At 64.7% G+C, this 56773-nt stretch carries 50 protein-coding genes, 1 tRNA gene and 1 pseudogene (2 of these 52 cut by a window edge); 31 read left to right on the top strand and 21 right to left on the bottom strand.

Annotation, left to right across the window (positions count from 1 at the left end; translation table 11 throughout):
• The 4 genes from rho to ACZ92H_RS09000 form a co-directional block, all read left to right on the top strand.
• Positions 1-625, top strand: partial view of a transcription termination factor Rho gene (gene rho / locus ACZ92H_RS09015; protein ID WP_010401543.1) — the 3' portion only. It extends 638 nt beyond the left edge of the window; only the last 625 of its 1263 coding nucleotides appear in the window; its start codon lies off the left edge, out of view; its stop codon occupies positions 623-625.
• A gap of 278 nt (positions 626-903) precedes the next feature.
• A complete protein-coding gene (locus ACZ92H_RS09010) occupies positions 904-1173 on the top strand; it encodes a type B 50S ribosomal protein L31 (protein WP_034746247.1) in 270 nt (89 codons plus the stop codon).
• A gap of 152 nt (positions 1174-1325) precedes the next feature.
• Complete coding sequence (locus ACZ92H_RS09005; protein WP_131373494.1) at positions 1326-3050, top strand: ArnT family glycosyltransferase; 1725 nt, start codon at positions 1326-1328, stop codon at positions 3048-3050.
• Positions 3051-3245: 195 nt separating this feature from the next.
• A complete protein-coding gene (locus ACZ92H_RS09000; RefSeq protein WP_131373493.1) occupies positions 3246-4226 on the top strand; it encodes a choice-of-anchor A family protein in 981 nt (326 codons plus the stop codon).
• Between the two features lie 73 nt (positions 4227-4299).
• On the opposite strand, the gene ACZ92H_RS08995 is transcribed toward ACZ92H_RS09000, so the two are convergent.
• A complete protein-coding gene (locus ACZ92H_RS08995; RefSeq protein ID WP_465049052.1) occupies positions 4300-5979 on the bottom strand; it encodes an AMP-binding protein in 1680 nt (559 codons plus the stop codon).
• Positions 5980-6127: 148 nt separating this feature from the next.
• Between ACZ92H_RS08995 and ACZ92H_RS08990 the strand changes: the two genes are divergently transcribed.
• From ACZ92H_RS08990 to ACZ92H_RS08950, 9 genes and pseudogenes are all read left to right on the top strand, one after another.
• Positions 6128-8491 (top strand): DNA polymerase II, encoded by a 2364-nt coding sequence (locus tag ACZ92H_RS08990; RefSeq protein WP_131373491.1) that lies wholly within the window; start codon positions 6128-6130, stop codon positions 8489-8491.
• A gap of 285 nt (positions 8492-8776) precedes the next feature.
• Positions 8777-10093 carry an enoyl ACP reductase FabMG family protein gene (locus tag ACZ92H_RS08985; protein WP_131373490.1) on the top strand — a complete coding sequence of 439 codons (1317 nt, stop codon included), beginning with the start codon at positions 8777-8779 and terminating at the stop codon, positions 10091-10093.
• 90 nt (positions 10094-10183) lie between these two features.
• Positions 10184-10270: transfer RNA gene (locus ACZ92H_RS08980), tRNA-Leu, on the top strand.
• Between the two features lie 173 nt (positions 10271-10443).
• The gene (locus ACZ92H_RS08975; RefSeq protein WP_465049050.1) at positions 10444-11652 is read left to right on the top strand and encodes a tyrosine-type recombinase/integrase; all 1209 of its coding nucleotides are present in this window, start codon (positions 10444-10446) and stop codon (positions 11650-11652) included.
• A gap of 319 nt (positions 11653-11971) precedes the next feature.
• Entirely contained in the window at positions 11972-12364 is a 393-nt protein-coding gene (locus ACZ92H_RS08970; protein ID WP_465049049.1) for a plasmid mobilization protein, read from the top strand.
• Positions 12354-12767 (top strand): annotated as a pseudogene (locus tag ACZ92H_RS08965) (relaxase/mobilization nuclease domain-containing protein); the annotation flags it as partial. The gene ACZ92H_RS08970 and the pseudogene ACZ92H_RS08965, both read left to right, overlap by 11 nt.
• A 328-nt stretch (positions 12768-13095) precedes the next feature.
• Positions 13096-13596: an IncQ-type mobilization protein MobB gene (locus ACZ92H_RS08960; protein WP_465049241.1), complete on the top strand. Its 501-nt coding sequence runs from the start codon at positions 13096-13098 to the stop codon at positions 13594-13596.
• Positions 13593-14192, top strand: coding sequence for a DNA-primase RepB domain-containing protein (locus ACZ92H_RS08955; protein WP_465049240.1), 600 nt, complete (start codon positions 13593-13595; stop codon positions 14190-14192). The genes ACZ92H_RS08960 and ACZ92H_RS08955 overlap by 4 nt, the downstream gene beginning before the upstream one ends.
• Before the next feature lie 230 nt (positions 14193-14422).
• Positions 14423-15046: a DUF6624 domain-containing protein gene (locus ACZ92H_RS08950; protein ID WP_465049048.1), complete on the top strand. Its 624-nt coding sequence runs from the start codon at positions 14423-14425 to the stop codon at positions 15044-15046.
• Positions 15047-15426: 380 nt separating this feature from the next.
• On the opposite strand, the gene ACZ92H_RS08945 is transcribed toward ACZ92H_RS08950, so the two are convergent.
• The 3 genes from ACZ92H_RS08945 to ACZ92H_RS08935 form a co-directional block, all read right to left on the bottom strand.
• Positions 15427-16005 (bottom strand): GNAT family N-acetyltransferase, encoded by a 579-nt coding sequence (locus ACZ92H_RS08945; protein ID WP_465049046.1) that lies wholly within the window; start codon positions 16003-16005, stop codon positions 15427-15429.
• Positions 16006-16018: 13 nt separating this feature from the next.
• Positions 16019-16597 (bottom strand): NnrU family protein, encoded by a 579-nt coding sequence (locus ACZ92H_RS08940; RefSeq protein ID WP_465049045.1) that lies wholly within the window; start codon positions 16595-16597, stop codon positions 16019-16021.
• Positions 16598-16666: 69 nt separating this feature from the next.
• Complete coding sequence (locus ACZ92H_RS08935) at positions 16667-17059, bottom strand: Imm10 family immunity protein (protein ID WP_131373480.1); 393 nt, start codon at positions 17057-17059, stop codon at positions 16667-16669.
• 146 nt (positions 17060-17205) lie between these two features.
• Here ACZ92H_RS08935 and ACZ92H_RS08930 point away from each other — a divergent pair, with 146 nt between their 5' ends.
• From ACZ92H_RS08930 to ACZ92H_RS08920, 3 genes are all read left to right on the top strand, one after another.
• Positions 17206-17622 (top strand): GNAT family N-acetyltransferase, encoded by a 417-nt coding sequence (locus ACZ92H_RS08930; RefSeq protein WP_131373479.1) that lies wholly within the window; start codon positions 17206-17208, stop codon positions 17620-17622.
• Positions 17622-18368, top strand: a complete 747-nt coding sequence (locus ACZ92H_RS08925) for a M56 family metallopeptidase (RefSeq protein ID WP_465049043.1) — start codon at positions 17622-17624, stop codon at positions 18366-18368. Before ACZ92H_RS08930 ends, ACZ92H_RS08925 begins: the two co-directional genes overlap by 1 nt.
• 66 nt (positions 18369-18434) lie before the next feature.
• Positions 18435-18935, top strand: coding sequence for a hypothetical protein (locus ACZ92H_RS08920; protein WP_465049042.1), 501 nt, complete (start codon positions 18435-18437; stop codon positions 18933-18935).
• A 16-nt stretch (positions 18936-18951) separates the two neighbouring features.
• Here the strand turns inward: ACZ92H_RS08920 and ACZ92H_RS08915 are convergent, their stop codons facing one another.
• On the bottom strand, positions 18952-19752 hold the full coding sequence (locus ACZ92H_RS08915; RefSeq protein ID WP_465049041.1) for a class I SAM-dependent methyltransferase: 801 nt from the start codon (positions 19750-19752) through the stop codon (positions 18952-18954).
• Between the two features lie 300 nt (positions 19753-20052).
• Between ACZ92H_RS08915 and ACZ92H_RS08910 the strand changes: the two genes are divergently transcribed.
• The 4 genes from ACZ92H_RS08910 (at position 20053) to ACZ92H_RS08895 (ending at position 26511) form a co-directional block, all read left to right on the top strand.
• Entirely contained in the window at positions 20053-23409 is a 3357-nt protein-coding gene (locus tag ACZ92H_RS08910) for an MHYT domain-containing protein (RefSeq protein ID WP_465049040.1), read from the top strand.
• Positions 23406-24422, top strand: a complete 1017-nt coding sequence (locus ACZ92H_RS08905; RefSeq protein ID WP_465049039.1) for an HD-GYP domain-containing protein — start codon at positions 23406-23408, stop codon at positions 24420-24422. Before ACZ92H_RS08910 ends, ACZ92H_RS08905 begins: the two co-directional genes overlap by 4 nt.
• A gap of 313 nt (positions 24423-24735) precedes the next feature.
• Positions 24736-25572, top strand: coding sequence for a universal stress protein (locus tag ACZ92H_RS08900; protein ID WP_465049037.1), 837 nt, complete (start codon positions 24736-24738; stop codon positions 25570-25572).
• A gap of 69 nt (positions 25573-25641) precedes the next feature.
• Positions 25642-26511: a hypothetical protein gene (locus tag ACZ92H_RS08895; RefSeq protein WP_465049036.1), complete on the top strand. Its 870-nt coding sequence runs from the start codon at positions 25642-25644 to the stop codon at positions 26509-26511.
• Positions 26512-26563: 52 nt separating this feature from the next.
• Here ACZ92H_RS08895 and ACZ92H_RS08890 read toward each other — a convergent pair whose 3' ends face one another.
• Both ACZ92H_RS08890 and ACZ92H_RS08885 read right to left on the bottom strand, forming a co-directional pair.
• Positions 26564-28882 (bottom strand): NADP-dependent malic enzyme, encoded by a 2319-nt coding sequence (locus tag ACZ92H_RS08890; RefSeq protein WP_131373471.1) that lies wholly within the window; start codon positions 28880-28882, stop codon positions 26564-26566.
• 198 nt (positions 28883-29080) lie between these two features.
• The gene (locus ACZ92H_RS08885) at positions 29081-30268 is read right to left on the bottom strand and encodes an MFS transporter (RefSeq protein ID WP_465049035.1); all 1188 of its coding nucleotides are present in this window, start codon (positions 30266-30268) and stop codon (positions 29081-29083) included.
• Between the two features lie 135 nt (positions 30269-30403).
• On the opposite strand from ACZ92H_RS08885, the gene ACZ92H_RS08880 reads away from it, so the two are divergent.
• A complete protein-coding gene (locus tag ACZ92H_RS08880; RefSeq protein ID WP_465049034.1) occupies positions 30404-30925 on the top strand; it encodes a MarR family winged helix-turn-helix transcriptional regulator in 522 nt (173 codons plus the stop codon).
• On the opposite strand, the gene ACZ92H_RS08875 is transcribed toward ACZ92H_RS08880, so the two are convergent.
• The gene (locus tag ACZ92H_RS08875; protein ID WP_465049033.1) at positions 30922-31515 is read right to left on the bottom strand and encodes a hypothetical protein; all 594 of its coding nucleotides are present in this window, start codon (positions 31513-31515) and stop codon (positions 30922-30924) included. The genes ACZ92H_RS08880 and ACZ92H_RS08875 overlap by 4 nt on opposite strands.
• A gap of 87 nt (positions 31516-31602) precedes the next feature.
• On the opposite strand from ACZ92H_RS08875, the gene thiL reads away from it, so the two are divergent.
• The gene (gene thiL, locus ACZ92H_RS08870; protein ID WP_465049032.1) at positions 31603-32583 is read left to right on the top strand and encodes a thiamine-phosphate kinase; all 981 of its coding nucleotides are present in this window, start codon (positions 31603-31605) and stop codon (positions 32581-32583) included.
• 3 nt (positions 32584-32586) lie between these two features.
• Here thiL and ACZ92H_RS08865 read toward each other — a convergent pair whose 3' ends face one another.
• From ACZ92H_RS08865 to ACZ92H_RS08855, 3 genes are read right to left on the bottom strand one after another with little or no spacing between them, the layout of a single operon-like run.
• Entirely contained in the window at positions 32587-35163 is a 2577-nt protein-coding gene (locus tag ACZ92H_RS08865) for an EAL domain-containing protein (protein WP_131373466.1), read from the bottom strand.
• Positions 35160-37190 (bottom strand): sensor histidine kinase, YfiR-like protein-associated, encoded by a 2031-nt coding sequence (locus ACZ92H_RS08860; RefSeq protein ID WP_465049031.1) that lies wholly within the window; start codon positions 37188-37190, stop codon positions 35160-35162. Before ACZ92H_RS08860 ends, ACZ92H_RS08865 begins: the two co-directional genes overlap by 4 nt.
• Positions 37191-37712 carry a TOL_0243 family YfiR-like periplasmic protein gene (locus tag ACZ92H_RS08855; RefSeq protein ID WP_465049030.1) on the bottom strand — a complete coding sequence of 174 codons (522 nt, stop codon included), beginning with the start codon at positions 37710-37712 and terminating at the stop codon, positions 37191-37193.
• A gap of 318 nt (positions 37713-38030) precedes the next feature.
• On the opposite strand from ACZ92H_RS08855, the gene ACZ92H_RS08850 reads away from it, so the two are divergent.
• Positions 38031-38513 (top strand): CinA family protein, encoded by a 483-nt coding sequence (locus tag ACZ92H_RS08850; protein ID WP_131373463.1) that lies wholly within the window; start codon positions 38031-38033, stop codon positions 38511-38513.
• Here the strand turns inward: ACZ92H_RS08850 and ACZ92H_RS08845 are convergent, their stop codons facing one another.
• Complete coding sequence (locus tag ACZ92H_RS08845; RefSeq protein WP_465049029.1) at positions 38514-40283, bottom strand: GGDEF domain-containing protein; 1770 nt, start codon at positions 40281-40283, stop codon at positions 38514-38516.
• 212 nt (positions 40284-40495) lie between these two features.
• On the opposite strand from ACZ92H_RS08845, the gene ACZ92H_RS08840 reads away from it, so the two are divergent.
• The 3 genes from ACZ92H_RS08840 to ACZ92H_RS08830 are packed head-to-tail and all read left to right on the top strand — an operon-like array spanning position 40496 to position 44472.
• Positions 40496-41224, top strand: coding sequence for a P-loop NTPase family protein (locus ACZ92H_RS08840; RefSeq protein WP_131373461.1), 729 nt, complete (start codon positions 40496-40498; stop codon positions 41222-41224).
• Positions 41224-41622, top strand: a complete 399-nt coding sequence (locus ACZ92H_RS08835) for a hypothetical protein (protein WP_465049028.1) — start codon at positions 41224-41226, stop codon at positions 41620-41622. The genes ACZ92H_RS08840 and ACZ92H_RS08835 overlap by 1 nt, the downstream gene beginning before the upstream one ends.
• A gap of 30 nt (positions 41623-41652) precedes the next feature.
• Positions 41653-44472: a M16 family metallopeptidase gene (locus ACZ92H_RS08830; protein ID WP_465049027.1), complete on the top strand. Its 2820-nt coding sequence runs from the start codon at positions 41653-41655 to the stop codon at positions 44470-44472.
• A gap of 83 nt (positions 44473-44555) precedes the next feature.
• On the opposite strand, the gene ACZ92H_RS08825 is transcribed toward ACZ92H_RS08830, so the two are convergent.
• Both ACZ92H_RS08825 and ACZ92H_RS08820 read right to left on the bottom strand, forming a co-directional pair.
• A complete protein-coding gene (locus ACZ92H_RS08825; RefSeq protein WP_131373458.1) occupies positions 44556-44957 on the bottom strand; it encodes a ribosomal maturation YjgA family protein in 402 nt (133 codons plus the stop codon).
• A 113-nt stretch (positions 44958-45070) separates the two neighbouring features.
• A complete protein-coding gene (locus ACZ92H_RS08820) occupies positions 45071-45976 on the bottom strand; it encodes a LysR family transcriptional regulator (RefSeq protein ID WP_131373457.1) in 906 nt (301 codons plus the stop codon).
• Positions 45977-46073: 97 nt separating this feature from the next.
• On the opposite strand from ACZ92H_RS08820, the gene ACZ92H_RS08815 reads away from it, so the two are divergent.
• Positions 46074-47396 carry an SGNH/GDSL hydrolase family protein gene (locus ACZ92H_RS08815; RefSeq protein ID WP_465049026.1) on the top strand — a complete coding sequence of 441 codons (1323 nt, stop codon included), beginning with the start codon at positions 46074-46076 and terminating at the stop codon, positions 47394-47396.
• On the opposite strand, the gene cysK is transcribed toward ACZ92H_RS08815, so the two are convergent.
• Positions 47357-48289: a cysteine synthase A gene (gene cysK / locus ACZ92H_RS08810; RefSeq protein WP_131373455.1), complete on the bottom strand. Its 933-nt coding sequence runs from the start codon at positions 48287-48289 to the stop codon at positions 47357-47359. The two genes, ACZ92H_RS08815 and cysK, sit on opposite strands and share 40 nt — an antisense overlap.
• An 88-nt stretch (positions 48290-48377) precedes the next feature.
• Positions 48378-48842 carry an FKBP-type peptidyl-prolyl cis-trans isomerase gene (locus tag ACZ92H_RS08805; RefSeq protein WP_092796714.1) on the bottom strand — a complete coding sequence of 155 codons (465 nt, stop codon included), beginning with the start codon at positions 48840-48842 and terminating at the stop codon, positions 48378-48380.
• Positions 48843-48927: 85 nt separating this feature from the next.
• Between ACZ92H_RS08805 and thpR the strand changes: the two genes are divergently transcribed.
• Entirely contained in the window at positions 48928-49455 is a 528-nt protein-coding gene (gene thpR, locus ACZ92H_RS08800) for an RNA 2',3'-cyclic phosphodiesterase (protein ID WP_465049024.1), read from the top strand.
• Here thpR and ACZ92H_RS08795 read toward each other — a convergent pair.
• Positions 49452-50294 (bottom strand): tRNA threonylcarbamoyladenosine dehydratase, encoded by an 843-nt coding sequence (locus tag ACZ92H_RS08795; RefSeq protein WP_465049023.1) that lies wholly within the window; start codon positions 50292-50294, stop codon positions 49452-49454. The genes thpR and ACZ92H_RS08795 overlap by 4 nt on opposite strands.
• A gap of 113 nt (positions 50295-50407) precedes the next feature.
• Here ACZ92H_RS08795 and pdxH point away from each other — a divergent pair, with 113 nt between their 5' ends.
• Positions 50408-51625, top strand: coding sequence for a pyridoxamine 5'-phosphate oxidase (pdxH, locus tag ACZ92H_RS08790; RefSeq protein ID WP_465049022.1), 1218 nt, complete (start codon positions 50408-50410; stop codon positions 51623-51625).
• A 113-nt stretch (positions 51626-51738) separates the two neighbouring features.
• On the top strand, positions 51739-52980 hold the full coding sequence (locus ACZ92H_RS08785) for a class I SAM-dependent methyltransferase (RefSeq protein ID WP_465049021.1): 1242 nt from the start codon (positions 51739-51741) through the stop codon (positions 52978-52980).
• Positions 52981-53014: 34 nt separating this feature from the next.
• On the opposite strand, the gene msrA is transcribed toward ACZ92H_RS08785, so the two are convergent.
• The gene (msrA, locus tag ACZ92H_RS08780; RefSeq protein ID WP_465049020.1) at positions 53015-53548 is read right to left on the bottom strand and encodes a peptide-methionine (S)-S-oxide reductase MsrA; all 534 of its coding nucleotides are present in this window, start codon (positions 53546-53548) and stop codon (positions 53015-53017) included.
• 210 nt (positions 53549-53758) lie between these two features.
• On the opposite strand from msrA, the gene ACZ92H_RS08775 reads away from it, so the two are divergent.
• Entirely contained in the window at positions 53759-54265 is a 507-nt protein-coding gene (locus tag ACZ92H_RS08775; protein WP_131373449.1) for a flavin reductase family protein, read from the top strand.
• Between the two features lie 39 nt (positions 54266-54304).
• Here the strand turns inward: ACZ92H_RS08775 and ACZ92H_RS08770 are convergent, their stop codons facing one another.
• The 3 genes from ACZ92H_RS08770 to ACZ92H_RS08760 all read right to left on the bottom strand — a co-directional run.
• Positions 54305-54991: an OmpW/AlkL family protein gene (locus ACZ92H_RS08770; RefSeq protein WP_465049019.1), complete on the bottom strand. Its 687-nt coding sequence runs from the start codon at positions 54989-54991 to the stop codon at positions 54305-54307.
• 99 nt (positions 54992-55090) lie between these two features.
• The gene (locus ACZ92H_RS08765) at positions 55091-56503 is read right to left on the bottom strand and encodes an SGNH/GDSL hydrolase family protein (protein WP_465049018.1); all 1413 of its coding nucleotides are present in this window, start codon (positions 56501-56503) and stop codon (positions 55091-55093) included.
• Between the two features lie 242 nt (positions 56504-56745).
• Positions 56746-56773: the 3' end of an L-threonylcarbamoyladenylate synthase gene (locus ACZ92H_RS08760; protein WP_131373447.1), read on the bottom strand. Its footprint extends 992 nt past the window's final position; only the last 28 of its 1020 coding nucleotides appear in the window; its start codon lies beyond the right edge, outside the window — the gene reads right to left on this strand; its stop codon occupies positions 56746-56748.

Raw genomic sequence — 56773 nt, 5'->3', positions numbered from 1 at the left:
GGAAGAAGTGACCGAGATGCAACGCTCGGTGCGCGGCGAAGTCGTCGCCTCGACCTTCGACGAGCCGGCCACGCGCCACGTGCAAGTGGCCGAGATGGTGCTGGAAAAGGCCAAGCGCCTGGTCGAAATGAAAAAAGACGTGGTCATCCTGCTCGACTCGATCACCCGCCTGGCGCGCGCCTACAACACCGTCATCCCGGCCTCGGGCAAGGTCCTGACCGGTGGTGTCGACGCGAACGCGCTGCAACGTCCAAAACGCTTCTTCGGCGCCGCGCGCAATATCGAGGAAGGCGGCTCGCTGACCATCATCGCCACGGCGCTGATCGAAACGGGTTCGCGCATGGATGACGTGATCTTTGAAGAATTCAAGGGTACCGGCAACATGGAAGTGCATCTGGAACGCCGCCTGGCCGAAAAACGCGTCTACCCGGCTATCAACCTGAACAAATCGGGTACGCGCCGCGAAGAACTGCTGATCAAGCCGAACGAGCTGCAAAAAATCTGGATCCTGCGCAAGCTGCTGTACTCGATGGACGAGATCGAGGCGATGGAGTTCATTCTCGACAAGATGAAGGCCACCAAGAACAACGCCGAGTTCTTCGACATGATGCGTAGAGGCGGCTAAAACCTGCTGCGCGGCCACATTTGCGATCTCCGTTGCTCACTGTACTAAAGTACAGTTCCGCTACTCAATCGCCACTGTGGCCTGCTCGCTACGGTTTTATCTCGCCTCTCAGCTAGGCCCAAGCCGCTCATTGAGCGGCTTTTTTATTGCCTGCGGCCCGAAAGCGCTATATAATCGACGGTTGCATTATTTTAAACCCTGGCAAGTGATCGGCAATCGGGTCAAGAAGCAAGACGACCGACGAAGTGCTGTTTGGCTACCTACTTAGAGAGAATCCCATGAAAGTCGATACCCATCCAGAATACCGCGAAGTTGTTTTCCACGACCTGTCGTGCGATTTCAAATTCGTTACCCGTTCGACCATCCAAACCCGCGAAAAAATCACCCATGACGGTAAAGAATACCCACTGGTGAAGATCGAGGTTTCGGCTGAATCGCACCCATTCTTCACGGGCAAGCACAAAATCGTCGATACCGCTGGTCGCGTCGAGAAGTTCCGTCAGAAGTTCGGTTCCGTTGGTTCGAAAACCGCAGTCGCAGCAGGCTAATTTTTGCCGCTCCGCGGCAAATAAGGGCAGCTTCGGCTACCAGAGAAAAGGCAGCCACGGCTGCCTTTTTTGTCTTTGGCCGCTTTACCTTATACTCGCGCTTACCCGACGCCGTTCGTCGCGTCCTACCATTTTTCTGATACCGACTATCGATGAAGCCAGTCCGCCTTCCCGCCGCTGCCACACTCGCGCTGCCACGATGGGCCTTGTTTGCGCTTGGCCTGCTGTACATCCTGCCTGGCCTGATCGGCCGCGAACCGTGGAAGAATGATGATGCCGCCAGTTTCGGCATCATGTGGACCATGGCGCATGGCGGCCTGAACGATTGGCTGTGGCCCAACGTGGCCGGCCTGTCCATGCCCGAGGAAGGCCCGCTGGCCTTCTGGCTGGGCGCCATCACCATCAAGCTGTTCGGCTGGATCGATGGCGACGTGTTCGGCGCGCGCATGTCGACCATCGGCATCTTCGTCGTCAGCACCCTGTCCGTCTGGTACACCGCCTTCAACCTGGGCCGCCGCAACGATGCCCAGCCCCTGCGCCTGGCCTTCGGCGGACAGCCCGAGCCGGACGATTTCGGCCGCACCCTGGCCGATGCCGCCGTACTCATCTATCTTGGCTGCCTGGGCCTGCTGCAGCACAGCCACGACATCACGGCCGAAGCCCTGTACGTTTCCCTGATGGCCTATCTGCTGTACCGTGCCGTGCGCTACGTGGAAGGCCCGTCCGTGCGCAACGCCGCCCTGCTGGGCCTGGCGCTGGGCGGCCTGACCCTCACGCGCGGCTGGATCACGCCGGCGGCGCTGACCATCGCCATGCTGCTGTGCACCGTCTTCCTGCGCCTGTCGCTGCTGCGCAGCATGCGCCACCTGGCGCTGGCCGTGCTGGTGGCCATCGCCCTGACCCTGGTGTGGCTGCTGCCGGGCGAATGGCTGCTGCCATATGGCCATTCGCCGCTGCAAGCCTGGATGGAGTGGAACTGCCGCCAGTTCAGCCCGCCCAGCGTGAAAAGCGTGCAATATTTCTTCCGCGTCGGCATCTGGTTCTTCTGGCCCGCCTGGCCGTTCGCCGCCTGGGCCGTGTATGCCTGGCGCCGCCAGCACCATGTGCTGCACATCGTCGTGCCGCTGACCTTTGTCGCCATGCTGGCCATCCTCAGCCTGTGCCATCCCGATCCGGAACCGAGCCAGCTGCTGCCGCTGCTGCCGCCGCTGGCCGTGATGGCCGCATTCGGCCTGCTGACCATGAAACGGGGCGCCATCAACGCCATCGACTGGTTCTCCGTGATGGTGCTGACCATTTGCGCCCTGGTGCTCTGGCTGTTCTGGTTCGCCACCCTGACGGGCTGGCCGCCACGCCTGGCCTACAATGCGCTGAAATTGCTGCCGGGATTCAAGCCCGAACTGGAACTGACGGCCTTTTTCGTGGCCGCCTGCGCCAGTGCGGGCTGGGTGGCACTGGTGCACTGGCGCATTTCACGCCAGCCAGCCGTGCTGTGGCGCGCCGTGGTGCTGTCGTCCGGCGGCCTGATCCTGATCTGGGTGCTGATCATGACCCTGTTCCTGCCGCCTTTGAATTACAGCAAGAGCTACGCCAGCGTGGCGCACCAGATCTCCGTGCATCTGCCGCCGGGCAGCAAATGCATCAACAGCAACGTCGGCTCGGCGCAGCGCGCCTCGTTCGCTTACTACGGCCACTTGCCGTTTGCCCAGGTCGGGCAGCAGCAGTGCGACGTGTTCCTGTTGCAAGACAGCATCAAGGTACCGGACAACAAGGAACGTTTGCCCGAACACCATGGCGCCGACTGGATCAAGCTGTGGGAGGGCCGCCGCCCCACCGACGATGTCGAACGTTTCCGCCTGTACCAGCGCGTCAAGTAAGACAAAAAAACCGGGCTAGCCCGGTTTTTTATTATGCATATAGAAACATTAATCCACCGGAAAAGTGTTGCATTAAAATATAGTTAATTACTTAAATTGAACTAGAATTGTTTTTTAGATTATAATGTCGGCCAGCGTGATGGCGGTGTTCTTGCTCTCCCGCCCTATCGTCCCTAATTTAATATGAGAATACCCATGAAATCATTTGCCACACGCACCCTGCCGCTGATCAGCGCCGCCCTGTTCGCCTTCTCCTTCAGCGCCTCGGCGCAGGCCACCGTGATCGACCTCGGCGTCGCCAATGGCTACTCGGCCTTTATCTTCGGCAACATCGGCAGCAGCTCGGCCAGCGGCTTCACCAGCGTTGGCGGCAGCATCGCCGCCGGCGGCAATATCTATCTGGACAACTACAGCGTCGGCACCAACAAAAAGCCAGGCAGCGCCGCCAATACGGTCGTTGCTGGCGGCAACCTGAACACGGGCTGGGGCACCTTGAACGGTTCGGCCGTGTACGGCGTCAGCAACGCCAACGCCACCCTGACGGCACCACAATGGTTCCCGACGAACAACATCAGCAAAGGCAACGCCTCCACCCTGGACTTCGCGGGCGCCAAGCAGCAACTGACGACCTTGTCGAGCGATGTGGCCAAGCTGCAATCGAACGGTACCGTGGTGTCGCAGTACGGCAACATGACCCTGGTGGGCGACATCAACGCCGACGTGAATATCTTCACGATCAATGCGGGCGACCTGCATAACCTGACGCTGGACCTGTCGTCGCTGAAAAGCACGGCCAGCATCATCATCAACGGCACCGCCACCAACATCACCATGAGCGGCGGCTTCGACAATTTCGCCAGCTACGCCAACCGTACGCTGTTCAACTTTGCCAACGCCACCACCACCAGCCTGAACAACGTCGGCATCAATGGCAGCATCCTGGCGCCGAACGCCGCGTTCTCGGGTTCGGGCGACATGAATGGCACCCTGATCGCCAATTCGGTCAGCTCGGTCAACTATGGCCATGTCGCGATGAACGGCTCCGGCTTCAACACCGTGAACGTGTCGGCCGTGCCGGAACCAGGCACCTACGCCATGCTGCTGGCCGGCCTGGGCTTGCTGGCCTTCCTGCGCCGCCGCACGCCAGCGCGCGCACCGCAAGCCGCGATGGCTTGAGCTTTACGCTGAATCAATAAAAACACCGGGCCGCGCCAGCGTCCCGGTGTTTTTTTATGTGCCGGCGAAACGCCTATGCCGTACCCAGGCCCAGATCGTTGGCCACTTGCTGGCGCAATACATATTTCTGGATCTTGCCCGTTACCGTCATGGGGAATTCCTCGACGAAGCGCACGTAGCGGGGAATCTTGTAATAGGCGATCTGCCCGTCGCAAAAGGCGCGGATGTCCTCGCTGGTGGCTTGCGTGCCAGGCCGCAAGATGATGCAGGCGCACAGCTCCTCGCCATACTTGGCGTCCGGCACGCCCACGCACTGCACGTCGAGCACGCTCGGGTGGCGGTACAGGAATTCCTCCACTTCGCGCGGATAGATGTTTTCGCCGCCGCGGATGACCATGTCCTTCGAGCGGCCGACGATGCTGCAAAAACCGTTCGCGTCGATCACGGCCAGGTCGCCCGTGTGCATCCAGCGCGCCGTGTCGATGGCCTCGGCGGTCTTTTCCGGGTCGCCCCAGTAGCCCTGCATCACGGAATAGCCCCGCGTCAGCAATTCGCCCTTTTCGCCGCGCGGCACGATGCGTCCTTCCGCATCGACGATTTTCACTTCCAGGTGCGGGTGCACCCGGCCGATGGACGACACGCGCATTTCGCGCGGATCCTCGATCGCCGTCTGGAAACTGACGGGCGAAGTTTCCGTCATGCCATACGCGATGGTAATCTCCGCCATGTGCATCAATTCGATGACCCGCGTCATGACTTCCATCGGGCACGGCGAACCGGCCATGATGCCGGTGCGCAGCCTGGACAGGTCGTATTGCTTGAAGTCGGGATGGTCGAGGATGGCGATGAACATGGTGGGCACGCCATGCAAGCCCGTGCAGCGCTCGGCCTGCACCGTCTCCAGCACGGCCTTCGGATCGAAGCCCTCGCCCGGATACACCATGGCTGCGCCATGCGTGACGCAGGCCAGGTTGCCCAGCACCATGCCGAAGCAGTGGTACAGGGGCACGGGAATGCACAGCCGGTCCTGCTGCGTCAGGCGCATGGCTTCGCCGATGAAAAAACCGTTGTTCAGGATATTGTGGTGCGTCAGGGTGGCGCCTTTCGGCGCGCCCGTGGTGCCGGAAGTGAACTGAATGTTGACGGCATCGTCAAACTGCAAGGTGGCGCTGACGTCTTGCAGGTGCGCCAGGTCCGCATCCGTGATGCCGTCCATCAAGGCGTCGAAGTTATGCATGCCTGGCGTGGCAGCCGCGCCCAGGCGGATGACGTGGCGCAATTGCGGCAGGCGCGGCGACTGCAGGGCGCCGGCGCGCGCACGGGCGATCTCCGGCACCACATCCTGCACGATGGCCAGGTAGTCGCTGGACTTGAAACTGGGCGACAGGATCAGCGCGCTGCACTGCACCTTGTCGAGCACATACTCGAGTTCCGAACGCCGGTAGGCGGGGTTGATGTTGACCATGATCAAGCCCGCTTTCGCCGTGGCGAACTGCGTCAGCACCCATTCGGCGCAGTTCTGCGACCAGATGCCGACCCGCTCGCCCGGCTGCAAGCCCAGCTTCAGCAAGCCGGCGGCCAGGCGGTGCACGCGCTGCTGGAATTCGGCATACGTCCAGCGCACGTTCTGGTGCGCCACGATCAGGGCGTCGTGCTGGCCGTAGCGGGCCGCGATGCCGTCCAGGTAGGCGCCGATCGTTTCGCCGATCAACGGCGTCTCGTGGGCGCCGTGTACATAACTCATTGCTTGCATGCTGTCTCCAGGGTAATGGCGCGACGCGCTCTTGTGAAGGTCACCGACTGCAAAAATTATAGCCGCAACCGCCCCCACCCTGCACCGGCTTGCTGTAATGTGCAGACCGGCACGCACGACACGCACGGCAACTCACGGCACGACATTCATGACAGGCAACACCGAGCATCCGCCCGAGCAGGGCTTCATCCTGACCCGCCACTGGCGCGACACCAGCGCCGGCACGGAGGTCGATTTCTGGCTGGCAACTGACGCCGGGCCACGCCACGTGCGCCTGCCCCTGCAGACGGCCGTCGCCTTCATTCCCATGGAACAGCGCGAACAGGCGGAACAGCTGCTGCGCGGCGAACGCCACGCCGAGCTGCGCCCCCTGTCCCTGTGCGATTTCCACCACCGCCCCGTGATGGGCTTGTATTGCAAGCAATACCGGCACTTGCTGAAGCTGGAAAAGCAGCTGCGCGCGCATGGCATCGATGTCTACGAAGCCGACGTGCGCCCGCCCGAGCGCTACCTGATGGAGCGTTTTATTACGGCGCCCGTCACGTTCAGCGGCGACACGGCACAGGAACTGCAGCTGAAACCGGCAGCCGGCTACCGTCCCGCATTAAGACTGGTGTCGCTCGATATCGAGACGACGGCGCACGGCGAACTGTATTCGATCGCGCTGGAGGGCTGCGGCCAGCGCCAGGTCTACATGCTGGGCCCGCAAAATGGCGGCGACGAGACGCTGGACTTCGCGCTGGAATACTGCGCCACGCGCGCGCAGATCCTCGAATGCCTGAACGCGTGGATGGAACGGCACGACCCGGACGCCATCATCGGCTGGAACCTGGTGCAGTTCGACCTGCGCGTGCTGAGGGAACACGCGCAGCGCTACCAGGTGCCATTAAAACTGGGACGCGGCGGCGCCGTCATGGAATGGCGCGAGCACGGCGGCAAGCAGGAACATTATTTTGCCGCCGCGGCCGGACGGCTGATCATCGACGGCATCGAAGCGCTGCGCTCTGCCACCTGGAATTTTTCCTCGTTCAGCCTGGAGAACGTGGCGCAAACCTTGCTGGGCGAAGGCAAGTCGATCGACAATCCCTACCAGCGCATGGCCGAGATCGACCGCCGCTTCCGCGAAGACAAGCCGGCGCTGGCGCGCTACAACCTCAAGGATTGCGAGCTGGTCACGCGCATCTTTGCAAAAACCGAATTGCTGACCTTCCTGCTGGAGCGGGCCAGCGTGACGGGCCTGGCGGCCGACCGCAGCGGCGGCTCCGTGGCCGCCTTCGAGCATCTGTACCTGCCGCTGATGCACCGGCAGGGCTACGTGGCGCCCAACCTGGGCGATGTGTCGGGCGAGAACAGTCCCGGCGGCTTCGTCATGGATTCGCAGTCGGGCCTGTACGACTCCGTGCTGGTGCTCGACTACAAAAGCCTGTACCCGTCCATCATCCGCACTTTCCTCATCGACCCCGTGGGCCTGGTGGTGGGCACGGGCGGCGACGAGGCCGATACCGTGCCCGGCTACCGGGGCGCGCAATTTTCGCGCGTGAAACACTGCCTGCCGGCCATCGTGAAACAGGTGTGGCAAGGGCGCGAGGTCGCCAAGCGCGAGCGCAACGCGCCCCTGTCGCAAGCCTTGAAAATCATCATGAACGCGTTTTATGGCGTGCTGGGCTCCAGCGGCTGCCGTTTTTTCGATCCGCGCCTGGCCTCGTCGATCACCCTGCGCGGACACGACATCATGCACCGCACGCGCGAGCTGATCACCGGGCAAGGCTATCAGGTGATTTATGGCGACACGGACTCCACCTTCGTGTGGCTGAAGACGGCGCATACGGACGAGGCGGCGGGCAAGATCGGCCGCGCCCTGGTGGCGCACGTGAACGCCTGGTGGGATACCTATCTGCGCGAGGAATTCGGCCTGGAAAACGCGCTGGAGCTGGAATTCGAGACGCATTACCGGCGTTTCCTGATGCCCACCATCCGCGGCTCGGAAGAAGGCAGCAAGAAGCGCTACGCGGGCCTGGTGGGCAAGCCCGACGGCAGCGAGGACATGGTCTACAAGGGCCTGGAAACGGTGCGCAGCGACTGGACGCCGCTGGCGCAGCAATTCCAGCAGGAACTCTACCGGCGCATCTTCCAGCGCAGCGCCTACCAGGACTATGTGCGCGACTACGTGGCGCGCACCGTGCGCGGCGAATTCGACGCGTTATTGGTCTACCGCAAGCGCCTGCGCCGCCCGCTCGACGATTACCAGCGCAACGTGCCGCCCCACGTGCGCGCAGCGCGCACGGCCGATGCCTACAACCTGGCGCAGGGACGCCCGCTGCAATACCAGAACGGCGGCTGGATCAGCTATGTGATCACGGTGGCGGGACCGGAGCCGCTGGAGACGCAACGCTCGCCCATCGATTACCAGCATTACCTGACGCGCCAGCTGCAGCCGGTGGCGGACGCGATACTGCCGTTCCTGGGCGACGATTTTTCGCGCCTCGTGTCGGGCCAGCAGGATCTGTTTTAAATTTGTTTTAAATCAATTCTGCTTACCTGCACGGCCAAGCTGAGGTAATATCGGCGCCTGCCGGGCCATGTCTGGCCCTGTTTGCAGGCGCGGTGCGCCGCGGCAGCGTAAAATACGCCATGGCGAAAGAATAAGAGCTCCACCCAAGAAGAAGATGCCGTTCCAGACGAGAATCGTTCGCAACCCGATTCTCGCCACTGGAATGGCGCATAATTTACAACTATGTTGAACCAGCCGGCCGGACTGCCCATCGTCCGCCCGCTAATTTTTGAATGAATTGACACCATGACCGAGATCACGTCCTTAAGAGACATCCCGCAAAAAAATATCTTCCGCAAGGGCGACACCTTTGTGCTGTTCGGCGAGCTGTTCGGCCGCGGCTATGTAAATGGCTTGCTGGACGAAGCACGCAAGGCGGGCATGAATATCGTCGGCATGACGGTGGGCCGCCGCGATGAAAACATGGCGCTGCGCCCGCTGAACGCGGAAGAGCTGGCCGAAGCGGAAGCCAACCTGGGCGGCCGCATCATCAATGTGCCGCTGATGGCCGGTTTCGACCTGGACGCGCCACCGGGCGAGCCGACGCCGACGGCCCTGCTGGCCGACATGACCCTGAAAAGCTGGCAGGAAGACAAGCTGGACTGGGCGCAGATCGAGCGCTGCCGCGCAGCGGGCGTAGCCCGTTTTACGGCGTCCGTGGCCAAGGCCATGGCCGAACTGGACACCTTGATTCCTGACGGCAGCAATGTGTATTTCGCCCACACCATGGCCGGCGGCATTCCGAAGGTCAAGGTCTTCCTGGCCATCGCCAACCGCATCTACAAGGGCCGCGGCGAGCGCTTCATGTCCTCGCGCGCCCTGCTCGACAGCGACCTGGGCAAATTGATCCTGATGAACTTTGACGAAGTCACGGCCAACACTCTGCAGCACCTGATCGACGGCAGCGCCGCCATCCGCGCCCGCATCGAGCAAACGGGCGGCCAGGTACGCTACAGCGCCTACGGCTACCACGGCACCGAGATCTTGATCGACGGCAAGTACCAGTGGCAAACGTACAGCAACTACACGCAAGGCCTGGCCAAGATGCGCCTGGAAAACGTGGCCAAGGCCGCGTGGGAAAAAGGCATCAAGGCCACCGTCTTCAACTGCCCGGAAATCCGCACGAATTCGTCCGACATTTTCGTGGGCGTGGAACTGTCGCTGTTCCCCCTGCTCGATGCGCTGAAAAAAGAAGGCGGCGCGGCCTGGGCCGAAGAACAGTGGAAAATCTGCCAGGGCTTGCTGGAAGACGGCGTCTCGCTGCAGGACTTGCTCGACCGCATCGCCGCCTACAACGGCGACGCCACCAGCGTGCAGTTCCGCAACTTCGCCGCCTGGCCGATGGACAACACGCCGGAGCTGGCCGAAGTCATGATCGGCACGTCGGACGACATCACCAAGCTGCACAAGGACCGCAAGGAACTCATCACCGACCATCTGAGCTCGCTGGTGCTGGAAGGCACGGGCCCGCTGATGTTCCACGAAATGTCGGACCCGAAAGCGCCCGTCATCTGGCTGAACCACGACATCATCGCGCGCCAGCTGAACTCCGTGCATAACTGAGTCATGCGACGCCCGGCAAATGCGCTAAACAGTATGTCAGGCGAAAAACTTGCCGGATCACGATAAATCAGTGATAATGCGTCTCGCGTTGCCGGGATGGCGGAATAGGTAGACGCACGGGACTCAAAATCCCGCGCTGGAAACAGCGTGCCGGTTCGATTCCGGCTCCCGGCACCAGAACACAGCAGTAGAAGCTCGAAAAATATCCAGGAACCCGCCTTCGTCATAGGAGCGCGGGTTTTTTGTTGTCCGTGTTTGTCCATCGGCGTACATTAAAAGCCATGAACTTTGTTGGTACTTTTTGCTGGATTTAGGATTTTCTCTAAAAAAATACCATCAGGGAGTGCGCCATGCCACTGTCCGATCTGTTTATCCGCCATGCCGTCTACCAGGGCACGCCCAGCGGCGACAAGTATCCCGACCTGTACGGCATGTACCTGCTGGTTACCCGAACGGGAAAATACTGGCGGATGAATTACCGCCATGCAGGCAAGCAAAAGACCTTGGCCCTGGGCGTCTACCCCCGCGTGAGCCTGGCCCAGGCGCGGCGCAAGGCCGAAGAGGCGCGCCAGGCGCTGGCCGAAGGGATCGACCCGAACGCCGTCAAGCGCGCGCAGAAGGCCGAACAGCGCAGCGCCGCCCTGAACACCTTCGACAAGCTGGCACGCCAGTGGCTGCTCACCATCCAGCGCAACGGCAGCGCCAGTACGCAAAAGAAAGTCGGCAACTGGCTCGAAGGCGACGTCATCCCGTATCTTGGCAAGATGCCGCTCAACACCATCCGCCCGCGCGACGTGCTGCGCGTGGTGCAGCGCGTCGAGGCGCGCGGCGCGATCGATTCGGCGCACCGCATCAAGCAGCTGTGCGGCCAGGTGCTGCGCTTCGGCGTGGCGATGGACCTCGTCGAGCGCGACGTCACGGCAGACCTGAAAGGCGCATTGACGCCGGTGCCAAGAACGCACTACCCGGCACTGACGGAACCGGGCGATGTCGCGCCGCTGCTGCGCGCCATTTATGGCTACCACGGCCATGTCACGGCGGTGGCGGCGCTGAAACTGGCGCCCATGCTGTTCGTGCGTCCCGGCGAACTGCGCGCCGCCGAATGGAGCGAAATCCATCTCGATGCCGCCGAGTGGCGCATCCCGGCCAGGAAAATGAAAATGCAACTCGAACACCTGGTGCCGCTGCCGACACAGGCCGTGGCGATCCTGCGCGCGCTGCAGCCTGTCACCGGCGAAGGCCGCTACGTGTTTCCCGGCCTGCGCGGCGGCCAGCGCTGCATGAGCGAAAACACCATCAATGCGGCGCTGCGTTCCCTCGGCTATGCCAAGGAAGTCATGACCGGCCACGGTTTCCGCGCCATGGCCCGCACCATCCTCGACGAAGTGCTGCAAGAGCGCGTGGACCTGATCGAGCACCAGCTGGCGCACAGCGTCATCGACCCGAACGGGCGCGCCTACAACCGCACGGCGCACCTGCCTGCGCGCCGCGCCATGATGCAGCGCTGGGCCGACTATCTCGACGCCCTGCGCGACGGCGTCGCCACGCCGCCAGCCTGACGGTGACGCCCGCATGGAGAAAGAAAACCAGCGGCGGCGCTGGCCGGAACAGGTGCGGCGAGACGCATGCCTGTCGCCGCCGCGCCACGATGGGCGACACGGCGTGCGTCCACCCGCATCCGCCTTCGTCCTGTTTCGCGACAGCGCCCGCGCTGTTTGATATCGCATAAGGAAAGCGGCGGGCACGCGCCTACATTAAAGACCGGGGAGCCGCGAGCGCGTGGGCTGGCGAGGAGCAAGCCATGTTTTCGCTTCGCTCAAACCGGCTTGCCCTGCGGGGCCATCCTCGCTGCGCTCGCCCACCACGCCAGGAGCATCGATGCACGCCGAAACCACGCCAAGCAAGCGACAAGGCGGCCGCCCGAAAGGCGACCCGGCCGCCGTGCGCGGCGCCACCATCGGCGTGCGCGTGTCGGCCGCCGAACATGCGGCGCTGCTGGAACGCGCCGCCCGCATGCAGATGCGTCCCGCGCAATGGCTGCGCGCCGCAGCGCTGGCGCGCGCCTTGCCCTCGCCGCCCGTCGCCGCCATCAACCGCGAACACTACGTGGAACTGGCCCGCCTGGCGTCCAACCTGAATCAATTGACCCATCTCGCCAACGAGGGCGGCCGCGTCGCCGTGGCCGACGCCCTGCTGCAGCGGCTGATCGCGGAAACGCGCCGCCTGCGGCTGGCACTGCTGGGCGTGAAGGAGCAGGACGGTGATCGCTAAGGCCATCAAGGGACGCGGCTTTCGCGGCGTGCTGGCGTATGACCTGGGCAAGGAGCAGGCGCGCGTGATCGACACCAACATGACCGGCCGCACGCCGCGCGAACTGGCGCAGGAATTCGGCGCCGTGCGCAAGCTGCGCCCAGGCCTGGGCAAGGCGGTGCTGCACGTATCGCTGTCGGCCGCGCCGGGAGAGCAGCTGTCCGACGCCCAGTGGACGCAGATCGCGGGCCGCTATCTGGCGGGCATGGGCCTGGACGACAACCAGTACCTGCTGACGCGCCATGCCGACACCCGGCATGAGCACGTGCACCTGCTGGTCAACCGCGTCCGCTGCGATGGCGGCGTGACCAGCGACAGCCACGACTACCGGCGCCAGGAAAGCATCATGCGCGCCGTCGAACGCGACTTCGGCCTGCAGCAGCTGCGCCCCTCCGTCGAGGCGCCGCGCCGCGCGGCGAGCCGGGGCGAGATCGAGGCGGGCCTGCGCACCGGCATCGCCTCGACACGGCAACGGCTGCAGCAACTGTGCGACGCCGCCATCACCGGCTGCGCCAGTTTCACCGCTTTCATGCAGCGCCTGGCAGCGGCGGGCGTGGCCCTGGTGCCGGTGACGCAGCGCCATGACAGCACCCTGGCGGGCCTGTCCTACCGCCTCGATGGCGTGCTGATGAAGGGCAGCGACCTGGGACGCGGATACAGCCCGATGGGTTTGGCGAAACGAGGAGTCCACTATGACAAAGAGCGAGACCTTGCGGCAGTTGGCCACTGCCGAGAACACGGCGCAACTGGACGCGCTGGCGTGCAAAATGGCGCAGCTGCACCAGGCGAAGCTGGCCAGCGCCGAGGAGCTGGCGGCGACCCTGGAGCCGCTGGCGCAGGCGATGGCGGCCCTGACGGACGAGACGCGCCAGACGATGCAGCAGCTGGGCCTCGATGGCACGCGCCAGGGCGAGCAGTTCCGGCGCCAGATCGAGGCGGCGACGAGCGCCTGGCGCAGCGCGGAACAGGCGGCGCGCGAGAGCGCCCAGGCAATCGACTGCAGCAGCCGTACGCTGTCGCAGCGCCAGTACCTGCTGGCCACGCTGGTGGGCACGATGACGGGGCTGCTCGCCAGCGCATTGTGGCTCTGTCTGGCACCTGCCCCCAGGTTGCAGAACGTGCTGGACGCGCAGCAGCTGGCCGCGCTGATCCGGCCCGCGACCGCAGCCTGGAAGCCGTGCGCGGGCAAATGACGGCACTGGGCTGCGCGCAGTTCGTCGTCAGGCTGGTGCAGGCAAGGGACGGCAAGCAAGAGACGCGGCAGTGGAGCGGGCTGGAACTGCTGCGCAGCCTGGCCTGGCTCAAGCGCATGAATGCGCGCGGCTACGACGTCACCCTGCGCCCCGCAGGCCCGCATGGCCTGCTGCTGCTCGACGGCCTGCAAGAGGCAGACTTGCAGCGTCTGGACGCGCGCGGCTGGCAGAGCGCCGCCGTGGTCGAAGTGCAGCATGGCCGCTTCCAGGCCTGGATCAAACTGTCCAGGCACCCAGTCGCCGACGCCTTGCGCGGCCAGGCGGCATCCCGCCTGGCGTCCGACCTTTGCCGCAGTGGCAGCGCCATCACGGTCGCCGAATTTGGCGCGCTGGCCGGATTGACCTGCCACGCACCGCACATGGCCGAAGGGCCAGCGGCACGCTATGCGCTGCTGCAGGCATCGGGCGGAACAGTGGCAACCGCCGCAGCGCCCTGCCTGGAGCGCATGGCGCACCTGCCGGGCCTGCCACCGCCGCCCAGGCGGACCATGCCGCAGGGCGCCATCCGGAAACGCTCAAGCGGGCGCGCCAGATAATCGGCATGCTGGTGCTGGCGGCCCCAGCAGCCGCGTTACCGATTGCATTTCGGCATGAATTCGACCGTCTGGCGCATGGGCAAGGCATTTGCCAGGGCGTGACAATGCGTGTAGTTTTCGGTTTGGCAATTTGCTATTCTCGGGGGCGCTTGTCGGCTACGGCTTTAATTAGCTAACGGCGGCAAGCGGCCAAAAGCGGACATTGGGCCACCGAACTTGAAAGGATGTTAGTGAAAAAACAATTGTTTTTTTGCGGTTTGTTTGTCTTTGCTTTGCACGCAGCAGCTCGTCAACCTGGCTGTGAGAATGTCGGCGCGCATCTAAACGAGCTTGCCAGTGCAGACCAGCAAATCCGACAAGAGTCCGAGGTGCTTGAGCAAGACCCCAATGCCGCTACCAACCAGAGGGATGCTCTACAACAGCGCTGGCAAATTATCGATAGTGAAAATCTAAAGCAATTCAAGCAAATCATTGCAGCATGCGGCTGGCCGAAAACGAGCAAAGACAGTCACAGCGCTTGGTTGTTAGCTCAGCACGCAGATAGCGACTTGGTGTTCCAACGCCTTGCGAGGGGACTTTTAGACGCATCTGTCAAAGCTGGTATTGCAGCACCACGTGATCTTGCCTATCTGGCTGACCGCATCGCGGCCAACGAACACCGTCCACAAGAATATGGAACACAATTCTCACGGACTGATCGCTGCCATTTAGTGCTTGACCAGGTAGATGACCGAGCGTTGGTCAATCATCGCCGCCTGGCGATTGGACTACAGAGCCTTGAGGAATATGAGGCAGAAGCACGTAGGCATTTTATTCCGCCCGACTGTCCGCCGGGTGAGCGCAAAATCGAATGACTGCTTTGGGGCGTAAGCGGACACCGCAATAGAAAGGCCGTCGCCTCAAAAAAATCGCAGCAATTTTCGGCCATGCTTTTCAAGAAAGCGTTCCCTCACTACCGATGTTTGCTGGAAGGAAAATACAAAATCAAAAAAATTCATCGGGAGTGCTAGCATTTGACTTTTTTTGTACTAGACTATTTGTCTGAAGTCACCAGCAACCGCTCCAAATGGAATGGTAACGAAGAACTTTTTCTCCAATGATGGTATTTATGATGGTATTTTTGGATATTTGCTGAATTCTCATAGCAGTTTTCGATTCCGGCTCCCGCACCATAGAACACCAAGCAGTACTGATTGAAACCCGCCCATCGCCAGATGTTGCGGGTTTTTTTACGTTAGCGTCCCAGCTTTTTCTCCAGTCCCGCCTTCACCGCTTGCCACTCCGTATCGATGATGCTGAAACGCACGGAGTTGCGCTTGCGCCCGTCCGGCATGATGCGTTCGTGGCGCACGATGCCTTCCTGCACGGCGCCCAGGCGCAGGATGGCGGCGCGCGATGTGGCGTTCAGTTCATCGGTGGTCAATTGCACGCGCACGGCCTGCATGGCCTCGAAGGCGTGCGTCAGCAGCAGCCATTTCGCTTCCGTGTTCACGCCCGTGCGCTGCACGGAAGCACTGAGCCAGGTATGGCCGATTTCCATCTTGCGATTCGGCCCGTCGATTTTCCAGAAGCGCGTGCTGCCGACGATGGCGCCCGTGGATTTCTGCACGATGACGAAAGGCATGACCGTGCCCGCCCGCCGGCCTTCCAGCGCCGTGGCAACGTAGCGGGCGATCGTCCCGGGTCCCGGCACCACGGTCACGCTCATGTTCCACAGTTCGCCATCGGCGGCCGCCTGCAGCAGCTGCGGCGCATGGTCCGCCTGCATGGGCAGCAAGTCGACCAACTGGCCGCGCAAGGCAATCTCCCTCATTTGTTCCATCCGCTTATGCAAACGGCCGCACGCCAAACAGCACGCCGTGCAGCCAGAACGCCAGCAGCAGCCACAGCGCCCCCCCGGCACCGATGGCGGCCAGGGTGCCGGCTGCCGTGCCACCCTGGTAGGTGACGCCGGCCGCGCGGTCGCGCTGCACGGCGGAACGCAGGTCGGCCAGCGACCAGATCAGGAAACTGCCGAACAGCACGACATCGGCCACGCTGCCATTGGCCAGCAGGTGCGCCACGGCCCACAGCTGCGTGCCCAGCAGCATCGGGTGATGCACGAGGGTCTTGATGCGGTTGCGCGGCATATTGGCCGCCGCTAACAGGATCAGCGAGAACAGCATCAGCAAGCCGCTCAGGTGGCGCATGCCCGGCGGGGGCGTCCACAGCGCCTGCGGCTGCTGGCGCGCCAGGCCGTAGCCCCAGATGATCAGGCCCAGGCCGAGCAGCGCCAGCAGCGAATACAGCCCCTTCCAGCGCCGTTCGCCAAGGCGCGCCAGCTGGGTGCTGCGCCAGCCATCGGCGGCGATGCGCACCGAGTGCACACCGAGGAACAGCAGCAAGCCGAGTATCAGCACCGTCATGACATTCTCCCGCAGTCCATATCAACTGGCGAGCATATACGACGCCATGGCCGGCGCCGTCCATGCAGATCAACGTTCCTCGCGATAGTAATCGCAGCCTTCAAACGTGGTGCGCAGCGCCTGCTGCAGCTGGGCGTAGCGCTCCGGCGCCAGATTGAAACGCACGTCGATCTGGCCGTCGTCGTCCATCTGCATGGCTGCCTCGGCATCCATCTGCACGGACAGGCGGTTCGGATGCAGGATCACGGCGTGCATGTGGCCATACCACGCAAATTCCTGGCCGCAGTATTCGATGTACGGCTCATCCATGCCCAGCGCCACGTCCTGCTCGTCGTAGGCGTCGGCGCGCTGCAGCATCAGGTAGACGGGTTCGCCCTTGGCGGCGGGCGCGGCCAGGGTGGTGATCAGGGCGTCGTCTTCATGGAGGACGGACAATTCGGTGGCGGTAAATCCTGCGGACATGGCGTGCTTTCAACAATTCAAGGGATGCCGCCACCATAGCGCAAAAGCGGCGCGGACAACATAGGGCGCGGCGAATAAAGCGTGCCGGCCCGCAAGCGCATCGCCGCCTATAATTGCCGCTACAACTCATTTAACAGGAGACAATCTTGAGCGCCGCAACACCCTACACCACCCGCCTGGCCATCCCTTCCGTTTCCACCTACCAGCACTTGCGCGTTGCTTCCGGCCTCAGCGCGAAAACCGCGGATGCCGCGGCCAAGGGCTTGCCGAACTCGCTGTTTGCCGTGCAAATCCTGCATGGCGACGAAATAGTGGGCATGGGCAGGATCATCGGCGATGGCGGCTGCTTCTTCCAGGTCACCGATATCGCCGTGCTGCCGGCCCACCAGGGCAAGGGACTGGGCAAGCGCATCATGGGCGAAATCATGCGCTTCATCGAGACGGACGTGCCGCCAAGCGCCTACGTCAGCCTGATCGCCGATGGCCAGGCGCAAGCGCTGTACGCGCAGTTCGGCTTCAGGCACACGGCACCCGTTTCCGTCGGCATGGCACTGGTACGCTGATGCCAGTCTGGCTGCTGTGCGCCAGCCTGCTGGCACTGCTGCTGGGCGCCGCCGCCTGGCGGGCCGAGCGCCGGCGGCAACGGCGCCACAGCAGCACGCGCTGGCCATGGCTGGCTGCCATGGCCGCCTCCGTCATCCTGCCCCTGCCCTGGCTGCCCGCGGCGCTGGCATCCCTGCCGCCGGAGCAGGCGCAGCTGAAACTGGGCGGTGTCATGCTGTCGACGGGCATGCTGATGCTGCTGGCGCTGCGCAGCCTGTGGCTGCTGTCGCACCAGCGCCGCTGGCAACAGGCCACGCTGCTGGGCACGCCCGTGTACTTGAGCGGCGGCATTGGCCCCTGCGTGGCGGGCTGGCTGCGTCCGCGCATCGTGATGCCCGTGTGGCTGCGGCTGATCGCGCCCCCGCAACAGGCGCTGCTGCTGGCGCACGAACAATGCCGGCTGGCCGCGCGCGATCCGCAGCTGCTGGCCCTGGCCCATGCCCTCATCGTGCTGATGCCGTGGAACCTGCCCCTGTGGTGGCAGTTGCACCGGCTGCGCTTTGCCATCGAAGTCGATTGCGACGCCCGCATGCTGGCGCAGGGCCATGCCGTGCGCGACTACGCCAGCCTGCTGCGCCGGCACGGCCAGTATTATTCGGGCTTGACGGGCGCGTCGCCCATCGTGCTGAAGGACCCGCGCGCCCTGCGGCGGCGGCGGCGCCTGATGGGCAGATTTAGCCGGGACCAGGCGGCGAACTTGCTATAGTAGCGGCAGTGCAGCGTCAGCCGCTCCGCCTTCCAGCTCATTCTTCCCCGAAATCAGAGAGATACCATGCTTTACCTGCTTGCCATCGTGATCGTCATCGCCCTGCTGTATTACGTCTTCAGCGGCCGCACGGCCGCGCAGCCGCTGCAAAAACCGCTGCTGTCGATACGCCAGTACGTGCCGGCGATCCCGCCCGGCCCGCCCGCGCACCACTGGAGCGATGAAGGCCGCTTTGCGTCGGAAGTGGAAAACGAGTCGATGTACCAGCCCGCGATTGCCAAGCTGGCCGGCGAGCATGGTCCCGGCAACGCGGAAGAAAAATGCCTGGCCCTGCTCGTCTGCGACGATGCCAACCCGTTCCAGGACAAGGCCATCGCCGTCTTCATCGATGGCCAGCTGGTCGGCTATCTGTCGCACAACGACGCCCTGCGCCTGCGCCGCAACCTGGGCCGCCAGGACCTGGTGGGCCAGCTGACCTCGTGCGATGCCGTCATCCGCGGCGGCGGCCTGTGGAACGGCAAGCGCCTGTCGTATGCCGTCTGGCTGGATTTGCAGCCCTATAACTGACCTGCCGGCAGCACGCCTACCCGGCGCGCGCCTGCCTGACGGCGCGCGTGGCGATAAAGCTGGGCAGGTACTTTTCCATTTCAAAGCGCGGCTGGGGATGCATTTCCTCGTGGTAGCCCGCCAGCACGAAGCCGGCCGCCAGCTGGCCGCCGATCTGGCTGTCGAGGCCATGGCCGAAAATCAGCGCCTCTCCCCTTTCCATGCGCGCCGCCAGCGCATCGGGCTGCATATCTTGCAGATCCGAATACGGCAGCACGAAACGCGGCCGTATCAAACCCTGTTGCGCCCAATGCGGGTCGCGGTCGCCGATGAACACGGCCGGATTGAAGAAACTGCTCAGCAGCACGCCGCCATCGGCCAGCACGCGCGCGCATTCGCGCCAGACGGGGGCGATGTCGGGCACGTACTGGTTCGACACGGGGTGGACGATGACATCGAAGCTGGCATCGGCAAAGCAGGCCAGGTCGCGCATGTCGCCCTGCACCGTGGCCAGCTGCAAGTCGTCGCGCTGGGCCACCATGCGGTCTTTCGCCAGTTGCTGGTCGGACAAATCGAATACCGTCACGCGCGCACCGGCCGCGGCCAGCACGGGCGCCTGCTGCCCGCCGGCGGCGGCCAGGCACAGGATGCGCCGGCCCCGCACCTCGCCCAGCCAGCCGGCCGGCAAGGGGCCGGGCGTCAAATGGATCTGCCACTGGCCCGCGCGGGCCGCCGCGATGGCGGCGCTGTCGACGGGCCGCGACCACGGACTATTTTGTGCCGCCTGGGCATCCCAGGCTTGCTGATTATGCCGCAAGAAGTTGTTACTTAAAGGCATCGCCATCCTTTCGGAAAAAACAGGACGCGAATGTAGCACGGCACCTTGAAATGTGTCGCCGTTTGTAGAAAAACCACACAATTCCCAACTGCAACTTCGATTCGCCGTCTGCCGTTTCCCTTGGGGCCACGGCACAATGAACTGCATTTCATGCATTAAAGTTAATTACAAGATATTAAATATTATTACAAATAAGATATTTGTTTCCAGAAATCTGGTAAGGTAATCTGCATCGGCTACCCGTGGCGGCAGCCGGGCCCGATCCTGTTTCCAGCGCCAAGACGCTCTACCTGTCTGTTGATGATGATACCCGCCAGCGTCCAGCAAATATTCCATCTCCCCGCCGATCCGGCCCTGCTGCACCATGGCCGGCATGCGCCGGGGCTCGTGCTCCTGTCGCTCGTGATCGCCATTTTTACATCATGGATGGCGCTGCAGATGACGGCCTACAGCCGCTCGCAGGCGAGCATCAGCCGCCAGTTGCACTTGCTGTGCCTGATGGCGGGCAGCCTGGCCCTCGGCTGCGGCGTGTGGGCCACGCATTTCATCGGCATGCTGGCCTTCGAGCTGGGCACCAGCGTCGATTACGCCCCGGGCCTGACCCTGCTGTCCATCGTGCCCAGCGTGGCAGCCTCGTTCGTGGCGCTGTCGACCATCAGCCGGCGCGCCGTCTCGGCGCCGCGGCTGCTGGGCAGCGGGCTGCTGGTGGGCATGGGCATCGGCGCCATGCATTACATGGGCATGCACGCCATGCGGGTCGGCCTGTCGCTGCGCTACGATCCATGGTTCTTTGCCCTGTCGCTGCTGGTCGCCGTGGTGCTGGCCACCGTGGCCCTGTGGATACGCTTCGGCCTGCGCGGCTGGAGCGCCACCCTGGGCGCAGCGCAGCGCAACCTGATCGGCGCCGGCGTCATGGGCTGCGCGATTGCTGGCATGCATTACATGGGCATGCACGCCGCGCGCTTCGTGGGGACGGTTCCTCCTGGCAATGACGCCGATGCGGACCGCCCCCTGCTGGTCATCAGCGTGACCCTGCTGACCATCGCCCTCACCATCCTCGTCGCCTCGGCCGTGGGCGTGCTGCGCTACCGCGAACTGTTCCGCCACCTGAACCAGAGCGAAAACTGGACCCGTTCGCTGCTGACGAGCACTGTCGACGGCGTCATCACCATCGACAAGGCGGGCAACATCGTCGCCTTCAATGGCGCCGCCGAGCACATCCTTGGATGGCAGCAGAAGGACATCATCGGCCGCCATGTCAGCGCGCTGATCACGGACGTGCGCCAGTCGGAAGAGCAAGGGCTGCTGCACTACCTGCGCACGGGCGAAGGCGACGCCTTTCACAGCAGCAAGGAAGTGCTGTACATGCGCAAGGATGGCGCCCCCGTCGCCGTGCAGCGCTCGATGGCCAGCGCGCGCCTGGCCGACCAGGACCTGTACGTGCTGTTCATTACGGACATCAGCGAACGGCGCGCCATGCTGGCCGCCCTGCGCGAAAGCGAACAGCAATTCCGCTCGCTGATCGGCAATATCCCCGGCATCGCCTTCCGCTGCACCACGGCGGAAAACCAGCCCATGCTGTTCATCAGCGACGGCGTGGAAGCCATCACCGGCTATGCGCCCGCCGACTTCCTCGGCGCCGCGCCGCGCCTGAGCGTCACGGGCCTGATCGTTGCCGAAGACCGCGCCTACGTCATCGACGTCTTCAACCGCAGCGTCGCCAGCGGCGAACCGTATCTGCTCGAGTACCGCTTGCGGCACGCCGACGGCAGCCTGCGCTGGCTGTGGGAACGGGGCACCGTGGTGCACGACCCCGTGGGCGCCGTGCGCTGGGTCGACGGTGTCATCCTCGACATCAGCGAACGGCGGCAGATGGAGGAAGACTTGCGCATGGCCAAGGAAAAAGCCGAGCTGGCGGCCGCCACGCGGGCCAGCTTTGTCGCCAACATGAGCCATGAAATCCGCACGCCCATGAATTCCATCCTCGGCTTTACCGATGTGCTGCTCGACTCGCCGCTGACGCCGGAACAGCGGCGCCACCTGGACACGGTGCGCCAGTCGGGCCGCTCGCTGCTGCGCCTGCTCAACGAGGTGCTCGATACGGCCAAGCTGGAGAAGAGCGCCGTGGCGCTGGAACTGCGCGACTACAGCCTGCTGGCACTCATTGATGAACTCGCCTCCACGTATGGCGGCAATGCGCGCGCCAAGGGGCTGCGCATGGCAATCGAGTACGACCCGCAACTGCCGGCCATGCTGCATGGCGATGAATTGCGCATGCGCCAGGTGCTGGGCAACCTGCTCGACAACGCCATCAAGTTCACCGCCCGCGGCACGGTCAGCCTGACGGCGCGCCAGGAAAGCGGCCAGCTGCACCTGCTGGTGCAAGACAGCGGCATCGGCATCGCCGCCGAGCGGCGCGACGCCATCTTTGAACCGTTCGTGCAAGCGGATGCGTCGACCACGCGGCGCTATGGCGGCACGGGCCTGGGCACCACCATCAGCAAGCAGCTGGTGACCCTGATGCGCGGCAGCATCCGCGCGGAGGCCGCCGTGCCGCATGGCAGCGTGTTCCACGTCACCTTGCCCTTGAGCCCGGCGCGCCAGGCGGCACTGCCCGCCAGCGAGCGCCGCAGCGTGACCCTGCCGCCGCTGCGCGTGCTGGCCGCCGACGACGTGCCGCAAAACCTGGAACTGCTGTGCTTGCTGTTGCGCAAGTGCGGCCATACGGTGGCGACGGCCAGCGATGGCGAGCAAGCCCTGCAACTGGCACAGCGCGACGACTTCGACTTGCTGCTGCTGGATCTGCAAATGCCGCGCATGGATGGCCTGGCCGCCACCCAGGCCATCCATGCGGACGCCCTGCGCGCGGGCCGTCCGCGCGTGCCCGTGATCGCCATGACGGCCAGCGTGCTCGAGGCGCACCGCAAGGCGGCGCTGGCGGCCGGCATGGATGGTTTCGCCACCAAGCCCGTCGACTGGCATGCCCTGTCGCAGGAAATCGCGCGCGTGCTGGAACTGCCCGCCGGGCAGGCGGCCGACAACGACGACCAGGCCGCGCCCGCGGGGCGGCGCGTGCTGCACCATGCGGGCGCCGTGCAGCGCTGGGCCGGCAACGACAGCGCCTACCGCGCCGCGCTGGCCCGTTTCGGACAGGAACATCCCCGCGTGCCGCCCGCGCTGCTGGCCGCCATCGAGACCGGCGACCATGCGCAGCTCCTGCCCCTTTGCCACCGGCTGCGCGGCGTGGCGGGCAATCTGGGGCTGGAACAGCTGGCGGCCAGCCTGGCGGCACTGGAACAATGGTGCACCACGGACACGCCCGCCACGGCGCAGCAGCCGGGCGAAATCACCGGCGCCCTGCTGACGCAATGGCCGGCGGCGCTGGCCGCCATCGCCAGGCTGAGCCCGCAGGACAGCGTCGATGAGGCGGCGGGCGAAGCCGACCTGCCTGCCGCGCGGCAAGCCGCCAGCGCCCTGCTGCAAGCCCTGCGGCGCGGTGAATTGCACGACGCGGCGCAGGCACAGCTGCACAGCGCCCTGGGCGGACAGGCGGCCAGCCTGGCGCCGCTGCAACGCGCCATCGACGACTTCGATTTTTCCCTGGCACAGTCGCTGCTGCACGACTTGCTGCAATCGCTGGAACAGGAGCATCCATGAGTGTGCCGAGCCCCATCAAGCCCCTGCTGCTGGTCGTCGATGACGAGGCGGCCAATCTGCAACTGCTGCGCCAGATTCTGCAGGACGATTACGCGCTGCTGTTCGCCAAGGATGGCGCGCGGGCCCTGGCACTGGCGCAACAGGAACGCCCGGCCCTGATCCTGCTCGACGTGATGATGCCCGGCATGAGCGGCCACGACGCCTGCCGCCGCCTGAAAGCCGAGCCGCTGACGGCCGCCATCCCCGTCATCTTCGTCACGGCGCTGAGCGACATGCGCGACGAGCTGAGCGGCTTCGAGGCGGGCGCCGTCGACTACATCACCAAGCCGCTCAGCCCGTCCATCGTGCGCGCCCGCGTGCGCACGCACCTGTCGCTGGTGCGCATCGAGGAATTGAAGGAAACGCGGCTGCAGATCGTCCAGCGCCTGGGCCTGGCCGCCGAATACAAGGACAACGAAACGGGCCTGCACGTGATCCGCATGAGCCATTACGCGCGTCTGCTGGGGGTGGCCGCCGGCATGGACGAGGCGCAGGCGGACGACCTGCTGCACGCGGCGCCCATGCACGACGTGGGCAAGATCGGCATCCCCGACCGCATCCTGCAAAAGCCGGGCAAGCTCGATGCCGACGAATGGACGGTCATGCAGACGCACGCCCGCATCGGCGGCGACATCATCGGCGAACACGCGGCAGGCGGGATGCTGGCGCTGGCGCGCGAGATCGCCCTGTCGCACCACGAAAAATGGGATGGCAGCGGCTACCCGAACGGCCTGGCCGGCGGCGACATCCCGCTGGCGGGGCGCATCGTGGCCGTGGCCGACGTCTTCGATGCGCTGACCTCGGTGCGTCCGTACAAGCGCGCCTGGCCGGTGGCGGACGCCGTCGGCTATTTGCAGGAACAGAAAGGCCGCCACTTCGATGCGCGGCTGGTGGATGCATTCGTTCGGGAACTGCCCGCCATCGAGGCCATCCGGCTGCGCTGGGCGGAAGAAGAGCGCCAGGAACTGGCCTAGGTAGTGAACTCCCGCCACGCCCGGTGTTGTTGCGTCACACAAAGAAGTACCAAACACGATGGTGCTGGCGCCGATGCAGACCACTGGAAGGGCCAGGAGTTCAATGCCATTATCGCTGGCCTGCCGTGCAAGATTTTGATGCACATCAAATAAGCCATGATTTCTCGCAAACTGGCTTGTGGACGGTCACGGGCTGTCTTTTTTTGACCCACATCAAGTTCCGCAAAACAAAACCGCCCGCCGCCGCCGCAATGCTGGACTTGCCCGTGTTGCCGTTTTAGCCTTGTTGCCATCTTTATTCACGGGTGAACACATGGCTTACAAATCCATCCTGGTGCATGCCGACCTGTCGCGCCATGCGCCGCAGCGCATCGCCCTCGCGGCGCGGCTGGCGCACACGCACCAGGCGCATCTGATCGGCGCGGCGATGACGGGCGTATCGCGCTTTTACCTGGAGAACAACCGCGGCATGCGCGGCGCCGCCGTGGCGGCGCAGATCTCCGCCCTGCACGGCCACGCGGAACAGGCGCTGGACCAGTTTGAAAAGCTGGCGCGCCAGGCCGGCGCCGTCTCGCTGGAGCGGCGCCTGATCGAGGACGACGAAGATGGCGGCATGGCAGTCAGTGCCCGCTACAGCCACCTGACTGTGCTCAGCCAGCACGATGCCAGCGAAGCGCTGCCCGGCGCCATGAGCGACCTGGTGCCCTACGTGATGCTGAACGCGGCCCGTCCCGTGCTGATCGTGCCGCGCAGCGGGCACTGTGCGCAGGTGGACAATACCGTCGTCGTGGCCTGGGATGGCAGCATGGAAGCGACGCGCGCCATCGGCCACGCCCTGCCCCTGCTGCGCGCGGCGCGCCTGGTGGTGCTGGCCCTGCTGCATCCGCCCGCCGGCCACGCGCAGCCGGCCCGCCATCCGGGCGCCGACATCGCCGCCTACCTGAGCCGCCACGGCGTGCAGGTGGAAGTGCGCCCGTCCGTCACCACGGGCGACATCGGCGCGGCCCTGCTGGCGATGGCGGCCGAAGTGCATGCCGGCCTGCTGGTGATGGGCGGCTACGGCCACGCGCGCTTCCGCGAAATCCTGCTGGGCGGCGTGACGGAAACGATTCTGCGCCAGATGACCTTGCCCGTGCTGATGGCGCACTGACGCCAGGCGCGCTCCACGTCGTTGCACAATGGGTATACTTGCCTATTTATCCATAGCAAGGCAATGTACATGAATCAACAACTCGCCAATTGGGGCAGTGGCCTGGTGCCGTTCGGCGGCGAACTGCTGTGGACTGCCCTGCCGTGGATACTGCTGTGCAGCGCGGCCGGCTGCGTGCTGGCCGTCGCCATCTGCTACCAGCTGGCCAGCAAATGCCTGCTGGTGCGCCGCCCCACCGCCTGGCATGTGGCGGCCAAGCTCAGCTACGTGCTGATCCTGCTCGCGCTACCGCTCCTCGGTGCCGGGTTGGGCGCCGTGCACAGCGTGCACCGCGTGGTCAACCTGGCCCTCGAGCGCGACTTGCAGCCCGTGGTCGAAGCCCGGATGCCGGCGCTGCGCATCTACCTGGAACAGCAGGTCAGGCTGATCGCGCCGGGCCAGCCCATCAGCGTGCGCAGCCTGCTCGAGCCCTTCGTGCAAGGCATGTATTACCGCCCCACGTCAAGCAGTTACTGGGAACGCAGCAAGGCGCGCTGGATCAATGAATTCATTCTGCGCCGCGGCAGCGTGCTGCTGACGCAGGTGCTGCAGGAACAGCTGATCGCCAGGGTTGGCGTGCTCGGCGACGCGCTCAAGGGCGCCAACTTCCGCGGCCAGGCGACCGGCGAACTGGCCGCGCTGGGCACCGATCTGGCCGTGCGCCTGACCACCGATGTGGCGCGCCATGCCGACTTCAGCAAACTCGACAAGTCAGTGCCGATGATGTTCATCGACGCCATCAAACGACAGGCCGGCGCCTATTTCAACTCGCTCAAGATCACGCTGGGCCTGTTCGCGCTGGCGGCGCTGCTGCTGGTATGGGGCGAGATCATGCTGTACCGCCATTACTACCTGCGCCGCCATCCGCCCGCCGCGGCCCTGCCCGTGCCGCCCACGTAAAAAAGCCGCGCCTCCCTGCGGATGGCGCGGCTTTCAGGCAACAGCTAACCCCTTAGGCTTTGCGCTGCGCCACGGCGTCGACGACGCACAGGGCCGTCATGTTGACGATGCGGCGCACGGTGGCCGATGGGGTCAAAATATGCACGGGCTTGGCGCAGCCCAGCAGGATCGGGCCGACGGCGATGCCGTTGCCGGCCGCCGTTTTCACCAGGTTGTAGGCGATGTTGGCCGACTCGATGTTCGGCATGACCAGCAGGTTGGCGTCGTGCTTGAGGTCCGAGTTCGGCATCAGCTTGTGGCGCAGCTTGCTGTCCAGGGCCGTATCGCCGTGCATCTCGCCGTCGATTTCCAGGTCCGGCGCGCGTTCCTTGATGATGGCCAGCGCGGCGCGCATCTTTTGCGCCGAGGCGCTGTCGCTGGAACCGAAGTTCGAGTGCGACAGCAGGGCCGCGCGCGGCGACAGGCCGAAACGGGTCATCTCTTCCGCGGCCATGATGGTGATCTCGGCCAACTGGTCGGCGTCCGGGTTCTCGTTGACGTGCGTGTCGACCATCACCAGCTGGCGCTCCGGCATGATCAGCACGTTCATGGCGGCATACACATTGCTGCCGGCGCGCTTGCCCAGCACCTGGTCGATGTATTTCAGGTGCAGCTGGGTGGTGCCGAAGGTGCCGCAGATCATGCCGTCGGCGTCGCCCTTGTGGATCATCATCGAACCGATCAGGGTGTGGCGGCGGCGCATTTCCAGCTTCGCGTATTCCTCGGTGACGCCCTTGCGGCTGGTCATGTCGTAGTACGTGTTCCAGTAATCGCGGTAGCGCTCGTCGAAGTCCGGGTTGATGACGTCGAAGTCGACGCCCTGCTTCAGGCGCAGGCCGAACTTCTGGATGCGCGCTTCCAGCACGGGCGGACGGCCCACCAGGATGGGGCGCGCCAGTTTTTCATCGACCACCACTTGCACGGCGCGCAGCACGCGCTCTTCTTCGCCTTCGGCGTAGACGATGCGTTTCAGGTCGGCCGGCGTGGACTTGGCCATCAGGAACAGCGGCTTCATGAAGGTGCCGCTGCGGTAGACGAATTGCTGCAGGCTGTCCGCGTACGCCTGCAGGTCCTTGATCGGACGCGTGGCGACGCCGGAATCCTCGGCCGCCTTGGCCACGGCGGGCGCGATCTTGATCAGCAGGCGCGGATCGAACGGCATCGGGATCAGGTATTCAGGGCCGAACGACAGATTGCTGATGCCATACGTGGTGGCGACGATATCCGACTGCTCGGCATGCGCCAGGTCGGCGATCGCGTGCACCACGGCGATTTCCATTTCGCGCGTGATGGTGGTGGCGCCGCAATCGAGGGCGCCGCGGAAGATGTACGGGAAGCACAGCACGTTGTTGACCTGGTTCGGATAGTCCGACCGGCCCGTGGCGATGATGGCGTCGCTGCGCACGGCCTTGACTTCTTCCGGCAGGATTTCCGGATTCGGGTTGGCCAGCGCCAGGATCAGCGGATTGGGCGCCATCTTGCGCACCATGTCCTGTTTCAGCACGCCGCCGGCGGAGACGCCGAGGAAAATGTCGGCGTCCGGAATGATCTCGGCCAGGGTGCGCAGCGGCGTGTCCTGCGCGAAGCGTTCCTTGTCCGGGTCCATCAGTTCCGTGCGGCCCTTGTAGACGACGCCGGCCAGGTCGGTGACGTAGATGTTTTTCAGCGGGAAGCCCAGGTCGACGATCAGGTCCAGACAGGCCAATGCCGCCGCGCCCGCGCCCGAGACCACCAGCTTGCAATCCTCGATCTGCTTGCCGACGGCTTTCAGGCCGTTCAGGATGGCCGCGCCGACGATGATGGCGGTGCCGTGCTGGTCGTCATGGAAGACGGGAATCTTCATGCGGTCGCGCAGCTGGCGCTCGATGTAGAAGCACTCGGGGGCCTTGATGTCTTCCAGGTTCACGCCGCCGAAGGTCGGTTCCAGCGAGGCGATGATGTCGACCAGCTTGTCGGGGTCCGATTCGTTGATCTCGATGTCGAAGACGTCGATGCCGGCGAATTTCTTGAACAGCACGCCCTTGCCTTCCATCACCGGCTTGGCGGCCAGCGGGCCGATATTGCCCAGTCCCAGCACGGCCGTGCCGTTGGTGATGACGGCCACCAGGTTGCCGCGCGCCGTATATTTATAGGCATTCGCCGGATCGATGACGATTTCTTCGCAGGGCGCGGCCACGCCTGGCGAGTAGGCCAGGGCCAGGTCGCGCTGGTTGGTCAGTTGTTTGGTCGGCGTCACGCTGATTTTGCCGGGGCGCGGGCACTCGTGATATTCGAGTGCGGCCAAGCGCAATTGTTGACGCAATTCTTCTTTTTTATCAGATGACGAATCCATGCTGTGCTGCCTTCCTGTTTGATCGATCGGGTGTTCCGGATTTTATCAGACCGATTCTTTCAATTAGCTAGGTATTTTCCGCTAGCCACAGTCTGATATCACGAAAACGCATAACCTGCCATTGTAAGGCCGCCCGCTTGCCCAAACGAAGATAGCAACAAAAACTATCGAATTTCCATTTTTAATTGATTTTAGGAATCACCGTTGCGTGGCCAGCCGCGTGCCCGGCGCAAAGCGCAAGGCGATCAGCAGCAGCACCGCCACGCCGCCCGCCATCACCATCCACGCCTGCGCCAGGCTGGACGACTGCTGACGGATCAGCCCGGCAATGAAGGGCATGCTGCTGGCGATGATGTAACCGCCGCCCTGCACGAATCCCAGCAGGGCGCCGGCGCTGGCCGGCTCAACCACGTGGTCCATGCTGACGATCAGCGACAGGGGGAACAGCGCGCCGATGCCGCAGCCCAGCAATATCACGGCGGGGATGGCCAGTTGCGCAGGCGCCACGATCAGGCATGCCAGGCCGCCCAGCACGGCCAGCAGCACGGACAACAGCAGGATGCGGCGGTCGGGGAAGCGGTTGATGACGCTGGAAACGGCCAGCCCCGCCAGCACTTCCACCAGGGTCAGGCCGCCGAGCAGCAGGCCGCTGTCGGCCGCGCTCCAGCCCAGCTCCGTGTAGAACGGCGGCAGCCAGGCCAGCACCAGGGTATAGGCGCCCGTGCCGATGCCGAAAAACACCATCAGCAGCCAGGCGCGGCGGCTGCCCACGGGCAGACGGGCGCCCGCGCCGCTCGCCACTTCCGGGCGCGCGCCCGCCGCGCGGCGCCACAGCAGCGCGGCCGCTACGGCCGGCAAGGCCCACAGCGCCAGCAGCGCATCCCAGCCCCAGCCTTGCGCCAGCGGTGAAGCGGACGCGGCGGCAATGGCGGCGCCGCCCATGATGCCCGTCGTGTAAAAGCCCATCAATTGGCCCGCCCGTTCGGGAAAATGGCGCTTGATAAAGGCGGGCAACAGCGCCTGCACCAGCGCGATGCCCAGGCCGCCCAGGGCGGCCGTGGCGATCAGCCCGCTGCTGCCATGCAAGGGCCAGCGCAAGGCGCAGGCGCAGGCGATGATGGCGATGCCGAGCGCGATGCCGCGCACCACGCCCAGGCGGCGCTGCAGCTGCGCGCCAGCCAGGGCGCACACGCCCATGGCGAACACGGGCACGGTGGTCAGCAAGCCCGCGCCGGCGTTGCTGATGCCCGTGCCGGCCTGGATGCTGTCGAGCAAGGGACCGATGGCGGCCAGGATGGGGCGCAGGTTCAAGCCCAGCAGGATGATGGCCGCCACCAGCAGGGCGGAAGAAGGCAGCGGGGAAGCGGCAGGGCGTGCGGATGGCATGGGATAGTCCTTGCCTCGCAGGGAGGCACATGGTTTAATGCGTCATTAAAATATGACTCGATGAAAAGTATCTTAACATAAAGATAGATCGCCGTTGCTTTCTATCTTGACGCCAAGATAGACAGAGGAAGCCCCATGACAGATACCCCGCAAGAACATACGCGCGCGCAATTTGCTGCCCAACAATGGCAACGCGAACTGCCGCAGATGGATACCGGCGCCATGCAGCTGGTCGGCCAGCTGGGCACGGTGGCGCAGCTGATGGCGCGCGACTGGCTCAACCCCCTGTTTGCGGAACATGGCTTGCAGCCCGGTGAATTCGATGTGCTGGCGACCCTGCGCCGCTCGGGCGCGCCATATTGCTTGACACCCACTGCCCTGTATGAAGCAGCCATGCTGTCGTCGGGCGGCATGACCAACCGCATCGACCGCCTGGAAGCGGCGGGCCTGATCGAACGGCAAAAGCACCCGAGCGACCGGCGCGGCGTGCTGGTGGCCCTCACGCCCAAGGGGCTGGCACTGATTGAGCAGCTGGTGCTGCTGCACGTGGAAAACGAGCGCCGCATGCTGTCGTCGCTGAGCGCGGACGAGCAGCGCCAGCTTGACCGGTTGCTGGCCAAGCTGCTGCACGGCATGGCGCAGGCGAAGAAGGTTTAAGCGAGCACGCGCGCCAGCTCGCGCAGGGCAGCATGGCCGCGCCTTGCCTGGCGCTGCAATTCTTCCGGCGCACAGTGGCCGTACAGGGCCTGGACGTGGCCCTCGCTGGCGGCGCGCAGGTCGAGCTCGCCCGCACCGGGGTCGGGCAACTGCCCCTCGACGAGGGTCAGGAAATAATGCCGGGGCGCGCCGCGCAGGTTGGCGGCGAACTGCAGCACCAGGCCGCTGTCGAACAGCAGCGCGCCGCTGTGCGCGCCCGCCTCCAGCAGCAGGCGATACGGCGGCAAGGGCCGCCGCGCCGCGCGCAGCACGCTGGCCAGGCGCACCTGATAACCGAGTTCCAGTCCGTTCGCGTGCAAGCGGCCGCCTTGCAGATACACCTTGAACGATGCCTGCACGGCCCGGCTGGCGCGGCGGAACCAGCGTTCATCCTCATACAGGCACAGCTGGCCGCCATCGCATAGTTCATCAAAACCGCGCGCCCGCAGTTCCGGCGCCGTGAAACTGGCAAGACCAACGGCCTGCGGGTCGCGCAGCCAGCCGTCGTCAAGATAGGATTGCAGCACGGCGAGGAGATCGTGGAAGGGCATATTAAAATGGACAGCGGTGGCAAGGGCGTCCATTGTAGGCCAGCCTATAATAGCCGGGCCACACCCCACTCAACCAACACTCTCGCCATGGCCCCTCACGACGCGCTTTCCGAATTCGACCTGATCAAACACTATTTCGTGCGCCAGCGCCCCGGCCGCGCCACCCTGGGCATCGGCGACGATTGCGCGCTGCTGACGCCCGGCGCGGGCAAGCAGATCGCCATCTCGTCGGACATGCTGGTCGAGGACCGGCACTTCTTTGCCGGCGCCGACGCCCGCAAGCTGGGGCACAAGAGCCTGGCCGTGAACCTGTCCGACCTGGCCGCCATGGGCGCGCGCCCCGTGGCCTTCACCCTGGCCCTGGCCCTGCCGCAGGCGGAGCGCGCCTGGCTGGCCGGCTTTGCCGAAGGCCTGTTCGCGCTGGCCGATGCCTTCGGCTGCGAGCTGATCGGCGGCGACACCACCAAGGGTCCGCTGAACATCTGCATCACCGTGTTCGGCGAACTGGCGCCAGGCCAGGCCCTGCGCCGCGGCGCGGCCGTGGCGGGCGACGACATCTGGGTCAGCGGCACCCTGGGCGACGCGCGCCTGGCGCTGGCCGGCTACCGCATGGAACAGGAACTGGCGCCAGCCGACCTGCTGACGGCGGCCGCGCGCATGCACACGCCCACGCCGCGCGTGGCGCTGGGCTGCGCCCTGGCGGAACAGGGACTGGCGCATGCGGCCATCGACATCTCGGACGGCCTGGCGGGCGATCTGGGCCACATCCTGACAGCGTCGCAAGTGGGCGCCACGCTCGACGTCGACGCCCTGCCCGCCGGTCCCATCCTGGCGCAGCAGGATGCGTCGCTGCGCCGCCGCTACACGGCCGCCGGCGGCGACGACTATGAACTGTGCTTTACGGCGCCGGCGTCGTCGCGCGCGGCCATCGCCGCCCTGGCCATCGCCTGCGGCACGCCGGCCACGCGCGTCGGGCGCATCGAGGCGCAGCCGGGCTTGCGCCTGGTCGATGCCATGGGCGTGCCGCTGGCGTTGCAGCTCACGTCTTTTGACCACTTCAGCGAATAAGCTCTAGCGCAGCGCCGCGCGCGCCAGCCCCGGCTGATTCACCATCCAGTAGTGCTGGAAGGCCAGGCGGATGTTGTCGCGCAGCTGGGTGTCGTCCCACGGTTTCGTGTAGAAGCGGTAGATGGCGCCCCGGTTGATCGAGTCGAGCACGGCTTCCAGGCCCGTGTAGCCGGAGAGGATGATGCGGATGGTTTCCGGGTACAGCTCCTTCACTTTACTCAGAAATTCCGTGCCGCTCATGCTGGGCATGCGCTGGTCGCAGACGATGACGTGCACGCGGTGCAGCGCCAGCATCTCGAAGCCTTCGGCCGGCGTGCTGGCCGTGAGGATCTGGTAGCCCTCGGGACGGAACAGCCGGTGCAGCGACGACAGCACGTTGACGTCGTCGTCGACGATCAGCAGGGTCTGCGCCGGCTGCGCGGCCGGGTCATGGCCCGGCGGCAGGCCGGCGCCGGCGCCGATCATCTGGCCCAGTTCCAGCGCCGGCAGGGCGCGGCTGAAATAGAAACCCTGGATTTCATCGCAGCGGTTGCGCCGCAGGTATTCCAGCTGCGGCCGCGATTCCACGCCCTCGGCCACCACGCTCAATTTCAGGCTGTGCGCCATGCTGATGATGGCCAGGGCGATGGCCGCGTCGTTCGGATTGCTGGTGATGTTGCGCACGAAGGCGATGTCGATCTTCAGCTTGTCGATGGGGAAGCGCTGCAGGTACGCGAGGCTGGAATAGCCGGTGCCGAAATCGTCGATGGCCACCTTCACGCCGATTTTCTTCAGTTTGCCCAGCACGACGATGGTGCGCTCGGCATTCGACATCAGCGCCGTTTCCGTCAATTCCAGCTCCAGCAGCTCGGGCGCCAGGCGGTAGTGCGCCAGCGCGCGCGTCACTTCGCCTTCCAGGTCGCCCTCGGCGAACTGGCGGCTCGACACGTTCACGGCCACGTGCACGGGACCCACTTCGCTGTCGCGCCACTCGGCGATCTGGCGGCAGGCGGCGTGGATCACCCAGGCGCCCACGCGCACGATCAGGCCCGTGTCTTCCAGCACCGGCACGAATTCGGCCGGCGCCACCAGGCCGTAGCCCGGGCGGCGCCAGCGCAGCAGCGCTTCCACGCCGCTGATGCGGCCCGTGCGCAAGTCCACCTTCGGCTGGTAGTACAGGATGAATTGCTCGTGTTCCAGCGCATGGCGCAGCGCCAGTTCCAGGTCCAGCCGCGCCAGCACCTGCACGTTCATGCCGGCCGTGAAAAAACGGTAGCCGTCGCGGCCCGCCTGCTTGGCGCCGCCCATCGCCGTATTCGCGTACTTGATCAGGGTTTCCGGGTCGGTGGCGTCGTCGGGATACATGGCGATGCCGATGCTGGCCGTCAGGGTGGCAGCGTGGCCGCGCAGGTCGAACGGCGCGCGCAAGGCTTCGCGCACCTGGTTGGCCACCGCCACGGCTTCCTGCTGGTTGCGGCTCATGGTCAGGATCAACGCGAATTCGTCGTTGCCCAGACGCCCCACCGTATCGCGCAGGCGCACGCATTCGACCAGGCGGTTGCTGAACTGGCGCAGCAGCTCGTCGCCCAGCGCCGCGCCCAGCGTGTCGTTGATGCTTTTGAAGCGGTCGAGGGCGATGAACAGCACGACGATGCGCCAGCTTTTTTCCTGCGCCAGCTCCACGGCCTGGGCCAGGGTCTGGTAGAACAGGCTGCGGTTCGGCAGGCCCGTCAAGCCGTCGTAATGGGCCAGGTGCTTCAGGCGTTCCTGCGCCTGGCGCCGCTCGCTGATGTCGCGCGCCACGGCGATCAGCAGCAGGCCGCCCGCGGCATGCACGCCCGGCACGGGCGATTGCGCATACCAGTGCCAGCTCAATTCCACGGGCACCAGGCTCAGGTCGTGGCGTACCAGTTCGCATTCCGTCACTTCCGTGGCCAGGTGGGCCGGACCGCCCTGCAGCCCGGCCAGCGGCGCGGGCGGCGGCGAGGGCAGCAAGGCGCCTGGCGACAGCGACAGCAGTTCCGGGCGCGCGTAGCCCAGCAAGCGGCAGGCGCCGTCGTTGACATCGACGAGGGCCATGCCCAGTACGTCGACGAGGAAAATGGCGTCCGTGGTGGCGTCCATGGCGCCGCGGAAGCGCTGCAGTTCGGCCGTGCGCTGGCCCACCGTGCGCTCCAGCAGCGCGTTGTACTGGCGCGCGGCGCGGTGCAGCAGCCGCACTTCGAGCATGTTGCGGATGCGCGTGAGCACTTCGAGCGCATCGAAAGGCTTGCTGATGAAATCGCGCGCGCCCGCCTCCAGCGCGGCCAGCTTGGCGTCCGGGTCGGCGGCGATCACCAGCACGGGCAAATAGCCTTCCAGCTCCAGCGGACGCAGTGCATCCATCACGGCATAGCCGCTCATGGCCGGCATCACCAGGTCGAGGATGATCAGGTCAAACTGGTGGCGCTGGTGCAGGCCGGCCACGGCGCGCGCGTCGAGCGTGCTGCTGATGGCCGTATAGCCGCCGCTTTCCAGCAGATGCTCGAGCAGGCGCAGATTGACTTCCTGGTCGTCGACGATAAGGATTTTCGCGCCATAGATGTCGGCCTGGCTGATCATGGCGCGCCCGTGCCTTTCTGCCGGCGCTGCTGCGCCACGTAGGCCAGGGTGCTGTTGATCGCCTCGGTGAATTCCTCGAGGTTGATCGGCTTCGTCAGGTAGCGGTAAAAGCCCTGCGCCATGCTGCGCTCGACATCGCCCGGCATGGCATTGGCCGTCAGGGCGATGACGGGAATATGCGCCGTGCGCGGGTCGGCGCGCAGCAGTTTCAAGGCATCGGTGCCGTTAATGTGCGGCAGGTTGATGTCCATGAGGATCAGCTGAGGCAGATGCGTGAGCGCCATGTCCACGCCCAGGCGGCCATCCCTGGCCGTCAGCAGCCGCAATTGCGGGCAGTAGCGCACGATTTCCTCGACCAGGGTCAGGTTGGCGGGGTTGTCTTCCACGTACAGCAAGGTGACGGGGGCGCTGTTGTCGAGCAGCGCCCCCGCCAGGTCCGGCCGCGGCAGGGCTGGCGACGCCGGTGCCGGCATGCTTTCGGCCACGCGCAGCTCGATCCAGAAGGTGCTGCCCACGCCCGCCTCGCTGGCCACGCCGATATGGCCATCCATCAGTTCGACCAGGCGCTTGGTGACCACCAGGCCGATGCCGCTGCCCTCTTCCGTGCCGCCTTCCTGGCCCAGGCGGTTAAAAGGCTGGAACAGCAGCGCCACCTGTTCGCTATCGAGGCCGATCCCCGTGTCGCGCACGCTGATGCGCACGCGCCCGCCCGGCTGCAGTCCGCACGCGATGCTCACCGTGCCGTGCTCGCGGTTGTACTTGAGCGCATTCGACAGCAGGTTCAGCAGAATCTGCTTCAGGCGCGTGCGGTCGGCCAGCACGTTCAATGGACAGGTGTCGGGAAAGGCCATGCCGATGCCGCGCTGGCTGGCCAGCGGCGCGATCATGTCGCGGCATTCCTGCAGGATGGCGTCCAGCGCCACCGGCTCCAGCGACAGGTTGACGGTGCCCGATTCGACTTTCGCCAGGTCGAGGATTTCATTGATCAGTGTCAGCAAATGGCGTCCCGATTTGAGGATATGCCCGGCAAATTCCTTTTTTTGCGCCAGGGTCGACGGCAGGCGGTCGGAGCTGAGGATTTGCGCGAAGCCCAGGATGGCGTTCAGGGGCGTGCGCAATTCATGGCTCATCGACGACAAAAAGGCCGACTTGGCGTAGTTGGCGCTGCGCGCCTCTTCCATCGCCATGGCCAGTTCGCCATTCGTCATTTCCAGCTGCAGCGTGCGTTCATGCACGCGCACTTCCAGCTCCTGGTTCAGGCGCATGACTTCCTGCTGCGCCTGGGCGCGCTGTTCGCCCTCGCGCGCCAGTTCGCCGTTCGAGCGCTCCAGCGCCTGGGTGCGCAATTCGATCTCGGCCAGCATCTTGTTGAAGGAATCGACCAGCTGCGCCACTTCATCGGCGCTGAGCTTGCGCGCGCGGCGCGAATAGTCGCCCGTCTCGATCACTTCCCGCGCCACGTCGGCGATGTCGAGGATCGGTTGCGTGATCACGTGGTCGAGGCGGCGCAGCAGCAGCAAGGCCACCAGCAGCGCCAGCACCGTCACGCCCAGGGCGATGGCCAGGTAGTCGACCGTGCGCCCCGCCAGTTCATAGTCGGCGCGCAGGTAAACGGTGCCCAGCAATTCGCCATTGTCGACGATGGGCTTGAACAATTCGACGGATTTGCCGGCGATGCTTTCGCCTTCCTTGCCCACTCGCGCCGGCGGCGCTGCCGCCCGCGCGTTGGCGCGGTAGCTGGCGAACAGGCTGCCGTCGGCCTTGTACAGGGCGCCGGCCGTGACGCGCGGGCGGATGCGCATCAGGTTGAGGTTTTCCAGCGCCAGGCGTTCATCGTCGAAGGCCAGCGCGGCTGAACTCATGTGCCCCAGCAGCTCGGCCTGGGTACTGATGTCGGCCACCAGATTGCGGTGGTAGGCGCGCAAGTCGTAGACGACGATGGTGCCCAGCGAAATGACGAGCGCCACCAGGGTGGTCAGCAAGACCACCGACATCAGCTTGCGGCGGATGGAACGCAGCCTGATCATCTATGCGCCTCCCGTCTGCACGCGGTAGGCAGCCAGCAGCATGCGCGCGCTGATGCGGATATGCGCCTGCGCCACGGGTTTCAAGGCCACGTCGAAACGCACCTTGTCCTCGGCCATCACAAAATTGATCATGCTGCCCATCGCATAGACCTCATCCGAATCGGATACCGTCAGCAATGCCAGGCCGCGGCTGGCGGCCAGCATCTCCTGCAGCACGGCTTTTTCCAGCGCGCCCAGGTACAGCACGTGCAAGCCGGCCAGCGTCTCGCCGCGGCGCACCTTTTTCACCTGCACGCTGCGGCCGTTGACGCTGTGGCCGGCCACGCTCAGCTCCAGCTGCTCGGCCAGCGCATCGGCGCCGGCCACGCCGATCACCAGCGGCGAGTCGGGCCGGGCAAAGCTGCCGTCGGGCCACTCGACAAAACCGGCAAACTTGTACAGATACGCGGCCTTCACCTGGCGCTCCAGCTCACCCGGCACTTGCGCCCGCGTACCGGCGCACAGCACGCTCAGCAGCAGCAATAGCCAACCCCAGCGGAGTGGCCCGCGGCGCGCACCGTGCAAGGGGTGACACAGGGGGCCATGTTGCTGCCGCCAGGTCCAGTTCAGAAGTGCCATGACAACCGAGTAAAGATAATGCATTCGAAGGCGCGGCGCCATGCCGCGTCCCAATAGGGGCGATGCGAACCAGCATGGAGCAGCGGCAGAACGCCTGCCGGCCCAAATTGGTAGCAAATGTATAAAAGAGTGTACGCATTTTCGCTGGCAGCGGGGAAAGTTTCTTTTACCGTACGCCATGCTACAGTGACGCTTCCTCACCACCGCACGCAGGCATCCCGCATGAACACTGACCTCCTCGCCCTTTCCACTGCCATCGGCGACGCCTTGCACGCCCGCGGCCTGCTGCTGGCCACGGCGGAATCGTGCACAGGCGGCGGCGTGGCGCAGGCCGTCACCGATATCTCGGGCTCGAGCGCCTGGTTCGAACGGGGCTTCGTCACCTATTCGAACGGCGCCAAGACCAGCATGCTGGGCGTGCCGGCCGAACTGATCGCCGCGCACGGCGCCGTCAGCGAGGAAGTGGCCGCCGCCATGGCGCAAGGCAGCCTGGCGCACAGCGACGCCCAGGTGGCCGTCTCGACCACGGGTATCGCCGGTCCCACGGGCGGCGTGCCCGGCAAGCCCGTCGGCACCGTCTGCTTCGGCTGGGCCATGGACGGGCGCGTGCTGACGCAACGGCTGGTATTTGCCGGCGACCGCCAGGCCGTGCGCGAGCAGGCCGTGGCGCACGCCCTGCAGGAATTGCTGCGCTTTATCCGCTAATCAAGCCGGCTCGGCGATGCAGGCGCGGTCGCGGCCCGCCTGCTTGGCCGCATACAGGGCGCTGTCGGCGCGCATCAGCAATTCGTGGCGGCCGGCGCCATGGCGCGGATATTCGGCGATGCCGGCGGAAAAGGTGCAACCCGTCAAGCTGTGCGGCGCCTGGCGGATCAGCAGCTGGCGGTAGCGCGCGGCGATATCGTCGATCTTGTGCGCGGCGATCACGCTGTCGGCTTCGCGCAACAGCAGGCAGAATTCCTCGCCGCCATAGCGGCACAGCATGTCGCTGCCGCGCAGCTGGCTTTCCACCAGGCGCGCGAACTGGATCAGCACCTCATCGCCAAAGTTGTGTCCATAGGTATCGTTGACGCGCTTGAAGAAATCCAGGTCGATGATGGCGATGGAGACGGGCGCATCCGCGTCGGCCTCGTGCAGGATGGCGTTCAGGCACGTTTCAAAATGGCGGCGGTTGTACAGGCCCGTCAGGTGGTCGCGCATGGCCTGTTCCTTCAGGCTGTCCTGCAGCGAGTTCACGTGCAGGATCTGGTGCGCCAGTTCGCGGTTCAGGTGCTCCAGCTTGACGTTCTCCGACTCGCGCGCCGCCTGCAGCTCCAGCGCCTTGTCGCGTTCCGCTTTCAGGCTGTGCATTTCCTTTTCCAGGTTGCGCATCAGGCTGCGCGAGGCGCGCGCCGACTTGCTGCTGGCCTCGTAGGCGGCCTGGTATTGCTGCAGGAAGCCATACGCCGTCTGCCATGCGCCCAGCTGGGCGTTGATGTCGGCCAGCCCGCGCAGGATCTGTTGCTGGTGGAACGGATTGCGCGTCCAGCTCAGCAGGCTGTGCGCCTGCGTCAGCGAGGCCAGCGCCTGCGCCGTCTGGCCCGCATGCAAGTCCAGCTTGCCGCGCACCAGCCAGGCATGCATCTGCTCTTCCAGGTCTTGCCCGCGGCGCGCATAGTCCTCGGCGCGCAGCAGCAATTGCAGGGCGCTGGCCGGCCGCTGCAGCAGGATGGCCGCATGCGCGGCGATACAGAACAAAAAGGCGCGCACGGCCAGGTCTTCTTCCGGCCACTCATAAAACGGCTCGACGAGGGCCAGCGCTTCGGCCGGCTTGCCCGTGGCCAGCAGGCACATGGCCAGGTTGGCCGAGACGATGGTTTGCTGGTATTTCAGTTTTTGCGTGCCGATGATGTCGAGCGCCTCGACCAGCAAGGGAATGGCATCCTCGTCATTGCCCAGGTCGTGCTGCGACGAGGCCAGGTTCGACAGGCTGTTGACGCGGTGCGCGGGACTGCCGAAGCGCTCGGCGATATCGAGCGCCAGCAGGAAATTGCGGGGGCCATCCTGCGTGTCGCCACGGTTCAGGGCATCGACGCCGAGCCGCGCGTACAGCATGAATTTATGCAGGGAGTCGGGAATTTGCGCGGCCTGGCTGCGCGCCATCAGGAAATGCTGTTCCGCATCGGCAAATTCGCCGCGCCGGCTCGCATACGCACCCTGCAGGGCGGCCACTTCCATGCCGCCTTCCAGGTCGCCCGTCTGCTGGAAAAAGTCGCGCAAGCGCTCGCACGCCGGTTCCGGCTCGCCCGCGTAATACGCCAGCCAGCAGTGGTTCAGTTCGGCATACGCGCTGCCACGCGCATACTGCTGGCGCTGCGCCGCCGCCAGCGCCATCTGCGCCTGGCGCCGCGCCTGGCGGCGGTTGCCGACCAGGCAAGACAGGGCTTGCTGATTGAGGCGGTCTATGTCGGCTTTATCGAGACTGGAGATCGGCACTACGTCCTCGTTCACACTCTGGGGTGGATTTTTCGCATAAAACTTGCTCTGCATCAATGGTATCCTGATTAACATCATAACCAGATTCGCTCTTCCCCATGGCATATTTGCAAAGGATTGTGGTAAAAATGCCAGTTGCAGTCTGGCCGGGAGCAATCGCCGCTGTCACGGAACTTTTGTAGTCACTGACGCAACAACTTGGAGTAGTCGCAATGCAAAACACGGTACATTTCATCCTGCAGGGCAAGGGTGGCATCGGCAAGACCCTCGTCTCGACCCTGCTGGCGCAATGGATGGGCGGCAAGGACGGCACGCCCCTGCGCTGCTATGACACCGACCAGGAAAACGCCACCTTTTCGCGCTACAAGGCGATGAATGTCAAGCACGTGCCCGTGATGACGGATGCGCGCAACATCGATCCGAAACGCTTCGACGCGCTGATGATCGACATCCTGGAAGAGGACGGCAACTGCGTGGTCGACAACGGCGCGAATACCTTTTCGCCCCTGATGGGCTACCTGCTGGAAAACGACTGCTTTTCCCTGCTGGAAGAATCGGGCCGCAAGGTCTATATCCACACCATCGTCGGCGGCGGCGACACCCTGCACGACACGGCCACGGGCTTCGTGGCCACGGCGCAATCGACGAAGGTGCCGCTGGTGCTATGGCAGAACGAACACTTCGGCCTGCTGCAATCGGCGTCCGGCAAGCAATTCATGGAATCGCAGTCGTACAGCGACAACCGCGCGCGCGTCAAGGGCAGCATCACCCTGAGCCAGCGCAATCCCGACACCTTTGGCGCCGACGTCAAGAAGATGAACACGGCGCGCCTGACGATGCAGGAAGTACTGCAGAACGACAAGTTCAACATCATGGAAAAGCAGCGCATCAAGGTCGTCTACCGCGACATCTTCGAACAACTGGACAAGGTGCAGTGGTAGTGGACCGGCACGCACTGCGCACGCACGTGTTCGACAAGACGGGCATCAGGATCGACGTGGATGACCCGATATTCGCCCTGGTGGCGCTGAACGAGGCGGTACTGGCGGACACCGTCGGGCGCCAGCTGGCCCTGCTGGAGACGGCCACGCAGGCGCTGGCGGCGCAGGCGCGCGCCACGGGCGGCTTGCCGACGCCTGCCCCTGACGCTGCCGCAGGCGCTGCGCAGGCCGCCGTGCCCGCGCCGTCGCCAGCCGGCTTCACGCCGCGCGAGTGGCGCTTGCTGGGCGCGGCCGCCATCGTCTCCATCGCCTGCGCCCTGCTGGTGCTGGGCGGCGCGGCCTTGCTGTATAAAAATGTACCATCGACAACACCTACGCCAGCCACAAGCCAGCCGTAGCACTCTCCCACTCCACCTCTGGAAGCACGCATGAAACCGATCAAACTGCTGGCCATCCCCGCCCTGATGCTGTCGCTGTACGGCGCCCCCCTCACCCTCAGCCACGCCGCCGCTGCGGCCACCGCGACGGGCGCGACAAGCGTGCCGAATATTGCCTACGAAAAATACACGCTGCCGAACGGCCTCGACGTGATTCTCGTGGAAGACCATAAATTGCCCGTCACGGCCGTCAACATCTGGTACCACGTGGGACCGGCCAATGAAGCGCCGGGCCTGACGGGCTTTGCGCATCTGTTCGAGCACATGATGTTTGCCGCCACCAAGCACGTGCCGCGCGGCATGGCCGACCAGTTGCTGGAAGGCGCGGGCGCCACGGATTCAAACGGTAGCACGGATTTCGACCGCACCAATTATTTCGACACGGTGCCGTCGAACCAGCTGGAACTGGCCCTGTGGGCCCATTCCGACCGCATGGGCTACCTGCTTGACGTGCTCGACCAGACGGCCCTGACGAACCAGCAGGACGTGGTGCGCAACGAGCGCCGCCAGAGCGTGGAAAACACGCCGTACGGCATCGTGCAGGAAGCCCTGTACCACCAGCTGTTTCCCAAGACCCATCCGTATTACGCCAGCGTCATCGGTTCGCACGCGGATATCCAGAACGCCAAGCTGGCCGACATCAAGGAGTTCTTTACCAAATACTATGGCCCCAACAACGCCAGCCTGGTGATCGCCGGCGATATCGACAAGGCAAAGACCAAGGAACTGGTCAACAAGTACTTCGGCAGCTTCCAGCGCGGCCCGGCCGTGCCGAAACCCGATGTCGTGACGCCGCCCATCACCCAGGAACGCCGCATCGTGGTGCAGGACCGCGTCGATTTGCCGCGCGTCTACATGGCCTGGCTCACGCCGTCCGCCTACGCCAAGGATGATGCGGAACTGTCGATGGCCGCGCAGATCCTCGCCGGCGGCAAGTCCAGCCGCCTGTACAAGTCCCTCGTGTATGACAAGCAGATCGCCCAGGACGTGGGGGCCAGCCAGGGCTCCAACGCCCTGACGTCCGTCTTCACCATCGACGCCACGGCGCGTCCCGGCCACCGGCCCGAGGAAATCGAGCAAGCCCTGCAGGCGGAGCTGGAACGGCTGCGCGCCCAGGGCCCGACGGAGAAAGAACTGGAGCGGGCGCGCAACAGCATCGAGACCAGCATGCTGAGCCAGGTGGAAAAGATGGGCGGGCACGGCGTGGCCAACCTGCTCAACGAATACAACCAGTACGTGGGCGACCCCGGCTACCTGGCCAAGGATATCGAGCGCTACCGCCAGGTGACGGCGGCCGGCGTGCAGCGCGCCGTCGATCAGTACCTGAAGAACCAGTCGCGCGTGGTGGTGTATGGCGTGCCGGGCAAGCCGGACCTGGGTCCGGAAGTGGCGACGCCGGCGCCGGGCAAGGTCAAGCCGGCGCCAGGCACGGCCATCAATGCGGATGAGCAATGGCGCTACAAGGTGCCGGCCGCCGGCCCCGCGCCGAAGATTGTGCTGCCACAAGGCAAGTCATTCACCCTGAGCAATGGCTTGACGGTGATCCACAACTACAACCCTGCCGTGCCGCTCGTCTCGAGCCAGCTGGTGGTCAAAAGCGGCTCGGGCGCCAATCCGCTGGCGCAGCCCGGCTTGTCGAGTTTTACGGCGCAATTGCTGCAGGAAGGCACAGCCACGCGCAGCGCGCCGCAGATCGCCGATGACGTGGCACAACTGGGCGCTTTCCTCGGCACCGGCTCCGGCACGGACGCCTCGTTTGCCCAGCTGACATCGCTCAAAGCCACCTTCCCGCAAGCGCTCGACGTGCTGGCCGACGTGGTGCAGCATCCGCAATTTCCGCAAGAGGAAGTGGAGCGCCAGCGCGCCAGCCGCATCGGCGAACTGGCGCAGCAGCGTGAAAACGCGGCGGCCGTGGCGGCGCGCGTGGAAGCGGCGGCCCTGTATGGCCCGCAGCATCCCTACGGCTACATCCAGCTGGGCACGGAAACGGCGTTGAAGGCCACCAGCCGCGCCGACCTGCAAGCGTTCTGGCAGCAGCACTATGTGCCGAACAATGCGGCACTGATCGTCTCGGGCGATATCGGCGAAGCGGAATTGAAGGCGCTGGCCGAAGCCAAGTTCGGCGCCTGGAAGGCCGGCACGGTCACGCCAGCCGTGGCGGCGGCACCGGAGACGACGAAGGCGAAATTGATCCTCGTCGACAAGCCCGGCGCGCCGCAGTCGGCCGTGCGCCTGTCGACCATCGCCGTGGCGCGCACGACGCCGGACTATGCGCCGCTGCAAGTGATGAACGCGGCGCTGGGTGGCCTGTTTACCAGCCGCCTGAACACCAACTTGCGCGAAGAAAAGGGCTATACCTACGGCGTGCGCTCGCAGTTCCAGTATCGCCGCCATCCGGGACCGTTCTCGATCGCCGCCGGCGTGCGCACCGATGTGACGGGCCCGGCCGTGTCGGAAACCTTCAAGGAAATCCGCGCCATGATCGCCAGGCCCCTGTCGGCCAAGGAACTGGCGAACGCGCGCAATTCACAGGTGCTGTCGCTGCCGGGCCAGTTCGAGACGAACGCCAGCATCAGCGCCAGCATGGCCAACACGTATATCTACGACCTGGGCCTGGACTACTACACCACCTTGCCGCAGCGCTTTGCCGGCGTGACGGACAAGCAGGTGCAGCAGATGGCGAAGAAATACCTGCAGCCGGAACAGCTGATCGTCATCGGCGTGGGCGACAAGGCCAAGATCGGCCCGCAACTGTCGAAGCTGAAACTGGCGCCCGTGGAAGTGCGCGACGCGGAGGGTGCCGTAAAGTAAGTTCCGGGCTCAGGCCCCGAGGGGGAATGCGTCACGCTGGGACGCATGCCGATTCCGACGGAACTGGCCCCACGCGTTAAAGCTCAGCGGCGCTTGAACAGCGCCGCCGCATCCACCAGCGCCGCGATCGCCACGCCGGCCGTATAGGCGATCAAGTCCATCCAGCCAAAGTGGGAACCGAGCACCAGGTGGCCCAGGGGGTGCGAGCGCAGCTCGACGATCCACGGCGCCTGGTACAGCTGGCCAAATTCCACGCCAAAGCAGATCAGCAGGGACGTCAGCGCCAGCGGCCAGGTGCGCATGCGCGTGGCGATGGCGCCCAGCGCGAAGACGATCATCATGGCCCACAGGGCATCGCCCGGATATTTCCCCAGCGCGGCGGGAAGGAATTGGGGATAGGCGCGCGAGGCCAGGCCCAGCGCGATGACAGCCACGGTCGCGCCCACCTGCAGCAGGCGGCGGCGTTCAGGTTTTACCAGGAACATATTTCCATTCACAGACACGATACGGGCCGAACCATTGCGGCGCGTATTTATTGTATGGCGATATTGTACTGCGCCTGCCGTGCCTGCCTGGCGCATATTTCGCCAAGGCAAGTTCAATCCAATTGCACTTGTTCCGCCAGGAAATCGAGCAAGGCGCGCACGCGCAGCGGCAGATGCCCGCCCTGCCCCACGTACACGGCATGCACTTCCTCGCTGTCGCCCGGATTGCAGTCTTCCAGCACGGCTTGCAAACGGCCGGCCGCGATATCGCCGCGTACCTGGAAGGCGGCCAGGCGCGCCAGTCCCAGTCCCGCCAGCGCCAGTTGCCGCAAGGCTTCGCCATCGCTGGCCTGCGCATTGCCCGTGACGGGCACGACGATGTCGCCGCCGGCCTGGCGCAGCGGCCAGCCCGAGCGCGAGCGCGCGTAATTGGCGTCCAGCAAGTTGTGCGAAGCCAGGTCAGCCGGCAGCAGCGGCGTGCCGCGCCGTGCCAGGTAGCCAGGCGCGGCCACGATCAGCATGCGCGTCTGGCCCAGCTTGCGCGCCATCAGGCTCGAACTGGCCAGGGGACCGGCCCGCACGGCCACGTCCGTGCGCTGCTCGAGGATATCGACCACGGCATCGGTGAGGACGATATCGAGCGTCACGTCCGGATAGCGCTCCAGGAACAGGGGCGCCAGCGGCAATAAAAAATGCTGGCCAAACGGCACGTTGGCGTTGACGCGCACGCGTCCCTGCGGCGTGCCCTGGATGCCTGCGCAGCGCTCGGCTTCGTCCAGGGCGGCCAGCACCTGCACGCCCCGCTCATACAGGCCGCAGCCTTCGGCCGTCAGCTGCAGCTGGCGCGTGGAACGGTTCAGCAGGCGCGCGCCCAGGCGCTGCTCCAGCCGCGACACCAGCTTGCTGACGGCCGAAGGCGTCATGCCGCAGGCCCGCGCGGCCGCCGAAAAGCCGCCCAGTTCGATGACCCTGACAAAGATTTCCAGCTCGCCCGAGCGGTTGACGTCGACTCTGCCCATTGTGAATTCAACTCATAAATGTTCTTCTCTACGACAGTCTAGTGCATAAATGGCGGGAACGGCATCATGGCGCATCCCCTGAACGGAGCCTGACACCATGACTTGCCTGCATGCCTACCCTGCCAGCGCCGCGCTGGCCCTGACCTTGTCCCTGGGCACCGCCCCCGCCAGCGCGGCTGCCCCCGTGGCCGCGCCTCCTGCCGCCGCCTGGCTGTCCAGCTGGACGGCCAGCCCGCAAGCCGTGTGGGGAGCCGATTTCCTCTTTCCCAGCAACGTGCCGGCCGTGCTGCATGACCAGACCGTGCGCCAGGTGGCGCGCGTCAGCGTGGGGGGCCGGCGCGTGCGCATCGTGCTGTCGAACGCGTATGGCAAGCTGCCGCTGCGCATCGGGGCGGCCAGCGTGGCCCTGGCGGAACATGGCTCGGCGATCCAGCCGGACAGCCTGCGCCGCCTGACGTTTGCCGGCCAGCCTGCGGCCACGGTGGCGCCGGGAGCGCCCCTGCTCAGCGATCCCGTCACGCTGTCCGTGCCGGACCTGGCGCGCCTGACGGTGAGCATCCATCTGCCGCAAGCCACGCCGGCCTCCACCTTTCACTGGGACGGGCGCGAAACGGCGTGGCTGGCGCCAGGCGAGCAGACGCACGCCATGCGCATCGATACGCAACAGGCCGGCGTGCAGGCGACGACGGCGCGCTTGTTACTCAGCAGCATACAAGTCGAGGCGGTGCAGGGGGCGCAGGCGGTAGCCATCCTCGGCGATTCGATCACCGATGGCGCCAGCGCCAGCCTGGGACGCGACACGCGCTGGCCCGACGCGCTGGCCGAACGCCTGGCGCCGCACGGCGTGGCCGTGCTGAACGCGGGCATTTCCGGCGGGCGCTTGTTGTCTGATGGCATGGGAGACAATGCCCAGGCGCGCTTCGCCCGCGACGTGCTGGAGCAGCCGGGCGTGCGTACGGTGATCGTGCTGATCGGCATCAATGACATCAGCTGGCCCGGCACGGCGTTCGCGCGGCAGGAAGAGCGGCCCACGCTGGAGGCATTGACGGGTGGCTATGGCCAGCTGATCGCGCAGGCGCGCAGCCGTGGCGTGCGCGTGATCGGCGCCACCCTGACGCCATTTGCCGGTGCGCTGCCGGGCACGCCGCTGGACGACTATTACCAAGTGGAAAAAGACGCGCTGCGCCAGCAGCTCAATGCGTGGATACGCGGCAGCGGCAGCTTCGATGCCGTGCTGGACTTCGACGCCCGGGCGCGCGATCCCGCCCATCCGCTGCGCCTGCTGCCCGCCTACGACTCGGGCGACCACCTGCACCCGGGCGACGCGGGCAACCGCGCGCTGGCCGAGGCGATCGACCTGTCGCTGCTGTTCAAGCAGGATCAGTCGCCCAGCCCTGCGTACAGGGCCGTGCTCAAGTAGCGTTCGCCAAACGACGGGATGATGGTGACGATGTTCTTGCCCGCGTTTTCCGCACGGCGCGCCACCTGCAGCGCGGCCCACAGGGCGGCGCCCGACGAGATGCCCACCAGCAAGCCTTCATCGCTGGCGGCCAGGCGCGCCGTGGCGAACGCGTCGTCATTCTTGACGCAGATGATTTCATCATAGATGGCCGTGTTCAGGATCTGCGGCACGAAACCGGCGCCGATGCCCTGGATCGGATGGGGGCCTTTCGTGCCCTTCGACAGCATCGGCGACGCTTCCGGTTCCACGGCGATCACTTGCAGGCCAGGCTTGCGCTCCTTCAGCACTTCACCGATGCCGGTGATGGTGCCGCCCGTGCCCACGCCGGCGATGACGATGTCGACTTGCCCGTCCGTATCGCGCCAGATTTCCTCGGCCGTCGTGGCGCGGTGGATGGCGGGATTGGCGGGGTTATTGAATTGCTGCAGCATCAGGTAGCGCGGGTCGGCGGCCACCAGTTCCTCGGCCTTGCGGATGGCGCCCAGCATGCCTTCGCTGCCGGGCGTGAGCACCAGCTCGGCGCCGTAGGCGCGCAGCAGGATGCGCCGTTCGCGGCTCATGGTGTCGGGCATGACGAGGGTGCAGCGGTAGCCGCGCGCGGCGCACACCATGGCCAGGGCGATGCCCGTGTTGCCGCTGGTGGGTTCGACGATGACGGTATCGGCATGGATCTTGCCGGCGCTTTCCGCCGCGACGATCATGGACAGGCCGATGCGGTCCTTGACGCTGTGCGCGGGATTGTAGAATTCGAGCTTGGCCAGGATGGTGGCATGGCAGCCGGCGGCGATGCGGTTGATGCGCACCAGGGGGGTGTTGCCGATCAGCTCAGTGACGTCGTTGGCGATGTTCATGGGTGTGGTCTCCACAGCAATTACAGAAGAACCCAGTCTACCGCGTTTTGCCAGCGACGCGCAGCAGCGCCGCTGGCAAAAAAAGCAATTACTTCACGTCCAGCAGTTCCACGTCGAAGATCAGCGCGGAGTTCGGCGGAATGTCGCCATTGCCGGCGCCACGCGGGCCATAGGCCAGTTCGCCTGGAATGATCAGGGTGCGCTTGCCGCCCACTTTCATGCCGGCCACGCCCTGGTCCCAGCCCTTGATGACCATGCCCTTGCCCAGTTGGAAATCGAAGGGGCCACGGCCCACGGAGCTGTCGAACTGCTTGCCGCGCGAATTTTTCGCCAGCGGACGGTACAGCCAGCCCGTGTAGTGCACGGTGACGGTGTTGCCGGCGGACGCTTCCTTGCCCGTGCCGACCTTGTTGTCGATGAGGATCAGCTTGTCGGCAACGGGACCGGGGCTCATCGATACGGCGGAGGCAGGAACAGGGGCTGGCGCCTGTGCCTGCGCCAGCGACGCGGCGACGGAGCAGATCAGGGCAAACAAAACGGAGCTACGCGTCATGATGTATTCTTTCATTGAGTTTCGGTGAGATCCCTGCGGCTAAACATGGCAGGGAACGCCAATGATAGCAAACCGCCGCGACGATATGAAAAACTTGCCAGCCGATTCACACTTACCCCGTTTGTTCTATGCCCTGTGGCCCGACGCCGCCGCGCGCGCGGCCCTGGCCGCCTGGCAAGCCAGCCTTGGCGGCGCGCCCACGCGCCCGGACAAGCTGCACCTGACCCTGGCCTTCCTGGGCCAGCGCCCGGCCAGCGACCTGCCCGCGCTGCTGGGTATCCTGGAGGACATGCCGGCACGCGCCATGCCGCTGGCATTCGACCACGTCAGCCACTTCCCCCGGCTGGCCATCGCCTGGGCCGGCCTGGCACGGCCGTCACCGGCGCTGCTGGCGCTGCGCGGCGCCTGCATGCAGGCATTGGCGGAGCAAGGCCTGGCGCCCCGTTTCGAGCACGACCGCTTTACGCCGCACGTGACCCTGGCGCGCCAGGCGCCGCCGCCGCCGCCCGAACGCCCGGCCCCCGTGCTGTGGCAAGCCAGCGAACTGGTGCTGGTCGAATCGCTGAAAAGCAGCGGCGACTACCGCATCCTGGCCAGCCGCCCATTGACTTAAGCGGCGTCCGGCAAGGCCGTGGCCTTCTCCTGGCGCAAGGTCTTCAGCGCATGGGCGGCCGCCACCATGCCGAAGCTGGCGGTGACCACCACGCTGGAGCCGAAGCCGGCGCAGTTCAGGCCCGTCACGCCAGCCGCGTTGCCATCGATGTCGCAGGCTGCCGCGCTTTCGGGCGTGCTCAGTGGTTCCATGGAAAACACGGCGTCGACATTGAATTTGTTTTTCACGCCACGGGGGAAACCATATTCGGTACGCAACAGTTTCCGGACTCGCTTGAGCAGCGGCTCCTGTTCCGTTTTCGACAGGTCGCGCACGGCTATCAGGGTCGGGTCCGTCTGGCCGCCCGCGCTGCCGATGGTCAGCATGGGAATATTGCGCGCGCGGCAATATGCGATCACGGCCGCTTTCGCCTTGGCATTGTCGATGGCGTCGATCAGGTAATCGAAATCGCGTCCGCCCAGCAATTGATCCAGGTTATCGGGCGCAATGAAGTCTTCGATCTGCGTGACGTGGCAGAACGGGTTGATCAGTTCGATGCGTTCGGCCAGGGCCGTGATCTTGGCCTTGCCGATGGTGTCGCTCATGGCCTGGATCTGGCGGTTGATGTTCGATTCGGCAACATTATCGAGGTCGATCAGGGTCAGGTGGCCGACGGCGCTGCGCGCCAGTGCTTCGACGATCCAGGAACCGACGCCGCCCACGCCGATCACACACACATGGGCCGCGCGGAAACGCGCCAGCGCGGGGGCGCCGTACAGGCGGGCAATGCCGCCGAAACGCCGCTCAAAATCGATCTCGGTCAAGTCCGTGGAAATAAGTTCATTGGTGGAGGTATGCATGCCGCCATTTTAACGGACACTGCGCTGGCGGATATTCTAAAATAGCCGAATAGACACTGCGACAAGGTTCCACTGTCGCCGCGCCCCAACATTGCCCACCATGAGAACACGCCATGACTACCCCCCTGTTCGACTCCGTTCCCGGCTTTGACCAGCCAATCGCCGTGCTCAAGCATTGCCACGACAAGATCCGCAAGCAATTGACGACCCTGCAGAACCTGCTGGGCCATCTGGCGCAGCAGGGCAACACGGAGGAGGCGCGGCAGGCGGCCCAGGCGGTACTAAAATATTTCAACAAGGCCGCCCACCTGCACCACGACGATGAAGAGCAGGACCTGATGCCCATGCTGCAAGCGACCGCCACGGGCGACGACGCGGCGCTGCTGAGCACCCTGGTGCCGGAAATCCTGGCCGACCACCAGCGCATGGACCAGGCCTGGCTGACCCTGCGCCCGGAACTGGACGCCATCGCGGCCGGCACGGGGACGCAGCTGTCCGCCGACGGCGTGCGCGACTATGTTGCCGCCTACCAGGCGCACATGGCCAAGGAAGAGGGACAGCTGGCGCCGATGGCCAAGCGCCTGTTCAGCGCGCAGCAGATGGAACAGCTGGGCACGGCCATGCAGCGCCGCCGCGGCATCGCGCCCGAGCAAGCTGCCGCTGCCGCGCCCGCCGTCCCCGTGCATGACGCCGCCAGCCTGGCCGCCATGCGCATCGACTATGTGCAAAAGCTGCTGTCCGAGCAAGACGTGCAGAGCGACCCCATCGCGCAATTCGAGACCTGGTTCGACGAAGCGCTCAAGGCGCAAGTCAGCGAGCCGAACGCCATGGGCCTGTCGACCGTCAGCGCCGACGGCAAGCCCAGCTCGCGCATCGTGCTGATCAAGCAGTTCGACGAGCGGGGCTTCACCTGGTACACGAACTACCACAGCGACAAGGGCCAGCAGCTGGAACAGAATCCCCACGCGGCCCTGCTGTTCTTCTGGCGCGAACTGGAGCGGCAAGTGCGCATCGAGGGGACGGTGGTGAAAACCACGGCCGCCGAGAGCGACGAATACTTCAATGTGCGTCCCGTGCAGAGCCGCTTGTCGGCGATTGCATCGCAGCAAAGCGCGCCCATCGCCGACCGCGCCGCGCTGGAACGCAATTACGAGGCCGTGGCCGCTGCCATCGGCGACGCCCCGCCGCCGCGTCCGGCCCACTGGGGCGGCTACCGCTTGCAGCCGGAACGCATCGAGTTCTGGCAGGGACGCCGCTCGCGCTTCCACGACCGCATCGTGTACACGCGCGGTGCGGACGGGCAATGGAGCATGCAGCGCCTGCAACCGTAAATACGCGGCGCAAAGCAAACTCGGCAATATAGGTGTAGCCTATACGGTGTAGTGCTTAGATCATTGTTTCTCAATTTGCGGCCGCGTCAGCGGCCGCTTCATTGGAGGCCATTTTGTTTGTACAAAACCAACTCAAGTCCTGGATCGCCGGCATCCGCAGCAAGACCGCCTTGCCGTTGCGCATAGAATTGTGGAATGGCCAGCAGGTTGACCTGTCCAGCGAAGCGCCCAGGGTCACCATCCGCCTGCCGACCGCCGCTTCGGCCCGCTATCTGCTGAATCCATCGCTGGCCAACCTGGGCTCGGCCTATGTGGAAGGCAATATCGAGGTCAAGGGCAAGGCGATGGACATGATCGCCATCTGCAATGCGCTGGCGCGCAGCACGCTCAAGCCGGAAGGCAAGCTGGCCCGCATCGTGCGCAGCTTTACGCACGACAAAAGCAAGGACGCCGAGGCCATCCGTTATCACTACGATGTGTCGAATGCCTTCTACGAATACTTCCTCGACCCCGCCCTCGTCTACTCCTGCGCCTACTTTGAAAATGGCGATGAGACCCTGGCCCAGGCGCAAGTCAAGAAGATCGACCATATCCTGAAGAAAATCCAGTTGCAGCCAGGCCAGACGCTGCTCGACATCGGCTGCGGCTGGGGCGCCCTGGTCATCCGTGCGGCGCAGCAATACGGCGCCCGCTGCGTGGGCGTGACCCTGTCGGAAAACCAGTACGCGCTGGCGCGCGAGCGCGTGGCCGCCGCCGGCCTCGAGCACCTGATCGAGATCCGCCTGCAAGACTACCGCGACGTCACGGGCCAGTTCGACCGCATCACCAGCGTGGGCATGTTCGAGCACGTGGGCCTGAAACATTTGCCCGAGTATTTCGCCATCATCAACAAACTGCTGGCGCCGGACGGCATGGCCATGAACCATGGCATCACTTCCACCGACCCGGACAATGGAGAAACGCCGTATGGCGGCGGCGAATTCATTGAAAAATACGTGTTTCCGCACGGTGAACTGGCGCACATCGGCAATGTGCTGAAAACCATGCAGCAAGGGGGGCTGGAAGCGCTGGACGTAGAAAACCTGCGCCGCCACTATGCGCGCACCTGCGCCCTGTGGACGGAAAACTTCGAAGCCAATGCCGAGCAGATCCGTCCGCTGGCAGGCGAGCGCCGCTTCCGCATCTGGCACGTCTACCTGGCCGGCTGCGCCTACGCCTTCGAACAGGATTTGATCAGCCTGTACCAGATCGTCTGCGTGAAGGCGGGACGCCGCTCCTCCACCCTGCCATGGTCGCGCAACTACATGTATGAAAAAAGCGCGAGTCCGGCGCCGGCGCCGGTGCTGCCGGCATGATCGCAGGCAGGCGCCCGGCACGCCGCCGGGCGCCTCATTTCACGCGGTGCGCATACATGGCGCGGAATTTCTCCACCTTCGGCGCGACGACACAGGCGCAATAGCCCTGCAGCGGATGCTGCGCGACGTAATGCTGGTGGTATTCCTCGGCCGGGTAATAGGGCTGCGCGGGCGCCAGCTGCGTGACGATGGGCGCGTCCCACACGCCGGCCATCTCGGCGAGTACCTTGCGCGCCACGCTTTCCTGCTGGGCCGACTGGTAATAGATGACGGAGCGATATTGCGTTCCGATATCGTTGCCCTGCCGGTTCAGGGTGGTGGGATCGTGTATCGTGAAGAATATTTCCAGCAAGTCGTGATAGCTGATGATGGCGGGATCGAATTCCAGGCGCACCACTTCCGCGTGGCCCGTTTCCCCCGTGCAGATCTGCTCGTACGTGGGATGCGGCACGGCGCCGCCCGTATAGCCGGCCTCGACGCGCGTCACGCCCCGCGCTTCCTGATACACGGCTTCCAGGCACCAAAAGCAACCGCCGCCCAATACCGCAACGTCTGTCTGTCCAGTCATGATGTCCTCCCGCGTGTCGCCCATCCAGGGCCGCTGCCGGCCTTGAAAACCTGAAAATACTTGCCTCTCGCATCACTGTAGCGCAAAGCGGCACGGTTTGCAGCGCCGCTTGAAACGGCGCGTGGGACACCGCACATAAGGGCATGCCGGCCAGGATTGCGCTGGCGTGGCCGATTTTTGGCATAATGGCAGCAAATAGACAGGTCTCCCATGAACACACGCTCTCCCCGCGCGCCAGCGCAAGAATTCGATACGACACATTTTCGCCAAGCACTGTCACAGTTTGCCACCGGCGTGACGGTGATTACCACGCGCCTGGCCGACGGCAGTTTCCGCGGCCTCACGGCCAGTTCCTTCAATTCCGTCTCGCTGTCGCCGCCGCTTGTGCTGTGGAGCCTGGGATCGGTGGCCAACAGCATGCCGATTTTCAGCGGCAACTCGCATTACGTGATCAATGTCCTCGGTGCCGACCAGGCGGAACTGGCGCAGCGCTTTTCGCGCCGCACGCCGAATCCCTTCGACGGCGTCGACTATGAACTGTCGCGCACGGGCCAGCCCATCCTGAAAGGCGCATCGGCCTGGTTCGAATGCCACAACCGCAGCCGCTACCCGGAAGGCGACCACGTGATTTTCGTGGGCGAAGTGGAACAATGCGCGTTTGCTTCGCAGCCCCCCTTGATCTTCCATAACGGCCAGTTCAATACACCGCCGGCCTGAACGGGCAAAAAAAAATCCGCCGCAGCGGATTTTTTTGCATTACAGGGTGAAGTTGTAGCCGATGCTGACGCTCACGGCGAGCGGGTCGAGCTTGATGTCCTGCGTCTGCCCCGTCGAGAATTTCGCCTTGGTTTTCAGGAACGTCTTGACCACGGCCACGTCGGCAAACCAGCGCTCGTTGATGGCCAGGGTGCTGCCAACCACCAGGCTGCCTGCCAGCTTGTTGTCCATGCGGTAGGTGACGGGCGCTCCACCCGGATCCAGCAAGGCCGTCATCTGGCCCGAGCCTTTTTCCTTCTGGAAATAAGCATACGTCAGGCCCGCGCCCACGTAAGGGCGGATCTTCGCGGTCGGCTGGAAGAAACGGTACTGGATGAAGGCCGTCGGCGGCAAGGCTTCCGCCGTGCCCAGCTTGCCCGTGCCCTTGATGGCGCCATCGCCGATCAGGTCATGCTTGTACGGCACGCCCAGGATCATTTCAGCGGAAATATTATCCGTGATCATGTAGGCAAAAGTCAGGATGGGCTTGGTATCCGACTTGACGTCGGCTTTCGTGCCCGGCAGGGCCGGCGCGGAAATGTCGCCGCTGTCCACGTGCGGCGTGATCTTGTTGAGGCCGACCTTGGCCATCCAGGTGCCTGCGCTTTGCGCCGAAGCGCCCGTCGCCATGACCATCGCGGCAGCCGCGGCCAGCACGCGTACGGCGGTATTCAAACGATTCTTCATCTTGTCTCCTGATTCATTGTGTGCGGAGTGTTCCGCTATCGATTCCTGTCGCTGCCAGCGCCAGCCACGCCCCGGCGGCGTAGCTGGCGCAGCCATTCCTTACAGCCAGCCCCGCACAACCATGTCCTTGGCCACGTAGCGGGCCAGCAGCAGGTTGTTGAACGGCGTCGGATGCACATCGTCGGCATACGCGTAGTGGCTGACATCGCCTGCTTTCAGATTCGTGGCATTGCAGACCAGCGAGCTGCCCAGGAAATTCTTCGCCGCGCTCAGGTCGCACGCCGTCTCCGTGACGTTGGTCAAGCCGTACGGGCCAGGGTTGACGCCCTGGTCATGGCTGACGGCAAACACGTCGACCAGCAAGACTTTCGCGTTGCCATTCAAGCCGGTGCTCAGCTCGCCGTTGAAGGCGCTGACCATGGCATTGATGAGGGCCTTGGTATTGGCATCCTTGCTCAAGCCCGATGGCGTACCGGCCACGTCCGGCAGGTTGTTGACCACCACATAGTTGGCGCCCTTGGCAATGATCTGATCCTTGATCAGCGCCACCAGCTCCGTGCCAGCCTGTTTCATGGCACCAACCAGTGCAGGACCATTCGCCGCGGCGTAGTCGGCACCGGCCTTGGCGCCTGCGGCGGCACCGGCGGCGTTGCCCGTGACGGTCGCATCGGCTTGCGCCTTGGCGACGAGCGGGCCATACACGGCTGGCGAAGCGACTGCCGTGTTGCCGGCAATGACGGCAGCCTGCACGGCGGCACCGACGATCGTTGCCGAGGTGGCGCCTGGGGCTGCAGCGGCGGCCGCCACGGCCGCGCCGATGGCTTGCGCCGCCGTGGCGGGGTTGGGGGCGCCGGCCGCCAGGGCCGCGACCAGATTGGCGGCAAAGGCTTTCGCGCCAGCATCGGCACCGGCAGCAGCGCCAGCCGTCTGGCCAGCAACGGTGGCCTTCGCTTGCAAATCGCCCAGCAGGAACAGCACGTCGTTACCGCCGGCCATCACGAACACGGCTTCCGTGCCGCTGAACTTGCCGCCGGAAACAGCCAGGTGGTTCGCGATCTGCGTCACCACGGGCACGGTCAAGGCGCCCAGCGCACTGCCCGTCAACTTGTTGTTCGGACCGATGGGGTTGGTGACGCGCGAACCGCCCATCGCGTAGCCGAAGCAGCCGGCATGCTTGACGCGCGGGGCCTGCAGGGTGGGAATGCTGCCTTCCAGGCCCGTTTCTGCAGCGCATGGCGCCGGCAAGCCGAATTGCGCGGCCAGGTGCTCAGTCCAGTTCTTGCCCGTCAGTTCAGGATTGATCTTGGTATTGTCGCCATTGATGGTGAATTTGCCGCCACCGCTCGCCGCCACGCCGGCGACGGCATACGAACCGACATCGGACAGGCTGTCGCCAAACGACACCTGTGCCGTGTATTTGACCTTCAAGGTTTGATCACCGCCGCTAGAGCCGCCGCAACCTGCCAGGACAGCCGCCGCCAGCACGGCCAGCGCGAATTTTGTTTGATGCATTTTGTCTCCTCGAGTCTCTTTTTTGGTTTCTAAACGAACGGGCGTGCTATTCGCTACCCAACTAATATGCCATCGTTCCTTGGGCTTGTATAGAAAATATGCTTTAAAAATCAACTAAATAACAACACCGCCTGCGCCCTGCCGCGACAGGGCGATCGAATCAATTATGGAGGATTTAAGATGTTTCGTGGCAAGCATCTCTATTGCGCTGCATCAAGAAAAAGCCCCTTGCGGGGCTTTTTTCATGCGGATAGAAATTGCTGCAAGATA

This window comes from Janthinobacterium foliorum (assembly GCF_978021625.1).
This window is presented reverse-complemented; position numbering and strand designations above follow the sequence as displayed.

Excerpts from the sequence above, each read along its gene's own strand:
- ACZ92H_RS08805 (WP_092796714.1), bottom strand. The coding sequence starts at position 48,842 with ATGACGCGTAGCTCCGTTTTGTTTGCCCTGATCTGCTCCGTCGCCGCG.
- pdxH (WP_465049022.1), top strand. The coding sequence starts at position 50,408 with ATGACTACCCCCCTGTTCGACTCCGTTCCCGGCTTTGACCAGCCAATC.
- ACZ92H_RS08900 (WP_465049037.1), top strand. The coding sequence starts at position 24,736 with ATGGCTTACAAATCCATCCTGGTGCATGCCGACCTGTCGCGCCATGCG.
- ACZ92H_RS08860 (WP_465049031.1), bottom strand. The coding sequence starts at position 37,190 with ATGATCAGGCTGCGTTCCATCCGCCGCAAGCTGATGTCGGTGGTCTTG.
- ACZ92H_RS08865 (WP_131373466.1), bottom strand. The coding sequence starts at position 35,163 with ATGATCAGCCAGGCCGACATCTATGGCGCGAAAATCCTTATCGTCGAC.
- ACZ92H_RS08925 (WP_465049043.1), top strand. The coding sequence starts at position 17,622 with ATGCCAGTCTGGCTGCTGTGCGCCAGCCTGCTGGCACTGCTGCTGGGC.
- ACZ92H_RS08890 (WP_131373471.1), bottom strand. The coding sequence starts at position 28,882 with ATGGATTCGTCATCTGATAAAAAAGAAGAATTGCGTCAACAATTGCGC.
- thiL (WP_465049032.1), top strand. The coding sequence starts at position 31,603 with ATGGCCCCTCACGACGCGCTTTCCGAATTCGACCTGATCAAACACTAT.
- ACZ92H_RS08940 (WP_465049045.1), bottom strand. The coding sequence starts at position 16,597 with ATGACGGTGCTGATACTCGGCTTGCTGCTGTTCCTCGGTGTGCACTCG.
- ACZ92H_RS09000 (WP_131373493.1), top strand. The coding sequence starts at position 3,246 with ATGAAATCATTTGCCACACGCACCCTGCCGCTGATCAGCGCCGCCCTG.
- ACZ92H_RS08875 (WP_465049033.1), bottom strand. The coding sequence starts at position 31,515 with ATGCCCTTCCACGATCTCCTCGCCGTGCTGCAATCCTATCTTGACGAC.
- ACZ92H_RS08920 (WP_465049042.1), top strand. The coding sequence starts at position 18,435 with ATGCTTTACCTGCTTGCCATCGTGATCGTCATCGCCCTGCTGTATTAC.
- ACZ92H_RS08915 (WP_465049041.1), bottom strand. The coding sequence starts at position 19,752 with ATGCCTTTAAGTAACAACTTCTTGCGGCATAATCAGCAAGCCTGGGAT.
- ACZ92H_RS08770 (WP_465049019.1), bottom strand. The coding sequence starts at position 54,991 with ATGAAGAATCGTTTGAATACCGCCGTACGCGTGCTGGCCGCGGCTGCC.
- ACZ92H_RS09005 (WP_131373494.1), top strand. The coding sequence starts at position 1,326 with ATGAAGCCAGTCCGCCTTCCCGCCGCTGCCACACTCGCGCTGCCACGA.
- ACZ92H_RS08960 (WP_465049241.1), top strand. The coding sequence starts at position 13,096 with ATGACAAAGAGCGAGACCTTGCGGCAGTTGGCCACTGCCGAGAACACG.
- ACZ92H_RS08825 (WP_131373458.1), bottom strand. The coding sequence starts at position 44,957 with ATGTTCCTGGTAAAACCTGAACGCCGCCGCCTGCTGCAGGTGGGCGCG.
- cysK (WP_131373455.1), bottom strand. The coding sequence starts at position 48,289 with ATGAACATCGCCAACGACGTCACTGAGCTGATCGGCAACACCCCCCTG.
- ACZ92H_RS08985 (WP_131373490.1), top strand. The coding sequence starts at position 8,777 with ATGACCGAGATCACGTCCTTAAGAGACATCCCGCAAAAAAATATCTTC.
- ACZ92H_RS08840 (WP_131373461.1), top strand. The coding sequence starts at position 40,496 with ATGCAAAACACGGTACATTTCATCCTGCAGGGCAAGGGTGGCATCGGC.
- ACZ92H_RS08765 (WP_465049018.1), bottom strand. The coding sequence starts at position 56,503 with ATGCATCAAACAAAATTCGCGCTGGCCGTGCTGGCGGCGGCTGTCCTG.
- ACZ92H_RS08975 (WP_465049050.1), top strand. The coding sequence starts at position 10,444 with ATGCCACTGTCCGATCTGTTTATCCGCCATGCCGTCTACCAGGGCACG.
- ACZ92H_RS08995 (WP_465049052.1), bottom strand. The coding sequence starts at position 5,979 with ATGCAAGCAATGAGTTATGTACACGGCGCCCACGAGACGCCGTTGATC.
- ACZ92H_RS08795 (WP_465049023.1), bottom strand. The coding sequence starts at position 50,294 with ATGCATACCTCCACCAATGAACTTATTTCCACGGACTTGACCGAGATC.
- ACZ92H_RS08815 (WP_465049026.1), top strand. The coding sequence starts at position 46,074 with ATGACTTGCCTGCATGCCTACCCTGCCAGCGCCGCGCTGGCCCTGACC.
- thpR (WP_465049024.1), top strand. The coding sequence starts at position 48,928 with ATGAAAAACTTGCCAGCCGATTCACACTTACCCCGTTTGTTCTATGCC.
- ACZ92H_RS08775 (WP_131373449.1), top strand. The coding sequence starts at position 53,759 with ATGAACACACGCTCTCCCCGCGCGCCAGCGCAAGAATTCGATACGACA.
- ACZ92H_RS08830 (WP_465049027.1), top strand. The coding sequence starts at position 41,653 with ATGAAACCGATCAAACTGCTGGCCATCCCCGCCCTGATGCTGTCGCTG.
- msrA (WP_465049020.1), bottom strand. The coding sequence starts at position 53,548 with ATGACTGGACAGACAGACGTTGCGGTATTGGGCGGCGGTTGCTTTTGG.
- ACZ92H_RS09010 (WP_034746247.1), top strand. The coding sequence starts at position 904 with ATGAAAGTCGATACCCATCCAGAATACCGCGAAGTTGTTTTCCACGAC.
- ACZ92H_RS08910 (WP_465049040.1), top strand. The coding sequence starts at position 20,053 with ATGATGATACCCGCCAGCGTCCAGCAAATATTCCATCTCCCCGCCGAT.
- ACZ92H_RS08880 (WP_465049034.1), top strand. The coding sequence starts at position 30,404 with ATGACAGATACCCCGCAAGAACATACGCGCGCGCAATTTGCTGCCCAA.
- ACZ92H_RS08905 (WP_465049039.1), top strand. The coding sequence starts at position 23,406 with ATGAGTGTGCCGAGCCCCATCAAGCCCCTGCTGCTGGTCGTCGATGAC.
- ACZ92H_RS08990 (WP_131373491.1), top strand. The coding sequence starts at position 6,128 with ATGACAGGCAACACCGAGCATCCGCCCGAGCAGGGCTTCATCCTGACC.
- ACZ92H_RS08935 (WP_131373480.1), bottom strand. The coding sequence starts at position 17,059 with ATGTCCGCAGGATTTACCGCCACCGAATTGTCCGTCCTCCATGAAGAC.
- ACZ92H_RS08955 (WP_465049240.1), top strand. The coding sequence starts at position 13,593 with ATGACGGCACTGGGCTGCGCGCAGTTCGTCGTCAGGCTGGTGCAGGCA.
- ACZ92H_RS08970 (WP_465049049.1), top strand. The coding sequence starts at position 11,972 with ATGCACGCCGAAACCACGCCAAGCAAGCGACAAGGCGGCCGCCCGAAA.
- ACZ92H_RS08895 (WP_465049036.1), top strand. The coding sequence starts at position 25,642 with ATGAATCAACAACTCGCCAATTGGGGCAGTGGCCTGGTGCCGTTCGGC.
- ACZ92H_RS08945 (WP_465049046.1), bottom strand. The coding sequence starts at position 16,005 with ATGAGGGAGATTGCCTTGCGCGGCCAGTTGGTCGACTTGCTGCCCATG.
- ACZ92H_RS08820 (WP_131373457.1), bottom strand. The coding sequence starts at position 45,976 with ATGGGCAGAGTCGACGTCAACCGCTCGGGCGAGCTGGAAATCTTTGTC.
- ACZ92H_RS08850 (WP_131373463.1), top strand. The coding sequence starts at position 38,031 with ATGAACACTGACCTCCTCGCCCTTTCCACTGCCATCGGCGACGCCTTG.
- ACZ92H_RS08885 (WP_465049035.1), bottom strand. The coding sequence starts at position 30,268 with ATGCCATCCGCACGCCCTGCCGCTTCCCCGCTGCCTTCTTCCGCCCTG.